Source organism: Mesorhizobium sp. M0998, from assembly GCF_040318885.1.
Lineage (GTDB): Bacteria > Pseudomonadota > Alphaproteobacteria > Rhizobiales > Rhizobiaceae > Mesorhizobium.
In genome coordinates this window covers 114,903-171,093 of the sequence record NZ_JAMYND010000004.1, presented here as the reverse complement: position 1 = coordinate 171,093, position 56,191 = coordinate 114,903, and the positions used below count along the sequence as shown (strand labels likewise).

Below are 56,191 nucleotides of genomic sequence, written 5' to 3'. Positions count from 1 at the left end.
CCGCTTGCGCCGGTAAAGCGAACGTACGACGTGCTACGAATCTCGCCTGGCTGGTCCTGGGCGGACCAGAGGAGCTAACGTCTATGCTATAGCCCTCCATGGCCCTCCTGAATCCCTGGGTTTGGACACCAGTTCGAGCGGAACGCCAGAGAGATGCCCTGAGGCGCTGCTGTCACGTGGGATGGCTGCCTCGCAGGCGCCGCCCTCCGATAGCTCATGGGCGGCTTGAGGCGGCGATCGCGGGATAGTCGGTATAGCCAGCGGAGCCGCCGCCATAGAGCGTCGCCGAGTTGAACTCCGTCAGCGGCGTGCGCGTCTTCAGCCGTTCCACAAGGTCGGGATTGGCGATGAACGGGCGCCCGAAGGCGAAGAGGTCCGCCTTGCCCTCGGCGAGCCGCGACGCCGCGAGGTCGAGGTCATAGCCGTTATTGGCGATATAGGTATTGTTGAAGCGCCGGCGGAGCGATCCGAAGTCGAACGGCGCGACATCGCGCGATCCGCCAGTGGCGCCCTCGACGACATGGATATAGACGATGCCCAAAGCATCGAGTTGATCGACGATATAGTCGAACTGCGCCTGGGGGGCGCTGCTCGAGACGCCGTTGGCGGGCGAGACGGGCGAAATCCGGATGCCGGTGCGCTCTGCGCCGATCTCCTCGACCACCGCAGTCGCAACCTTCAGCATCAGCCGGGCGCGGTTCTCGACCGATCCGCCATAAGCATCCGTGCGGACATTGGCACCGTCCTTGGCGAACTGGTCCAGCAGATAGCCGTTGGCGCCATGAATCTCGACGCCATCGAAGCCGGCCTCAATGGCGTTCGCGGCTGCTTGCCGGAAATCGTTGACGATCCCCGCAAGCTCGTCGTGCGCCAGCGCGCGGGGCTCCGAAACCTCGACAAAGCCGTTGTTCACGAACGTCTTGGTCGCGGCCCGGATTGCCGAGGGCGCGACGGGCGCGGCGCCGTTCTCCTGCAGATCGACGTGCGAGACGCGGCCGACGTGCCAGAGCTGCAGGAAAATCCGCGCGTCCTTGGCGTGCACCGCGGTCGTGACCTTTCGCCAGCCGTCGATCTGAGCCTGAGAATAGATGCCGGGCGTGTCCTGGTAACCTTGTCCCTGCCGCGAGATCTGCGTGGCCTCGGAGATCAGCAGGCCGGCAGAGGCCCGCTGGCCGTAGTACTCGGCGGCAAGATCGCCCGGAACGAAGCCCGGGCCAGCGCGATTGCGCGTGAGGGGCGCCATGACGATACGATTGGAGAGCGTCAGCGAGCCGAGAGAATAAGGCTCAAAAAGTGCTTTGTTGGTCATAGGCCACCTTGTTTGTCCCCGCCGCGACGAGGTCGTTATCAAATGGTTTCGTTGGTGCTCAGGCGACCTTGCGGTACCGCTCGGCGGGATGTTCGTTCCGATAATTCGGAAGCATGGCCTGGCGCGCGACCTGAAGCGCATCCCACTGCCCGGCATCGGGAAGCGGCGGGATGGTCACCGGTTCGCGGCGGTCGAAGCCGACCAGCGCCGCATCAACCAGATCGTCCACCTCCATCACGTTGGAGAGCGTGTTGATGTCGGCGCCGACGTGGTCCCAGATCTCCGTACGCGTCGTGGCGGGCAGCACGGCCTGGACGTAGACACCCTTCGGCGCGAGCTCGAGGCTGAGCCCCTGCGACAGAAACAGCACGAAGGCTTTGGTTGCGCCGTAAACCGTCATCCCGAACTCCGGCGCCAGCCCGACCACGGAGCCGATGTTGACGATCGACCCTTCGCCAGCTTTCGCAAGACGCGGGGCGATGGCGCTGGCAAGTCGCAGAAGCGCGGTCGTGTTGAGCGCAACGAGCCGGGCGACGTCATTGGTACTCTGCTCGATGAAGCTTCCGCCGATGGCTGTTCCGGCATTGTTGACGAGAATCCCGATGCGGACGTCATCGCGCAGCCTCGTCTCTACCGTTGCAAGCTCGGCAGGCTGCGTGAGATCAGCCTGGATGATGTCGATCGCAACGCCAGTTTCCTGACGGAGCCGGGCTCCCAGTGCCTCCATTCGTGCCACGTCACGGGCAACCAGCACGAGGTCGTGTCCGCGGCGGGCGAACCGTTCGGCATAGGAAGCTCCGATGCCCGTGGAGGCGCCGGTGATGAGGACTGATGGAATGGTGGTCATGGCATTGCTCTTTTCTCTGATGGAACCTATATTCATGACGATCATCATGATTGCGGCTAAATATGATGGGCATCATGTAAATGTCAACGGGGCCGACGGAGAATTTTGAAATGAAGGTCAGTCGAGAGCAGATGGCGGAGAACCGTCACCGGATATTGGATGCGGCCAGCCGGCTGTTTCGCGAGAAGGGGTTCGACGCGGTCAGCGTGGCGGAAGTGATGAAGGCCGCCGGGCTCACCCATGGCGGCTTCTATGGCCATTTCAGTTCGAAGGACGACCTGATCGCGCAGACCCTTGCCCACGTCCTCGCCGCGGACTCAGGCGGAGGGGGCGATCTTCGCGCTTATGTAGGTTCCTATCTTTCGCCCCGGCATCGCGACAACTGCGCCGGCGGTTGCCCGACGGCGGGCCTTGCCGCAGCCATCCGCCATCAGACCCCGGCTGCACGCTCGGCCATGACGGAAGGCCTACGATCGCAGATCGACCGTATCGGCAAGGCGCTCCCGGAGTTGGATCCGGCAGACAGACGCCGCGCGGCGATCGGAAGCTGGGCAGCGATGGTGGGGGCAGTAATCCTCGCCCGGGCGATCGACGATCCCGCGCTGTCGGATGAAGTGCTTGAGCAGACGCGCGCCTGGGTCGATGCCGGGATCAGCCAAGTGTCTGCCAGCTAGGTGGTCTGCGGCAGGAGTGCTCTTGTCGAGAGCAATGCGGCTATCGGCGTTGGTTGGGTGGCTATCTTGCAGAATATCGCACGGCAGCGTGCAATCAGCGGGATCCGCGGACCAAGAGGGTTTCGAACTTCCCTGTTGAGGCAACCATGCTGTCGCCCAATTTCCGCTAAACTGGCGAATGAAGCCGTTCAACGGCAGAACATCGAATGACCGCTCCTGGCGCAACTACGCCCTCAAGCGCGATCGCCGGTGATGTCCGCTGTAAGGCGGTGGCACAACTAACTTTAACGGCCGACATTAGGCGCAAAGCGGCCATTTAGGCCCGGGCGGACGTCAGTCGCCTTTGGATCATGGGCGTGAATTCGCGGGGCGGACGAGCGGCCGCTTAAGATCAAAACTCGGTCGCTCGAGGTAATTGGGTTTTGACCTCACCTATACTCGAAGATCGACCGGAAAATCCCGGGCGCTATCACCGATAGCGGATTGACCTCCAGGTTCGGCTTGTTGGCGTTGCCCCTCAGCCTGTAGGTGACGCCGATCAGGCCGCGGTCGCGGCCGTTGCCGAGCAGTGCGCCGATCAGCGGCAGTTCGCCGAAGATGCGGTTTACGCCGTAGGCCGGCATGAACGTGCCGGTCATGTCCATATTGTTGTTCTGGTCGTAGAGCGTGCCCTGGAAGGTGGTGCCGATGCGCGAGCCGCGCAGCACGCCGTTGCGCAGCTTGAGATAGCCGCTGCCCTTATCGATCTCGCTGAAACCGCGCTCGAACTTCACCCTCGACGTGTCGAGATTGCCTTTGACCGCCTCGTTGAGGCTGCGGTTGTCGCCGGCCGGCGTCGTCGACACGATCGAGGCGAGCTTCGGCTCGTTGACGACAAAGAAGTTCTTGGCGTCGACCTGGCCTTTCATCGGACCGTCGCCGGCCCCGGTGAGCGCCAGCGTGATCGAGCCGCCTTCCATATGCTCGTAGATGTTGAGGAAGCGCAGTATGGCGCCGGCGTCGGCCGACTTCATGTTGAGCGTGCGCAGGCCGCCGCCGGTCGTGTTGCTGATGGTGATGGCGGCTCCCGAACTTGCCGTGGCGCTCACCTTGAGCCCGTTCACCCGGGACCCTGCGGCGCTGTAGTCGAGTTTCAGATTCGACAGCACCTCGTCGTGGAAGCCGGTCAGGGAGCTGACGTCGGCGCTGACCGAGATCGCATCGACGCCGGTGGTCTTGGTGGCGGTATCGACATCGGACGTGAATTGCTTGATCAGCGAGCGTGCGTCCAGCGCGCTGCCGCTGACCTCGACCGCATAGGCTTTGCCCGACCGCTTCACCGAGACGGCGACGTCGTCGCCCCTGTTCAACGTGACCTTGCTGAACCGGGCCGAGGACAAGGCGCCGTTGACCAGCACCGCGCTGCCGTCGATGGAGAAGGTCTTGCCGTCGAGTTCGAAATTGGACAGCGTCGTGGTGTCGCCGGTCTTCGCCATGGCGAAGACCACCTTGGCGGGAATGCCGGGGCCCTTGCTCCAGCCGGCCCAGGGAATGTCCAGCCTGGCATTGGTCAGGTCGGCCGACACGTTCTGGTTGCCGGTGCCACTCTTGTCGATCGCCACCTTGATGGTTCCGGAAAGCAGCGTCGACAGGCCAGGCATGGCGGTGGCGCGCGTCTTGTCGTCGAGCACCAGCTCCACTTTACGACTGCGCGGCGGGCCGCCATCCCTGAGCGGCTCGATCAGGTCGAGCTCGGCCGGAATGCCGTTGAGCAGCGCCTTGGCCGAGATCACCGCCCGGTCGGGCGCGACCGTGATCGAGCCGTCGGCATGGCTGACCGTCTGGCCCTCGAACGGCTTGCCCAGCGACAGGTCCTTGTAGTCGAGCGCCACCAGCCAATCGAGTTTGGAAGAGTCGACACCGGACTGCAGCGGAATATCGGCCTTGACGTGGCCGGTCACCGTGCCGGACAGGTCGTCCGGCAGCAGGCCGACATGGCGCATGGCGTTGATCGGGTCAAACGATGCCAGCTCGGCGATTGCCGGCGACTCGCCGGCGACATCGATGTCGAGCGCGCCGATCACCGGCGGATGGTTCGCCGCCTTGACGGTGAGCGTGCCGTTGCTCGCCGCCACCGTGCGGCCGCTCGGCATATAGACGCTGCCCGACGACAGCGCGACGTCGACGTCATTGCCGTGGAAGCCGACGACGCCGACGGCATCGCGGATCGGCGGAATGCGGCCGGCCGTGTCGAAGCGCGATCCTTCGACCTGGAATCGGCCGAACACTTCATCGGCCGAAAGCGGCACGCCGTTGCCGAGCCGTCCGGGCACGACCTGGAACTGCAGGCTGCCATCGACGACGCGGCCGCCGAACAGGTTCTTGAGCACCCACAGCCTGGCATTGCGCGCCGAAAACCAGGGCCATAATTGCTTGACGTGCGAGACCGGCATGTCGTGGACATTGAGCGCCACCGATATGCCCGGCGCCTGGTTGGCGACGAATGAAACCGAAGCCGTGCCCAGCACTTCGCTGCCCGGTCCGGACCGGACGCCGATCTGCTCGGCGACCAGCTTTTGGCTCGTCGGCTGGTAGACGCCGGCAATACGGGCAATGAAGCTGAGCGCCGGCTCCGGCGAATCCGAAGGCGCCAGGGTCGAACCGTCGCTGGTCAGGTCGTAACGATAGGATGGCTCCTCGCCCGCTGCGCCGGTAGCCGGCTTCGGCCCGATCGAACCGGCGAAATCGAAGGTCGAGCGGCCGGTTTTCACCAGCAAACTGTCGACCTGGATTTTGTTCGACCCGGCGACGAGTGTTGCATCGAGATCGATGTCGGCCGGAAGCAGGCCGCGCGAACCGAGATCGAGCACCGATCCGGTCAGTGACAGGGCGGCGGTCAGCCGCGAACCGTTGTCGCCGGTCCCTTCCGACCCCGCCAGCTTCAAGGCGATCGCGCCCAATTTGCCGCCTGCTGCCGCAGCTTCGGCATCCGCCGCCTGGATGCTGGCGTCCAGCGTGGTGATGCGTCGCGTCGCCGGATCGCGGGTGGCGGAAGCGGCGATGGTAAGCGCCCTGCCGTCGACATCCGCATCGGATGAAAACTCCATGCTTCCCGGTCCCGTCTGCGACACGGAGGCGTCGGCGATGGTGACCGACTTGACCGATCCGGTCTCGGGCAGTTCCAGCTCGACGTTGCGCAGATCGATCTGGCGCATCGAATCCTCGCGCACCGCATCGAGCGCGCGGTTGACGTTGGCGAAGACGGCGGCGGAAAGTTTTTCCGGATCGATGAGGCCATCCTGGTTGCGCAGCCCGGCCGTCCAGTCGCCGCCGGACGGCATCGCCGCCATGACGATGTGCGCGTCGGAAATCCGGGCGCTGGTCAGCCGTACCTCGCCCGAAAGCAACGGGATCAGCCGGATGCCGAAGCGGACCCGGCCGGCATCGGCCATCGGTTTGCCGTCGGCGGTCTTGAGGCTGACGTCGCTGACCTGCAGCGCAATGAAGCTCGACCCGTCAAGCGTCAGCCGTGCCGGCCCGACGGCAACGTCGACATCGAAGCCGGCCAATTTCTCGATTGCCGTTTCGGCTTCCGCGCGAAGCCGCTCCGAGCCGAAGCCGGACACGCCGATCGCATAGACGCCGGCGGCAGCCAGCAGCACAAGGGCGACAAGACCGGCAAACAGCCGCGCCATCATACGGACCCCGCGACCGATCGACGCCTGGCCGAGCGGCGGGACGCGGCACGCGGACGGAAAGGTTCCCAGGTCGGTGATCTCGTCACGCCTGAACCTGATCTTCTCGTGCTGCGGTAGCTCCTGATCCACGCAATCTTCCGTTGAAACGAATTCGATCGTGGACGAATCCCCGCTCGACATTATATCGATGCAGCCTGGCGCGTAACCTCAAACAAGGGCATCGGTATGGCTGGCCTCGACGTGGGCGATGTTGCGCCGCAGTTCGATCTTCCGCGCGACGGCGGCGGTTCACTCAGCCTCGCCGCATTGCTGGGAAAACCCATCGTACTCTATTTCTACCCACAGGACGACACCACAAGCTGCACCAACGAGGCGATCGGCTTTTCGCAGTTGAAGCCGGAGTTCGAAAAGGCCGGCGCTGTCGTCATCGGGCTCTCGCCGGACAGCGTCAAGAAACATGACAAATTCAAGGCGAAATACGATCTGAGCGTCAACCTTGTCGCCGACGAAGAGCGCAAAGTGATCGAGGCTTACCATTTGTGGGTGGAAAAGAAGCTCTACGGCCGCACCTATATGGGCGTCGAGCGGGCGACGTTCCTGATCGGCCGGGACGGACGCATCGCCAGGATCTGGCGCAACGTCCGCGTCAAGGGGCACGCCGAAGAGGTGCTGGAGGCGGTTCACGCCCTTTGAGAGCTGCGCCAGGTCGCTGCAATTCGATACCCGTTTTGCGCGAAGACCTTTGCCTGTCGTTCGATCGGCAAAACTTTGTTAACCCTAATAATGTGTAATCAGGCTTGTCGTTGGTGTCGTAACGAAAGCTTGGTCCCGTGAACGTAGCCAGTCAGTCAGCGGTCTTCGGCAGACGCAGAGAGCCCCACACGGTCATCATCGCCCGGGGCGACCAGATAAGGCATTTCACCATACGCCCGTGGCTGGCTGCATTTTGCGGCTCGGCGCTGGCGGCGGTCGTCATCGGCTACCTGCTGGCGACCTCCTATCTGGTGCTGCGCGACGATCTGATCGGCGCCACGACGGCGCGGCAGGCGCGCATGCAGCAGGCCTACGAAGACCGTATCTCGGCACTGCGCAGCCAGGTCGACCGCATCACCAGCCGCCAGCTACTCGATCAGCAGCTGATGGAAACCAAGGTCAGCGAGCTGCTGGAACGGCAGAGCCAGCTCAGCCTGCGTCACGGCCGTCTCGGCCCGATCCTCGAACGAGCCGAAAACGAGGTCGCAACGCCGCCCGTGCCGGCGGCAAAGCCGGACGAACATGCCGACGCGGCCGGCAGCATCCAGCCGACGGCCTATTCCGTCGCCAGCCTTGCCGCCCCCCTTGCCGCTCCTGTGGGCGTTGACGACACCAGGCCGTTCTCGCTGTGGTCGACCCGCGCCGATCCGCTGCCGAGCGAAAGTGCGGCCGACCGGGCAGACAAGCTCTTCGTTTCGATCAACAACTCGCTGAAGGCCATCGAGAGCCAGCAGCTCACCCGCATCGCCACACTTGCCGACAATGCCTACAAAAGCGCCGACGCGATCTCGCAGGCGCTCGAGGCCGCCGGCCTGCCCGTTGATAGCGAATTCGAAAAGAGCGACGTTGGTGGCCCGCTGATACCACTCGACAGCTCGTTGGTCTTCGACAGCAAGGTCAAGGAGTTGGACGAGGCTCTTGACGCGCTGGATCATCTTAAAAAGGAAGCGCGCCGGCTGCCGCTCGCCAACCCCGCCCCCGGCCGCAGCGTCACCAGCCCGTTCGGCGTGCGCACCGACCCCATCCTCGGCACGGCCGCCTTGCATTCCGGCATGGATTTCAGGGCGCCGGTCGGTGTGCCGGCCAAGGTCACGGCAGGCGGCGTCGTCGTCAAGGCCGGCTGGAACGGCGGCTACGGCCGCATGATCGAGGTCGACCACGGCAACGGTTTTGTAACGCGTTACGGGCATCTCAGCGAAATCGACGTCGCCGTCGGCCAGAAGCTCGATGCCGGAGACGTCATCGGCAAGACCGGCAACAGCGGCCGCTCGACCGGCCCGCACCTGCACTACGAGGTCCGCCACAATGGCGAGGCGATCGATCCGCTGCGGTTCCTGACCGTCGGCAAGAAGGTCGAGCGGTATCTGTAGAGCCGGCGATTCATTCGGCGTGAAGCCTGTCGCGCGGCCAACCGCCCGCTAGGCAATATCAGAGATAGATCGCTTTCAGCCCTCAGCAGCAGCCATGAACGCGCCGAGCCGCCGGTTGAACGGCTCACCGGTCTGCTGAACGCTGTGCCCCGCGCCGGCGATCACGGCACGATCGGCACCAAGCACGTTTTCGAGCACGTCGCAGACGGCGTCGAATGCTGCGCTGTGCCCGCCGGATACCACCAGTTTCGGGAACGGCGCATCGGCAAGTTGCCGAAGCGGAATTTCGGCCTCCCATGGCCCGCGTTCGACGACGAGCATGGCCGCGCCTTGCGCGAGCGGGGGCGGCAGCGGGTCTGGCAATTGTATCGCCGAGCCGACCAGATGGAGAAACTGGCGCAAGAAAAGCGCGGGATCGTCGCGCGGTCCGCTTTGCCAGTGGGTCTTCAGGCGCGTCACGAGTTCATTGACGGCAACATCCTCGCGCGCAAGGTCAAAGGCCGGCGGCTCGATCACCGTGAGCGAACGGATTGCTCGCGGGCGCATCGCTGCTGCAAGAAGAGAGATGACGCCGCCATAGGAATGCCCGACCAGATGGACGCGGTTTTCGTCCCAGAGGTCATGCGTCCGATCGAGGAATCCGGCAACCAGTCCGGCGTCGACGGCGAAATCCTCGCGTTCGGCAGGGGAACTTGATCCGAATCCGGGCCGGTCGACCACAACCAGCTTCCAGCGCTCCGCAAGCGGTAGCTGGGCGGACCATGTCATCATGCCGTTCGTGACGCTGCCGTGGACGAACAGCACCGGCGGCCCGTCGCCCCGCACCTCATAGCCGAGATCAATCCCGTCGAGGGTCAGCTTCGGCATCGCATCTCCTCCCGCCGACCGGCGAGAGGAAGTATGCTCCCTGCAACGGAAAGGCGCAACGAACTCCGATCCTTGGCCGGCTCACAACCGGTTCCGAAATGGCTTCAGGGCGCTGATCGGAATGCCGGCCAAGGTCATGCCTGGCGTCCCCGTCCAGCCGCTGGCGCTTCATACTGGAAAATTGCCAGAGTTGGCCCATCCGCCGGCGGGCGCGAATTCGCCGGCGTTAGAAGGACCTTGGCCGCAGACGAATTATTTTTGAATTCCATTTGACTGAATAAATGTTCGGTGCGAACCTCTGCTCTCTCGAGAGGGCGCCAGACATGGCATTGCGCGGGACCAATCAGGAGTTCGGGCGGCCGTATAACCGGCGCATCGTGCTCGAATCCATCCGCCTTCACGGGCCAATCGCTCGCGGCGATATCGCCAGGCGGGTCGGACTCACCGTGCAGACGGTGTCAACCATCGTTCGCGAGCTGGAAGAGCACGGTTACGTGCTGTCGTTGCGCGAAGAGCCCAAGGGGCGCGGCCTGCCACCGGCAACGCTGCGCATCAATCCGGAAGGCGGCTATGCCGTCGGCATCCACGTCACCCCGCTGGGCATCAATGCCGCCCTGATCAACCTAAGCGGCGATGTTATCGAGAGCACCTACCGCGAAGCCCCAAATGCAACGCCCGACCACGCTTTCGAGCTGATCGGCGCCATGGTGCTCGAGTTGACGGCATTGCGGCCCGGTGGCCGCGTTCTCGGCATCGGCATGGCGCTGCCCGGACCGTTCGGCGTGGAGTCCATGAGCTTTGTCGGGCCGACCACCATGACCGGCTGGAAGGATGTGGCGCTGCGCGAGCGGCTGGCCGCCTCGACCGGACTGCCGGCCTTTTTCGAAACCGATATGGCGGCGGCTGCCATCGGCGAGCGCCTCTACGGCCTCGGAACGGCATATTCCGAGTATTACTATCTTTATTTCGGCGTCGGTCTCGGCGGCGTCATGGTGCATGACGGGGCGGCATTGCGCGGCGCCTGGGGAAACGCCGGTGAAATCGGCCACATTCCCGCGGTGCCGGGCGGCGAGCCCTGCCCGTGCGGCAATCGCGGCTGCCTCGAACGGTATCTCTCGCTCGAGGCGCTGCGGCGCCGCAACATCGCCGACGCCGAGTGGGTGAGCGAGATTGCGCCGATCTTCCGCAACGCCGTCACCATCATCGAAAACCTGTTCGATCCCGAAACCATCATCCTCGGCGGGCTGGCGTCCACCGAGCTGCTCGAAAGGCTTGCCGGCGCGGCCGCGCACCTGCCCAATTCGGTCTCGGCGCGAAGCGATCGCACGACGCCCCGCGTCAGCGTCGCGCGCGGCGGCCAGCATGCGGTGTTGCGCGGCGCCGCCGCGCTTGCCGTTTCCGGGGTGCTTTCGCCGCGCTTCGGCCAGATCTTCACCGCCGAGCGCGAACGCGGGCGAGATCTCTTGCATAACAAGGGGATCGCGGCATGAGCGAACCGCTGCTCGTGCTCGACAACGTCGCCAAGAATTACGGCGCCATCGAAGCGCTGAAAGGCATCAGCTTTTCGATCGACAAGGGCGAAGTGGTGGCGCTTCTGGGTGACAACGGCGCCGGCAAATCGACGCTGGTCAAGATCATTGCCGGCGGCCTGGAGCCGACCTCCGGCCGCATGCTGTTCGAAGGCAAGGAATTCCTGGCCAAATCCCCCGCCGAGGCCAAGGCCGCGGGGATCGAGACGGTCTACCAGGACCTGTCGCTTTGCACCAATGTCGACGTGGTCGCCAATTTCTTCATGGGCCGCGAGATCACCAGGAAGGTTCTCGGCATTCCGGTGCTCGACGAGCGCGCCATGGAGCAGGTGGTGCAAAAGGCGCTGGCCAGCGCCGGCACCCGCATTCCCTCGCTTCGCACCAATGTCGAGCATCTTTCCGGCGGTCAGCGGCAGGCCATCGAGCTCAACCGATTCGTGCATTTTGGCGGCAAGCTGGTGCTTCTCGACGAGCCGTTCGCGGCACTCGGCGTCGAACAGACGCGGCGCGGCCTCGACATGATCCGCCAGGTGGCGAGCCAGGGCATCGGCGTCGTCATCATCACCCATATCATGCAACAGGCCTTCCAGGTCGCCGACCGGATCGTGGTGATCCGGCAAGGCGTCGTGGCGGGCGACGTCGCACGCAACAAAACAAGTCCCGACGCGGTGATCAAAATGATCACCGGAGAGACGCTCGCCGGTGCCGGACCGGCAAGCTGAGGGACATATGAGGGGTCCGGCGCAAGAGGAGCGAACGACATGAAGAAAATACTTCTTTCCGTCTTCGGTATCCTGGCACTGGCCTTTGCCACGCTCACGCCGGCATTCGCCCAGTCCAAGGGCACCGTCTACTACATGGTGCCGACATTGCTCGATGAGTTCCAGACCGGCTCGGTGAGCGCGCTGGAATTGTTCCTGAAGCAGGTCGGCTACGAGATGAAGACGCTGAACGCCGACAACAAGACCGACGCTCAGCAATCCCAGATGAACGACGTCATCGCGCTGAAGCCGTCGGCGATCATCCTAGCCGCCGTCGATTTCAATGCGCTGAAACCGTCGATCGAGGCCGCCCGTGCCGCCGGCATCCCGGTCGTCGAGTTCGACCGCCAGATCACCTCGACGCCGTCCGACTTCACCTCGGTGGCCGGAACCGTCGAGATCGGCTACGTCGCCGCCGATCAGGCGCAAAAGCTCCTGACCGCGAAAAACGGCTCGGTGAAGGGCAAGATCCTGCAGGTGCTCGGCGATCCGGGCGACCCCTACACGCTCGACATCCAGAAGGGTTTCGAGGAGAAGATGAAGGCGTTCCCGGACGTCAAGATCATCTCGCTGCCGGCCATGCAATGGGAGGCCAGCAACGCCGGCACCATCGTCGCCGACCAGATGCTCGCCAACCCCGACATCGACCTGATCTTCAGCCATGCCGCGCATCTTTCGGTCGCTGCCGTCGCCTCGCTCGAGGCCGCCGGCAAGAAGCCGGGCGACGTCATGCTGATGAGCTCGAACGGCGCTCCGGTCGGCCTCGACCTGATCCGCAAGGGCTGGCTCAACGTCGAAGTCGAGCAGCCGCTCTACGCCCAGGCCGCGGCGGTCGCGATGTTCATGGACAAGGTGGTCAACAAGCAGGAGATCAAGCCCGGCGAATATGATGTGCTTGGCCTGAAATCAACCCTGACCAAGGAAGCGTGGGGACCGAACATCAAGATCCCCGGCGCTGCGATCACCAAGGAAAATGTCGATAACCCGGCCTTCTGGGGCAACATGAAGCCGCCGACCGAAACCATAAAGCCGGTCGAATAGCGAACTCGCCAGAAGCTCCGGGCCATGCCGGCCCGGAGCCCAGCCCTGCAGCCCGAGTGCGTTCAAACGGACGCGCGCGGGAATGCTGCAGCAATTTTCAACCACGCCTGATAGTCCGAAAACCGAGTGGTTTTTCGGGGTCGGCGCCAACCGGATCCTGAGATGAACCCCCGCACGCGCCAAACCCTCGAGTTCATCCTCGACAATCTTGTCTGGTTCATGCTGGTCTTCGTGCTGGTGGTCTTTTCCATCCTTATCCCGAACTATTTTCAGCTCGGTATCTTCGCCAACATCATCGAGGCGTCGAGCGTGCTCGGCGTAATGTCGATCGGCCTGGCGCTGGTCATCATCGCCGGCCATATGGACCTGTCGGTCGAATCGGTCGCGGCGCTCAGCGCCATGGCGGTCGGCATCCTGTTCTGCTCGTCGGGCATCGGCCTTGGCATCCAGTTGCAGCCGCAATGGCTGATGGTTCCGGTTTCGCTGCTCATCGCGCTTGCCGTCGGCGGCCTCATCGGCGCCTTCAACGGCGTCCTCGTGGTCAAGGTGAAGATGAGCGCCTTCATCATCACGCTGGCGTCATACATCTGGGTGCGCGGCCTGGTGCTGGTTATTTCCGGTGGCCGCTCGGCACAGGATCTGGCGCCGGCAATCCGCTGGTTCGCCATCCAGCGCCTGGGTGGCCTGCCGCTGACTGCCTGGATCGCCATTGCGTGCTTCGTGGTGTTCTCGCTGATCATGGCCAAGACGCCCTTCGGCCGGCACCTGGTCATGATCGGCGGCAACGAGACGGCGACCTTTCGCGCCGGCATCCGCGTCAACCGCAACCTGGTCATAGCCTTCGTTCTCGCCGGCGCCATCGCCGGCCTTGCCGGTTGGCTGCTGGCGATCCGTACCTCCGGCGCGACAGCTAATCTCGGCGTCGGCCTGTTGTTCAATGCCTTCGCCGCGGTCGTCATCGGCGGCGTCAGTCTGAAGGGCGGCGTCGGCACCTTGCCCGGCGTCTATGCCGGCGTGCTGCTGCTCTCGGCCATCAACACGGCGATCAATTTGATGGGCCTGCCGGCCAACTTCACCCAGGTGATCCATGGCCTGCTGGTGCTTGCCGCCGTGCTGCTCGATGCGTTCAAGCAGACGATACGCCAGAGGCTGGCATGACCGGCCGTCTGGAAGACAAAGTCGCGCTGATCGTCGGCAGCGCACGTGGCATCGGCAAGGGCATCGCACAGCGTTTTGCCGAAGAGAGCGCGAAGCTGGTCCTGGCCGACACCGAGGCCGAGGCGGGGCAAGCGACCGCGAACGAACTCGGCGCCGCCTTCATCCGCACCGACATCTCGCAGATGGCCGATGCGCAAGCCGCCGTGGCGCTGGCCCTCGACCGTCACGGCCGACTCGACATCATGGTGCAGAATGCCGGCATCTATCCCTGGCAATTGCTGGAAAACACCAGTCCCGACGACTGGGACCGGGTCATGGCGGTGAACTTGCGCGGCAGCTTCATCGCCGCACGCGCGGCGCTGGTGCCGATGAAGGCACAGCATTTTGGCCGCATGCTGTTCACCTCCTCGATCACCGGCCCGCATGTCACCAGCCCCGGCCACGGCCATTATTCAGCGACCAAGGCCGGCATCAATGGGCTGATCCGTTCGGCTGCGCTCGAATTCTCGGGCTACGGCATTACGGTCAACGGCGTCGAGCCCGGCAACATCCTCACCGAAGGCATAGAGCAGCATCGCGGTGCGGCCTTCATCAAGAACATGGAAGACGCCATTCCGCTCGGCCGTCTCGGCAGCCCGCGCGACGTGGCCAACGCCTTCCTGTTTCTGGCCTCGGACGACGCCAGCTACATCACGGGCACGACCATCATCGTCGACGGCGGGCAGCTTTTGCCCGAGGGCAAGGATTTCCGGCTGCTGCCGCCATGATCCTCGATTTCGGCGGCGGTTTCTTCCTGCGCCGGGCGACCACCGCCGATCATGCAGCGCTTGCGATGATCTGTCTCAAGACCGGCGATGCCGGCAAGGATGCCAGCGGCCGCGAGGACGACCCGGACCTGCTCGGCCTCCTCTACACTATTCCCTACCAGGTGCTCGAACCCGATCTGGCCTTTATTATCGATAGCCCCACAGGTGCGGCCGGCTATCTGCTTGGCGCAGCCGATACGGGCGCTTTCAATGCCAGCCTGGCATCAGACTGGTATCCGGACCTGCAGCGGCGCGTGGTAGACCCGGGACCGGACAACTCGCGCTGGCGCGGCAGCGACTGGGCGCGGTACCGGATCCACCACCCCGATTTCGCTGTTCCGCCTGCGCTGGCGGCCTACCCGTCGCATGGCCATATCGACCTGTTGCCGCAAGCGCGCGGGAAAGGCATCGGCAGGCGCGCGATGGCCTTCCTCGAGCAGCGCCTTGCCGCGAGCGGCTCGACCGGCATCCACCTCGAAGTCATGCCGGAGAACGATGGTGCGCTAAGGTTTTATAGGACGATCGGATTTCGGGTGCTGCAGCACCCGGACCTGCCGATGCATTGCGTTTACATCGGAAAACGGCTTGCTCATCGGGCAGAAGCTGCACGCTGAGCCGCGGCAAGCAATCGCACAACCTGCATGGACACTGACCGGGAGGATTATGGAAGTACAATGCTGCGGTGCTGCAGCAACCATGTGCCTCCGCGTGAACACCTTTGCCGCACCAACCGAACCTTCTGGAAGGCGCCAGGCCAACACGGTGCGGGGCTAATTCGAGTGTTGGCGGAGCGTCTACTAGTGCAGTATGGGCGGCAGGGGAACATCCGCGACCGTTCCCCCGGCTACAATCGAGAGCACATAAAGCAGATAAATGGCTAATACCAACAGGGCGAGGAATGAACCGCTGGCAAAGACTCCTGCAACCGCGGCGTCGGGATAAGCTTCGACTTGTTCTTTCTTGAAGGTGTCTTCTTCGTTACGGGTTGTCTTCACAATCCGTTCGCCTGGAAGCCGGTTTTTTTCAGCTTCCTTCGATATCTTATCCGCGAGATCTCCTGCGATCACGGGATCGTCCGGAAGATGACTCGCAAGCCATCCAGGAATATTTTCGCTCCCGCCCATGCCCATACGCAATTGAGATACTGCAAGTTGTAGCTTTCGGCAATCGTTTCCCTCATGAGAGGCAAGCAGATCAGACTTAAGTCCCTGCGGAAAGACAGTTTGAATCAGACCAAAGTCCGAGTAGCACAGTGGTCGGATGCGTCTCACCTGGCGATCAGCTTGAGCGGTGTAGCCCAAACTGAACACATCGAGGAAAATGGTGGGCGATGACGGGCTCGAACCGCCGACATCTTCGGTGTAAACGAAGCGCTCTACCAACTGAGCTAATCGCCCGCTCCGGGCCGGACCTTTAAGCAGTTAGGACCGGCTTCGCAAGGCCAAATGAGAGGCCAGTGGCTTGGCCGGGAGCCGGTTTCGGCAACAAAGTTCGGCTTGTCAAAAAACCTTCTGCTGTTTGCTGTTATGCTGTCCGGGTCCGCTTGACACCCGGTGGCTTACCCCTTATCCACCGCCCCAACGACGAACACGGCTGACACGTGCTCGTCCATGCGCGGGTGTAGCTCAGTTGGTTAGAGTGCCGGCCTGTCACGCCGGAGGTCGCGGGTTCGAGCCCCGTCACTCGCGCCATTTCTCCTTTGGGGTCACGTCCCCTGGTGTCGGAGAAATGTCGACGTTGATTTGTCAAAAACCGTCGTCGTTCATGATGTAATCCATACGGTCTCACCTCTTGGCGAGCAGCGCCTCGACTTCCTGCAGCGTCGGCATGGACGGCGCGGTGCCTGGGCGCGTCACCGAGATGCCGGCGACGGCGCAGGCGAAGCGCACCGCTTCCAGAGGTTCGATCCCCCTCGACAGCGCGGCAGCCAGGCCGCCGTTGAAGGCGTCGCCCGCGCCTGTGGTCTCGACCACCGGGCCGGCGGCGACCGCTGCGACATGCTCGGAACGATCGGCCGTGTGCAGCAGCGCACCGTTTTCGCCAAGCGTCACGATGACTGCCCCAACGCCCTTCTCAAGCAGGCTGTCGGCGGCACGGCGGGCATCGTCGATCGAGGACACCTTGATGCCGATCAGTTCCTCGGCCTCGGTTTCGTTCGGCGTGACATAGTCGCAAAGCGTGTAGATGCGGTCCGGAAGCCTGGCCGCCGGCGCCGGGTTGAGGATGGTGGTCACCCCTGCCCCGCGCGCGATCTCCAGCGCCCGCAGCGCCGCCTCGATCGGCTGTTCGAGCTGGGTGACGAAAACGCCGGCCGCGCGGATCAGGCCGGCATTTGCCTCGATATCGGCGGGCGAGATCAGCATCGCCGCACCGGGACTGACGATGATCGCGTTGTTGCCGCTCGTCTCCTCGATGAAGATATAGGCGGCACCGGTGTAGCTTTCCGGCGTGTCGATGACGGCGCTCTTCACGCCGGCGTGCGACCAGGTCTGTCTCGCCATGTCGGCAAAGGGATCGACGCCGAGGCGGGTAAGGAAGGTGACATCGGCGCCGAGCCGGCCGGCTGCCACCGCCTGGTTCGAGCCCTTGCCGCCGGGGCCGAGCGTGAAGGACGTGCCCAGGATCGTCTCGCCCATGCGCGGCTGGCGGGCGGCGCGGTAGGCCGTATCGGCGACGAAGACGCCCAATATGACAACCGGCTTCATGACGATCGGTTTCACCGGCATCCCGCTACTCCGCATCCGGTGGCACGACGCCCTTGCGGAACGCAAAACAGCCATAGAAGCGGCGCTCGCCGGTCTGGATGACGCAATAGGCCTTCTTGGCGCGTTCGTAGAAGGCGTAGCGCTCGACCGAGATCATCGGCCAGGCCTTGCCCTCGGCGGCATCGATCTCTTTTTGCACTTCCTGCTGCACGGCGGGAATGTCGTCCGGCTTGCCGACGATCTCCATGCGCGCGGCGGCATCGTCGACGAAGGTGTCCAGCGGATAGAGCGACAGTACCGCCTTGACCACGTCGGCCGCCGACGCATCGATGCGCAGCAGCCGGCCAAGCACGGTCTGGCGCGCCACCGAATCGGACGGGAAATTGGTGTCGGCGATAATCAGATCGTCACCGTGGCCCATCGCCCGCAGCGCCTGCAGCACATCGGCATTGAGCAGCGGATTGATTCCTTTGAGCATGGTATTCCTCGCGAAGTTTGCTGGGGCGAAATCAGAGACGCTTACCGGTCTCTGCGTCGAAGAGATGCACCTGGTCGAGCCGCGGTTTCAGGTGCAGTGTATCGCCCGGCTTGAAGTCGTGGCGCTCACGGAACAGCGCCACCATCTCGCCCTCGCCGAAGCGCAGGAACACCAAAGTCTCGGAGCCGGTCGGCTCGACCACCGAAATCTTCGCCGGAACACCATCGGGATGGATTTCGAGGTGCTCGGGCCGCACGCCGTAGACGACATTACGGCCATCCTCGACGGCACTGGTCGCCGCAATCGGGAACGGCGTCCCGGCGATCTCGACGACGGGCTTGTCGCCCTTGCGCACGACGCCCTTGAGCAGGTTCATCGAGGGCGAGCCGATGAAGCCGGCGACAAACAGGTTGGCCGGCCGGTCGAATAATTCCAGCGGCGCGCCGACCTGTTCGATGCGACCGTCGCGCATCACCACGATCTTGTCGGCCATGGTCATGGCCTCGATCTGGTCGTGGGTGACGTAGATGGTGGTGGTCTTCAGCCGCTGGTGCAGTTCCTTGATCTCGGTGCGCATCTGGACACGCAGCTTGGCGTCGAGATTGGAGAGCGGCTCGTCGAAGAGGAACACCTGCGGGTTGCGCACGATGGCGCGGCCCATGGCGACGCGCTGGCGCTGGCCGCCAGAGAGCTGGCGCGGATAGCGCTTGAGGTAGGGATTGAGGTCGAGGATGTCGGCGGCGCGCTTGACCCGCTCAGTGACCACCGCCGGGTCGGTTTTGCGCAGCTTGAGAGCAAAGGCCATGTTCTGCTCGACCGTCTTGTGCGGATAGAGCGCGTAGTTCTGGAACACCATGGCGATGTCGCGCTTGGCCGGCGGCAGATGGTTGACGACGCGCTCGCCGATGGCGATGGTGCCGCCGGAGACCGTTTCCAGCCCGGCCACCATCCTTAGCAGCGTGGACTTGCCGCAGCCGGAAGGCCCGACCAGCACCACGAACTGCCCGTCGGCGATGTCGACGCTGACATCGTGCAGAACCTTGACGGTTCCGAACGCCTTGGCCACATTGCGGATCGCGACTTGAGCCATCATTCCCCCTTCAGTTGCCGTGAAGCTAAACAACGCAAACGGCGAGGGCAAGTCAGTCTCTTATAGATAAAAAACCCATTCACGTTGACACCGCACTTCGTTGTGCGAATAGTGACAGTGTCCGGCTTATGACCCTGTTCCGGGCGCACCGGTACGCTTGTCCGGCACTGAATGCCAAGCGTCGCGGGAGGGAGAATTCGGGCCGCTATTTACCGGAGTCGCTGTCGTTGGGGAACATAATCGGCGCTCCACCATCTGAACCAATTCACAATTGACCTTCTGGGAGGAACGAAATGAAAGTCAGCCTTTATAACCAACTTGTCCGCGCCGGGGCCACCCGCCGCGACGTGCTGAAGGGAGCGGCCAGCATGGCCGCCCTCGCGGCGGCCTCAAGCGCTGGACTTGGTGCGCTGACGCGCACGGCCGCGGCCGCCGACGACCTGCGTGCGCAGATCCTGCAGATCCCGGGTGTCGGCAAGGGTCAGCCGACCGATGCCGACTTCCAGCAGGTCGGCGAGCTTTGCCTTGGCGCCACCAAGGCCAATGTCAAGGAAGGCGAATTCGCCGGTGTCGAACTCACCTTCATGGGCCTCAACAACCAGAACCTGCACAATGTGCTGTTTCGCGGCTTCCTGAAGCCGTGGGAGACCTATACCGGCGCCAAGATCAACTGGATCGACCTGGCGCAGGCTGACTACAACGCCCGCCTGCAGCAGTCGATCGCGACCGGCACCGTCGATTTCGACATCATCGAAATGGGGGCACCGTTCGAAGGCGACGTCTGCGGCAAGGGTCTCACCTCCGAGATGCCGGACTGGGTCAAGGACCAGATCGACATGAAGGATGTCGTGGCCTATCTGCAGCCGCCGGTCGGCACCTGGGACGGCAAGCAATATCGCGTGACCGTTGACGGCGACGCACATAATTTCAACTACCGCACCGACGTGTTTGCCGATGCCGACCTCGCCAAGGCCTGGAAGGACGGCGGCGGAGAAGGCGAATGGGGCGTGCCGAAGACCTGGCAGCAGGTGCAGGCGGTGACGAAATTCCTCAAGGGCAAGCAGGTGAAGGGCCAGGATGTCTTTGGCTACCTCGATGCGCCCAAGCCCTGGGGCGGTTTCGGCTTCTATTTCCTCGGCAGCCGCGCCAGCGCCTACGCCAAGCATCCCGATGACAAGGCCTGGCTGTTCGATGCCGACACGATGAAGCCGCGCGTCAACAATCCGGCATGGGTGCGGGCGATCCAGGACGTCATCGATGCCCTGCCCTCCGAACCTGCCGACCAGATCAACGCCGACCCGAACACCACCGCCTTCCAGCAATTCCTGGCAGGCACCGGTTCGATGGTTACCTGGTGGGGCGACGTCGGTTCGAACGTCAAGACCAACGATTCCTCGGTCGTCGGCGACATCACCGGCTTCTCGATCCTGCCGGGCTCGGACGATGTCTACAACTCCAAGACCGGCCAGTGGGACAAGCTCGCCAGCGGCCCGAACCATGCGCCGAACTGCGCCTATCTCGGCTGGGGCGTTTACGTCATGGCCCGCGTCGACAGCGACGAAAAGAAGAAGAAGGCGGCATGGTCTGCCGCTGCCCACCTCGGCGGCAAGGACCTGTCGCTCTGGTGCGCGGCCTATCCGTCGGGTTTCCAGCCCTATCGCAACTCGCATTTCAACATTCCGGAATGGGTGGCGGCGGGCTACGACGAGGCGTTCATCACCTCGTATCTGAAGTCGGAAGCCGACAGCTACAACCATCCCAACGCGGCGATCGAGCCGCGCATCCCCGGCATCTTCCAGTACTACAGCGCCGCCGAGGACATTTTGGCCAACACCTTTGCCGGCAAGATGAAGGCGCAGGAAGGCGCCGATGCCATCGCAGCCGCCTGGGAGAAGCTGACCGACCAGATCGGCCGCGACAAACAGGTCAAGCTCTACAAGGCATCGCTCGGCATGTAGGCTGAGATCGTGAAACCTCGTCCGGCGGCGCACAGCCGCCGGACATCCGCTTTACCGGCCCGGCCTCGATCGGCTCGGCCGGTCATCGAGCCTCCTGTGAACAGGCAAGACGCGTGGCTGACCGGACCTTGGCTGACCAGACTTTGTCGACAAGTGAATGGCCGGCAGGCGCCGTGCCATCCGACCTGATTCCGCGGAGCCGCAAACGGCTTGGCTGGGCGCTGATGGCTGCTGCGACGCTCGGCCTTCTGGCGGTGATCGCGCTGCAAATCCTCTACAAGAGCGAGGTCGACACTATCGGCTTCGACACCTGGCGCCCGGTGGTCTACGCCTACGTGCTGTGGGGTGTCGCGCTCGGCATCGGCCAGGTGCTGACGCGCGGCGAGGACGGCCAGCGCGCGCTGTTCCTGCTGCCGGCGCTGCTGTTTACCATTGCCATGGTGATCTTCCCGACGCTGTTCGGCTTCTACATCGCGCTGACCGACTGGAACCTCAGTTCCTTCAGCGGACGGCAGTTCAACGGGCTCGACAATTTCTGGCAGATGCTGAACGACGCCTATTATCGCAATGCGCTGTTCAACATGGTGCTCTACGTGCTGGCGGTGTTCGTCGAATATGTCATCGCCTTCGGCCTGGCGCTGCTGCTCAACGCGCAGATTAGGGCACGAAAATTCTTCCGCGTCGTGTTTCTCATGCCGCTGATGCTGTCGCCGGTGGCGGTGTCGTGGATGATCGGCAAGTCGCTGATGGAATACCGCTTCGGGCCCGCCGCGACGCTGGCGCGCCACCTCGGCTGGGAAAACCCGGCCTTCTTCTCCAACCCGATCACCGCCCGCATCTCGATCATGGTGCTCGACGCGTGGACGTTCATCCCGTTCATGATGATCATGCTGCTCGCCGGCCTGCAGGCGATGTCGCGCGAGGTGCTCGAGGCAGCGCGTGTCGATGGCGCCACTGCCTGGCAGACCTTCTGGCAGGTCACCTTCCCGCTGATGCTGCCGGTGTCGGTGACGGCGGTCATCCTGCGCATCATCTTCAAGCTGAAGCTCGCCGACATCATCATCACCGTCACCTCCGGCGGCCCGGGCGGCGCGACGGATTCGGTGTCCAGTTTCATCTACCGCGAGTATCGCGACCGTTCGAACGTCGGCTACGGCACGATGCTGGCGATGGCCTATTTAATCATCATCATCGTGTTCGTGACCTGGCTGCTGAAGTTCGCCAGCCGCTTCGTGCGCAACGTCAACTGATCGGGCCGGCAAGATGAGCGTTCAGACCACCGACTATGCCGCTTCCGAAATTCGCTCGCCGGCGAGCTTCGTCGCCAACCGCGTCTTCATCTACGGCGCGCTCATCTTCTGGGCTTTCATCTGCCTGTTCCCGATCTATTGGACGATAACCACTTCGTTCAAGACCGCGGTCGACGTCACCCAGGGCCATCTGATCCCGTTCGTCGACTTCCGGCCCGACTGGAAAGGCTGGCGTTCGCTTGGCCTGTCGCCGGATTCGATCTTTCGGACGTCGACGGTCCGCGACGAATTCATCAAGCGCTTCATGAATTCGGTCATCACTTCGGTCGGCGCGTCGAGCCTCGCCATCGTCATCGGCAGCCTCGCCGCCTATGGCCTGACTCGCTATCGTTACAAGTTCGCCTGGTTCAGGAACGAGGACATTTCCTTCTTCTTCCTGTCTCAGCTGATCCTGCCGCCGGTGGTTTTGGCCCTGCCCTTCCTCGTGCTTTACCGGGAGGTCGGCCTGCTCGACACACGCGTCGGGCTGATCCTGCTCTATACGCTGATGGTGCTGCCGATCGTCATCTGGATCATGCGCGACCAGTTCAACTCCATCCCGGTGGAGCTGGAGGAGGCAGCACTCGTCGACGGCCTGTCGATCTGGGGCGCCTTCTTGCGCATCGTCATGCCAATCGCGCTGCCGGGCATGGTCGCCGCCTTCATCCTGGCGATGGTGCTGTGCTGGAACGAGTATTTCTTCGCCGCGCTTTTGACCTCGACCGACGCAAAAACCATTCCTGTCATGGTGGCCAGCCAGACCGGCTCACAAGGCATCAACTGGTGGTCAATGGCGGCGCTTGCCACCGCCGCCATCACACCGCTCGCCGTCATCGGCATCGCGCTCGAGCGTTACCTGATCATGGGCATGACAGCGGGCGCGGTGAAATAACTGCGCCGGCTCTCCCTTCTCCCCTTGTTGCGGGAGAAGGGAAAAGCGCGCTAACCCGAAAGTGTTGCCCGCAAATGCTCGAGGATCATGGCAACCCCTTTTTGCCCCAACTCCACCGAGGCTTCGGGCGCACTTGCCGTGTACCAGCCGGTGTTGTCGGCGAAGCGGCCGGCATCCACCGCCTCCGGGCACAGCGCCAGCATCAGCGACGTCTCGCCGATGCCGGCATGGTCGAATGGGTACTGGCTGTGCATTGAGGCCGGCATCAACGGATGCACCTGCACCCAGTTGAAGAAATTGCTGCCCTCGGCGTGTTCGGCATAATAGTCAGCCATCGCCGCAGAGCCCCACCAGCCTTCGCCACGTTCTTTCTCCAGGAAGCGGAAGATCGCCTGCCGGCCGGCGGCCTTGAAGGCGAGATCGGTTGGCATGCCGGCGGCAAAATTTTCGGTCTGGTGGTGAATGATGGCGTGGATGTTGCGGAAGCCGATGCGCAGCAGGCTATAGAACAGTTCTTCCGCGAATGGCGCCAGCACATTGCCGCCGACCTGCAGCGAACCACTGCCCTCCGGTGCTGCAACGGCATAGCTCGCCGCGCCGTAATAGAAGGGCGGCAGAATGACGATTTCGGCTTCTTTTTCGAACAGTTCCAGGCTCTTGACCACCGCCAGCGTGTCCATGCCGACGGCCATGTGCTCGCCGTGATATTCAAGCACACCCAGCGGCAACACGACCGGCCGGTTTTCGGCGATCACCTTGCGTATCTGATGCGGCAGCATCAATTCGTAGCGCATGACACCTACTCCATATTGGTGTGGCGGGCGCGCATCGCTTCCGCCGAGACGCCGGTCAGGTCCCTGAGCTTCAGCACCATCACTTCGAAGAGGACGAACAGCGCGCCTTCGAACACCGAGCCCATCGGCAGGACGGATGTCTTTTCGGGACCCTGGTCGTCGGCCATGGTCTGAGCCGGGATAAGCAGTGTGAGGTCGGCCAGCTTCGCGGCAGTGCTGTCGGCTTGCGCGGTGAGCAGCAGGACTGTGGCACCGGCCTCGCGCGCGACCTGCATCAAGGTCAGCACCGTCGACGTCTCACCCGGGCCGGAACTGGCGAGGAAGACATCGCCCGCGCCCAGCGGCGGCGTGGTCATGTCGCCGACGACCGACACCGGCAGACCGAGATGATAGAGCCGCATGGCAAAACCCTTGACCTGCAGCGCCTCGCGGCCGCAGCCATAGGTGACGATCTTTTTCGCACCGGCCAAGATGGCGCAAGCGGCGTCGATGCGGCTTGCGTCGATACGCTCCAGCACGGTGCCAAGCTCGTTCAGCGCAATCCCAAACAGGTTTCCGCCGGCGTCTGTCATGACATTTGCACCAGCCTGCAGGTGCCGGAGAACCATTTGAATATCTTAGTCACCTTTGCCCCGAACAGCTTGTTTTCATTCATGCTATCACCGCGAAAATCGGTGTCCAACGACACGCAGTGCTTTTGATGCGCTACAGCCGTGATAGTGTCACGGCAAATCGTGAATGAGGAAACGACGACATATGAAGACACGGCATTTCGACCGCATCGGCAATGGCGGCATCACCTTCACCGAGCTCGGCTTCGGCACCGCACCGCTCGGCAATCTTTACCGCGCCGTCTCCGACGAGGATGCCAATGCTACGCTGGAGGCGGCATGGCGGGTCGGCTGCCGCTACTTCGACACCGCGCCGCTTTATGGGCTAGGCCTAGCCGAAACGCGGCTCAATCCGTTCCTGCGTTCGAAGAAGCGCGACGACTACGTGCTGTCCAGCAAAGTCGGGCGCATAATGCGCGCCTGCCCGCCGGAACAGCGCACCGGCATCGGCAAATTCTTCGACACGCCGTCGCGCCGCGAGGTCTACGATTACAGCTATGACGGCGTCATGCGCTCCTTCGAAGCCTCGCTGGAACGGCTCGGCGTCGACCGCATCGACCTCCTCTTCGTGCACGATGTCGACATCTTCACCCATGGCAGCAAGGAAGCCTCGGACCAGCGCATCCAGGAATTCATGAGCTCCGGCTACTACGGATTGCTGGCATTGCGCGACCAGGGCGTGATCAAGGCATTCGGCGGCGGCATCAACGAGTGGCAGGTTGCCCAGACGCTGGCCGAGCGCGGCGATTTCGATCTGTTCCTGCTTGCCGGGCGTTACACGCTGCTGGAGCAGGAAGCGCTGCAGTCTTTCCTGCCGCTATGCCAGCAACGCGGCATCGGCATCGTTCTCGGCGGGCCTTACAATTCCGGCATCCTGGCAACCGGGCCGAAGCCCGGCGCCTATTACAATTATTCGGAGGCGCCGCAGGACATCATCGACCGCGTCACCCGCATCGAGGCCGTCTGCAAACGCCACGGCGTGCGCCTGATCGAGGCGGCGCTGCAGTTCCCGCTGCTGCATCCTTCCGTCGTCTCGGTAATCCCCGGCGGCCAGCGGCCGGGCGAAGTCGAAAGCAATCGCTCCCTGCTCGACGCAAAGCTGCCATCGGCGCTGTGGACCGATCTCAAGAAAGAAGGCTTGATGCGCACGGACGCGCCGACGGCATAGCGCCGCCTTTTCCAACAGAAAAGAAAAACCGGATATGCCGGCTTTTCTTTTCTCTGAAAGACTTAAGGAGGCGCCTAGTTGACCGCGTCCTTGAGGCCCTTGCCGGCCGAGAACTTCGGCACGGTGCGCGCCGGGATCTTCACTTCCGCACCGGTCTGCGGATTGCGGCCGGTCGACGCGGCGCGTTTTGACACGGTGAAATTTCCGAAGCCGACAAGCCGGACATCGCCGCCCTTTTTCAGTTCGCCGGTGATCACGGAAAACACCGCATCAACCGCCGACTGCGCGTCACCCTTCGAAATACTCGCGGCATCGGCGACAGCGGACACCAGTTCGTTCTTGTTCATAAAAATTCCCTTCCATGAGAAAACCGGAACACTCGACTCATCCGGCAGGAAACGGACTTTAGAAAGAAGCGCTCCGGCAACCAAGTCGAAAAGCGCCGGGAAAGTCGAAAAAAGCCCGGAAATCCGCGGTTCTTCACATGAAAAAAGCCGGGCTCAAGGCCCGGCTCTCTCTTTGTGCATTGCAACTTTAGCAAGCACTAATGCGCCAGCGATTTACCAGCCTCGTCTCCGACATCGACCACGGCCGGCGCATTGACGGGTTCGACCCACTGGATCGGTTCCGGCATGCGCACCAGCGCATGGCGCAACACTTCGCCAACCCGTGAGACCGGAATGATCTCCATGCCGCTCTTCACGTTCTCCGGAATCTCCGCCAGATCCTTGGCGTTCTCTTCCGGAATCAGCACCTTCTTGATGCCGCCGCGGAGTGCGGCAAGCAGCTTTTCCTTAAGGCCGCCGATCGGCAGCACCCTGCCGCGCAGCGTGATCTCGCCAGTCATCGCCACATCGGCCCTGACCGGGATACCGGTCAGCACCGAGACGATCGCCGTCGCCATCGCCACGCCAGCCGACGGTCCGTCCTTCGGGGTTGCACCCTCCGGCACGTGGACGTGGATATCGCGCTTGTCGAACAGTGGCGGCTCGACGCCGAAATCGATGGCCCGCGAGCGGACATAGGACGCCGCCGCCGAAATCGATTCCTTCATCACGTCGCGCAGATTGCCGGTCACGGTCATGCGGCCCTTGCCGGGCATCATGACACCTTCCACCGTCAACAGCTCGCCGCCGACTTCCGTCCAGGCGAGCCCGGTGACCACGCCGACCTGATCGTCGCTCTCGACCTGGCCGAAGCGGAAGCGCGGAACACCAAGGTAATCGGCAAGATTGTCCGCCGTGATGTTGATCGTCTTCTTCTTCGTCTTCAGGATCTCGGTCACCGCCTTGCGCCCGAGCTTCATCAACTCGCGCTCCAGGCTCCTGACGCCCGCTTCACGGGTGTAGGTCTGGATGATGCCGCGGATCGCGTCCTCGCCGACGGAGAACTCCTTCGGCTGCAACGCGTGGTCGCGGATCACCTTGGGCATCAGGTGACGCTTGGCGATCTCGATCTTCTCGTCCTCGGTGTAGCCGGCGATGCGGATGATCTCCATGCGGTCCATCAAGGGCGCAGGGATGTTCAGCGTGTTCGCCGTCGTCACGAACATCACGCTCGACAGGTCGTATTCGACCTCGAGGTAATGGTCCATGAACGTCGAGTTCTGCTCGGGATCGAGCACCTCGAGCAAAGCCGATGACGGATCGCCGCGGAAATCCTGGCCCATCTTGTCGATCTCGTCGAGCAGGAAGAGCGGGTTGGATTTCTTCGCCTTCTTCATCGACTGGATGACCTTGCCGGGCATCGAGCCGATGTAGGTGCGGCGGTGACCACGGATCTCGGCCTCGTCGCGCACGCCGCCCAGCGCCATGCGGATGAACTCACGGCCGGTCGCCTTGGCGATCGACTTGCCGAGCGAGGTCTTGCCCACGCCGGGAGGTCCGACGAGGCACAGGATCGGCCCCTTCAGCTTCTTCTGGCGGCTCTGCACAGCGAGGTATTCGACGATGCGGTCCTTGACCTTGTCGAGGCCGAAATGATCGGTATCGAGCACATTCTGGGCAAAGGCCAGGTCCTGCTTGACCTTGGAGTTCCTGCCCCACGGGATCGACAGCAGCCAGTCGAGATAGTTGCGCACGACGGTCGATTCAGCCGACATCGGCGACATCGTCCGCAGCTTCTTCAGCTCGGCTTCCGCCTTTTCGCGGGCCTCCTTGGAGAGCTTGGTCTTCTTGATGCGCGCCTCGATCTCGGCGGCCTCGTCGCGGCCGTCCTCGCCCTCGCCGAGCTCCTTCTGGATCGCCTTCATCTGCTCGTTGAGGTAGTATTCGCGCTGCGTCTTCTCCATCTGGCGCTTGACGCGCGAGCGGATGCGCTTCTCCACCTGGAGCACCGAGATTTCGGCTTCCATGAAGCCCATCGCCTTTTCCAGCCGTTCCTTGACGGACAGCGTGGCGAGCATCTCCTGCTTCTCGGGGATCTTGATGGCAAGGTGCGAAGCGACCGTGTCGGCGAGCTTGGAATAGTCGTCGATCTGGCTGGCGGCACCCACCACTTCGGGCGAGATCTTCTTGTTCAGCTTGACGTAGTTCTCGAAGTCGGTGACCACGGAACGTGCCAGCGCCTCGACCTCGACCTCTTCCTCCTCCGGTTCGACCAGCGCAGCAGCACGGGCCTCATGGAAGTCGGGACGGTCGGTGAACGCGACGATTTTCGCGCGCGAGGCACCTTCGACCAGCACCTTCACGGTGCCGTCCGGCAGTTTCAGCAATTGCAGCACATTGGCGAGCGTGCCGATGTCAAAGATGGCATCGGGCTCCGGATCGTCGTCGGCGGCATTCATCTGGGTCGCGAGCAGGATCTGCTTTTCCTGACCCATCACTTCTTCCAGCGCCTTGATCGACTTTTCACGCCCGACGAAGAGCGGAACGATCATGTGCGGGAACACCACGATGTCGCGCAGTGGGAGGACTGCGAAGACGCCGTCGCTGGGAGCCTTGGATAATTTGGCCATTGTCCAACCTTTCATGTCGCGGCCGCCAATCGGCCAACCGCGAATCTCATATTAACGACCGGGGATCGTTCCGCCTACCACCGTTTGTGACGGGAGTTTTACAGCACAGAATTCGGCACCACGGCCTTCCGCCTTTAGTTGGAGGCACAGGGGGTAAAGATCAAGGGTCAACACGGTCCGTCCCTCCAATCCGCAGCCATTACGCGGCGCCGTACGCGGTGTGCGACAGCAAAACGGCGCCCTGCGGCGCCGTTTCAGAAAAATCCATTGCCGGCTCACGTCAGGCGCTGACGTTGCCCTTCTTTTCCTTCTGCTCGGAATAGATGTAGAGCGGCCTGGCGTTGCCTGACACCACCTCTTCCGAAATAACCACTTCGCGCACGCCTTCCAGTGCCGGCAGCTCGAACATGGTGTCGAGCAGGATCGCTTCCATGATCGAACGCAGGCCGCGTGCGCCGGTCTTGCGCTCGATGGCGCGCTTGGCGATCGCCGACAGCGCGTTCTCATGGAAGGTCAGGTCGACATTCTCCATCTCGAACAGCCGCTGATACTGCTTGACCAGCGCGTTCTTCGGTTCGGTCAGGATCTGGATCAGCGCCGGCTCGTCGAGATCCTCCAGCGTCGCCAGGACAGGCAGACGGCCGACGAACTCGGGAATGAGGCCGAACTTCAACAGATCCTCAGGCTCGACCAGGCGGAAAACATCGCCGGTGCGGCGATCCTCGGGCGAAGCGACGATGGCGCCGAATCCGATCGAGGTCTTCCTGCCGCGATCCGAGATGATCTTGTCCAGGCCGGCGAAAGCGCCGCCGCAGATGAACAGGATGTTGGCGGTGTCGACCTGCAGGAATTCCTGCTGCGGATGCTTCCTGCCGCCCTGCGGCGGCACGGAGGCGACGGTGCCTTCCATAATCTTCAAAAGTGCCTGCTGCACGCCCTCGCCCGACACGTCGCGGGTGATCGAGGGATTGTCCGACTTGCGCGAGATCTTGTCGATCTCGTCGATATAGACGATGCCGCGCTGGGCGCGCTCGACATTGTAATCGGCCGACTGCAACAGCTTCAGGATGATGTTCTCGACGTCCTCGCCAACATAGCCGGCCTCGGTCAACGTCGTCGCGTCGGCCATGGTGAAGGGGACGTCGATGATGCGGGCCAGCGTCTGCGCCAGCAACGTCTTGCCGCAGCCGGTCGGGCCGATCAGCAGGATGTTCGACTTCGCCAGCTCGACGTCGTTGTTCTTGCCGGCATGGGCGAGGCGCTTGTAGTGGTTGTGGACGGCCACCGACAGCACGCGCTTGGCGTAAGGCTGGCCGATGACGTAGTCGTCGAGAACCTTGAGGATTTCCTGCGGGGTCGGCACGCCCTCGCGCGACTTCACCATCGAGGTCTTGTTCTCCTCGCGGATGATGTCCATGCACAGTTCGACGCATTCGTCGCAGATGAACACCGTCGGCCCGGCGATCAGCTTGCGCACTTCGTGCTGGCTTTTGCCGCAAAACGAGCAATAAAGCGTGTTCTTGGAATCACCGCTGTTGTTGCCGACCTTGCTCATTTTCATGTCCTTTCATGGCCGCCCGCCGATGGTCTGGTTGAAAGGGCGCATATTCAATCTATCGCGGGAATCCGCCGCCGCCAGTGCCCCGGCTCCCGCAACGCATTCCGTACGAAACACAAATCGGAAAACGGGGCAATGATTCGAACAACCCCACGCAAAGCTAAGCCGTCGAAAATCAACATAGCCTTAACGTAGGCAATTGCACCCGTCGAGGGAACAGCCAATTGTGGCCGAAATGCCGCAAGCTGCGCCAAAAGCGCGTGATCCCGCCACTCATTGCCACCGCGGGGCCACCGCGGGCCTATAAGGCAATACCTTCGACCGGCTCACGTGACGAAATGACCTTGTCGATGAGGCCGAAATCCCTGGCCTCGTCGGCAGTCATGAAATGGTCACGGTCGAGCGTTTTTTCAATCTCATCATAACTCTTGCCGGTGTGCTTGACGTAGACCTCGTTGAGGCGGCGCTTCAGCTTGATGATGTCCTGGGCATGGCGCTCGATGTCGGAAGCCTGGCCCTGGAAGCCGCCGGAAGGCTGGTGGACCATGATGCGGGCGTTCGGCGTGGCAAAGCGCATATCCTTGTGGCCCGCCGTCAAGAGCAGCGAGCCCATCGAGGCGGCCTGACCGATGCAGAGCGTCGACACCGCAGGCTTGATGAACTGCATGGTGTCGTAGATCGCCATGCCGGAGGTGACGACGCCGCCGGGCGAGTTGATATAGAGGTTGATTTCCTTCTTCGGATTCTCCGCCTCGAGGAACAGCAGCTGCGCGCAGACCAGCGTCGCCATGCCATCCTCGACCGGGCCGGTGATGAAAATGATGCGCTCCTTGAGGAGCCGCGAGAAAATGTCGTAGGCCCGCTCGCCGCGATTGGTCTGTTCGACCACCATCGGAACGAGGTTCATGTAGGTTTCGACGGGGTTCTTCATGGACTATCCCTTTTTGAGGATGGGATTCCGGCGCCGGAGATTTGCAATCGGGCAGAATCGGTTCTGGATCGTTATTGTGTAAATAGGATGCCGGCTCACCCTAGCGCAAGGCCGCCTCTCCTAGCCACTTGGTTAAAACGAATCAAGCTTGCCGGACGGTGCCCGGAGGACGCGGCACGGATCCTGGTGGATTGACTTCACCTCTTTGATCCCGCGGTTTCGCGCGGCCATGGTGGCACTGGCGTTGCTCGCAACGCGAAGGGCCTGGAACGTCGTATCGGGCGAGGAAGATTGACTGCGTTCCCGGGACGGCTAAGTAGCTGCCTCCGCAGGATTAAGCAGGCATTACCTGGCCCAACAGAAGCCGAACGCGCAACCACTCACTGATACTTTTTGCGAGACCGCGAAGGAATTCGACTCATCGAGTGCGATACGGATCAGCCTTGACCTGTCGCGGGGCCGGAACATGTTCTGAAACTCGTCCGGCAACGCGTCGGCGACCGACAGAATCTTTTCGACTGTTCCTCTTGCACGCTCGGTTCCGTTACCCACGTCGACCGCCATTCCTTCGCGCAGCGAAAACAGATAGTTGTCCGGCAGATAGGCGAGGACGTAGGACTTGCCGCCGTCGATCTGTAGAAGCGGATCGCCGAACCGCAGCACCTGGCCAGGGACCGGCACCTTCGCGCCAACGACCCCCTCCGTGACCGAGCGGATGTTTCCGCCGTCATACATGGCCTTTACCTTATCCATAGCCTCGCCCGATCTCGCACGGAATTGCGCCACCAGGGCGAGTTCGGATTTGGTCGCTTGCAATTGACCGGTCAGATCAGCCAGATGTTCGGCGGCCTGGAAGCTGCCACGAACGGCTTCGTCCTTCGTCGAAGTCGAGACGATGCCTGCCGTGACGATGGTGTCGATTCTAGCAAGTGTCGTCCTGGTTTCACGCGCTGTCCGCTCGGCCAGCAGCATCACGGACTGTATCGCTTCGTGTCGGCTGTGGAGCTGGCCCTCGCGAACGGCGAGTTCACCCTGTCGCAACAGCAGCTCCGCGAGCTCCTTGACCATGTCGAACGATTCAAGCTCGACGAGCAATGTACCGGGCTCGACCTGGTCTCCCGCCTTGACAAAGACATGCGTTACCTTGGCCGGATAGGCGGCATCGACGGCATACCGATCCTTCAGGACAATACCGTCCGCTGACAAGACGACCGCATCACCAATGAGGTAGTAGACGATCGAAGAGGAAAACAAACCGAGGAGAGCGAGGTAAACCATGCGACCCCAACTTCCCACACTCGCGCGCTGCTGTTTTCCCAGATTGTCCACTCGGACGTGTTTTCGAATGTATTTCATCTGAAGCTCGTTCTCTACCAGGGCCGCTCTAGCCGAACTTTGATCGGCGTGTAGTTGTCGCGATGTGAACCTGAGAACACCCATTCATCGATATAGGCGATCAATCGAACGGGTCTCATCACATAGGTCATGAACAGGGAGTAGCCGGGCAGGAACCATATGCTTCGCCAGAACCCCCGCCGCTCGGTGGTCCAACTGGCCAGCGCCAGCACAAACACGTCGAGAACCAGGAGACCGCACTGCATGCCGATGAGGATCGCGGGCGTGAAAGAGCCGTACTGGAGGGCAAGCCAGACGAGATAGAGCGGGAATATCGCTGCACCAACGACGTTGAAAAGGAGGAAATCCCATTGGTGTAGGGCCTCCGGAAGCCGGAAACCCGAGTCCGAGACACGAAACAGGCGGTAGTGTTTGCGAAAGCGTAGCCAAATGGCATCGCGCTCCCAGCGCAATCGCTGGCGGATATATTGGTATGCGGTTATCGGGACGTCCGTATAGCAGATCGCATCCGGGACATAGGCCATGCGCCAGCCCGCCCGCCGCAATCTCAGCGTGACATCCAGATCCTCGCCACCGCCTACGTCGAATCCCCCAACCCCCAAAAGGGCTTTGCGCCTGAAGGCGCTGAACGCTCCCGAAATGCAAACGACCTGATCGAGAGCTCCAGCAATACGCTTTCCGACCGAAATCGACTGTAAATATTCGATCTCCTGAAACTGGGCGACGATACTCGCGTGGCCGTTGCGCGGTGCAATATCGCCGCATGCCGCTCCAACCGCTGGATCCGAAAAGGGGCCGAGAATATTTTCGATCGCGTACCGATCAAACGAACAGTCGCAATCGACATTGATCAGTATGTCGCCTTTGGCTACGCGGCACGCCAGATTGATCCCGCTCGCCTTGCCGCCCCGCAGATCCGTCGAAATGATGCGCGAGGCATAACCTCTCTTGACCAGAGCTTGCGAGACCCTGCTCATCCGATCGGTCGAACCATCACTGACAATGACAACTTCGAAGTCATTGAAAGACTGTTCCCGCAACGAGCGGACGCAGGTTTCGATGGACTCAGCCTCATTATGGCCAACCAGAATGATGCTTACATTGGGCCGTAATGGTCGCTCATGCTCAATCGAACCCGCGGCATCACGCGAACGCATGGTCACAGCGGCCGCGACGAACGGAATGATGTAACGGGGGAACTCAAAGACCAGCGTGTACCAGAAAACGGAGGCCAGGCTCGCCGTCGATTGAGCTAGCAGGAATGCAAATCCGAGTTCGAGATCATTCAACGCGAGGCTTGCCCCGTTTTGGTCGCCACCCGAGGGCGAGGGTCAAGCTTTTCGCCCAAAGACGCCTCGCAGATTGAAAGCATTGCCGATATCTGCTCCGACAATGTCTCGTCGCCCTTCGCCGTCATGATGAAATAGTCGGCGGCGGCGCCTTTGTGCACCGATCCTGTCTCCGCAAGGTAATTGCTCAGGTTTTCGATGAAGAGACGGCGCAGTTTCTCAAACACGTCCTGGCCCTTTGATTTTATGAGCGAATCTCGTGCTCCGTAACGCAATTCCGTGACCGCCAACGGCGGGCCCTTCGCTCCGGTCATGCGTGCGCGGTCGAGTTCCTGAACCAGGGATGGCGGCAACCCCAACAAGGACGTTGGCAGCTTTTTCTCCGGACTGGTGAGCAGAGACAGCGCCTGATCCGTGAGTGCGTAGGAAAAAAAGTCGATACGTTTAACGCTGTCGCCATCAGCCCGCGCATCACAATCCTGGCAGACGAATCCAACAGCCGGCTCCGATGTCGAATCCTTGCACCTCCTGCAGATTTGCGAGTGGCCGGGCTTGTCATAGTCCTTTCCATAGTGACGCAATTGCTGGCTGCATTTGGGGCAGACCAGTGCGCTTCCCTGCCGAAAATCGCCTTCAGGACGAAGAGCCGCGCAACGATAATGATGAATAAGCTCGGCCTCGAACATATCGGCCGAACGGCAGGAGGGACATTCCTCGCGAACGGTAAGCCGCCGCGACCCGCAGGCGCCGCACTCATGCACGCGGTCGAAGAAGGTCTTAAGCAGAAGTCCGCGATGGGAGAGATCTTCGGCGATCGGGATCGTCTTGGCCGCCGACGGAAAGCCCGGATAGCTTATGGAGGCCGACGTCATCGGATAGCGCTTGGCTTCGATGCTTCTGCCGGCGACGAAGGCATGCGCAAGAAAGCGCGTTTCGGGCGTATTTGTCGAACGGATGTGCGCGGCAAGCTGTTCGCGGCGGCGGCGAAAATCGAGAATGCATTTTGCCGTCTCCGCCCAAGTCGTTTGCTGCATCAGATCGAAATGTACATCCGCGAACCGGCCGGCACGGCCGCCCAGATCGATGACAGGCACCATCGCCAGCGGAATGTGGTCACGCAGGTTGTCCAGCGGCGAGTTACGCCGCTCATCGGCCAGAAGAACGGCATCGATGTCCCCTTCCGACGAGGAGTCGAACATCGTGCGGTAGATCGCCGAATGCAGAACGACCACGCGTGGGAACCATTCGACGGCAGGCTTCCAGGACAATCCCATTCTGGCCCAGAGTGCCAGGCAAAGGTCGGTGAGTTCATGGCTTGCGGTGGAAGCCGTCGGTGCCGGCAGTTGCACAACGGATTTCGGAACAAGTTCTGCGGGCATGTCGGCCTCCATTTGCCCGGCGCTCGCAAAGGAACGCCGCCACAGGTACGACTTGCAGCCTGGGTGGAGGATCCAAGGGCAACGTCACATTTACTGAAAGGATTATTGCAGGACGAGATATGCGGAAAACGCGGGATCGCATGCGACACCGGATGGCCAGCTACGTCCCCCCACGACGTTCCTGACCAGCGACCAAGTCAATCAACTCGAATACGTCAAATGTTATTCGTTGATTGTTAGCGGATGCTTAATTGGCAGCAAGAATTTGTCTGTCGGACTCAGGTAGTCGAATTAACGAAGTTTGATGAATCGCCTTTTCCACGACATGGCTTTCCCTACAGTTCAACGTTGAACCCGCTTCATGCGGTTCAAACAGGGGGAGTTCCATGACCAGGAAAGCTTCTTCCTTCGCCATTGCCGGCCTGACCATGCTCGGCACAATGTCGGAAACGGCGGCCGGCGGACGCGCGGTCGAATGCTACGAGCAGGTCAATCGGCCGGCCTTCTACGACACGGTCTACGAGGACGTGCTCGTCAGCCCAGCCGGCCAGCAGGTGCAGTATGAAGCGCCGATCTACGGGACGCGCGAGCGCGTGGTGCAGATCGCGCCGGCGCGCGTCAGCTACGAGATCGTGCCCGCCATCACCCGCACCATCTACCGGTCCGTGAGGGTCGATGACGGCGGCTATTCCTGGGAATGGCGCATCATCGATGGCCGCCAGGTGCTGTGCAAGGTCAGGCACAAGGCGCGCTATGAACGGGTGGCCGAGATCGTCGTGGTTGAGCCGGAACGCCGGCGGCGCGTTGTCCTCCCCGCCGAATACGAGAGCGTCGCCGAAGAGGTTCTGGTGCGGCCGGAGCAACGGCGCATCATCGACATTCCGGCGTCTTATCAGACAGTGGCCCGCCGCGTGGTGGTCAGGGAGGGCTCATCCAGCTGGCGCCGCGTGCATATTCCGAGGCATTGCCAGTATTAGCGCTCAGGCCACCTCCGCCCTGAGCCATTTCTTCAGGCCGCCGACATCGCCACTGCCGACGCAGGCCGCAACCCTTCTGCCGACCGCCGCGCCGAACTTGTAGCCGTGGCCGGAGCAGGCCGAGACGATCAGGCATCTGCCTTTCCGGTGGGCCAGGAACTTCTCGTCGGCGGTGAATGTGTAGGCGCAGGTGACCACCTCGGTGACCTTATACTCCTCGATACGGGCAAGCGGCGGCGAAAACAGGTTGCGGATCGCCTCACCCTCGCCCGGCACCGGCTGACGGTTCCAGTCGGCATCGCTGGTCGGCACCCTGTGCAGGCCCGAGCCGAATTTCATGCCGGCGCCGCCTGTCGGCGGGATTGCGTAGCCGTCGACAGTGCCGCCAATGTCGAGGACAACCGGCGCTGCCTGCCAGGCTGCCTGCAGATCCGCCGGCGGTTCGACATAGGCGAGCGCGGTGCGCCAGGTTTTCAGCTCGCCGTCCAGCTCCTGGAACAGTTTCAGCACCCAGGCGCCGGCAGCGACGACGATCCGGTCGGCCTGCATCGTTTCGCCGCCTGCCAGCACGATATGCCCGGCCTCGGCGTCGATCTCGACCACCTTGCTGTTCTCGTAGACATTGGCGCCGTTCGCGCGCAGCCACCTGGCGAGGCCGGCGGCGATCTTGCGGCAGTGCAGCGCGCCGCCGTCCGGCGAAAAATACGCATAGCGGAATGAACCAGGTTCCAGGAACGGCCAGCGTTCGACCGCGGCATCCGGCTCGAACAATTCGAACGGGTAGTTCCCGGCTTCCATGCCTTCTCGGTATTCCTCGGCCTCATCTCCCGGCTGGCGCGAAATGCAGATGAAGCCGCGCGGATCGAGATGGCTTTCGCCGAGATCGGCCCACATCTCATCCCAGGCTTCATAGGCTTCGGTGATCAGCCGGCCGTAGCCCGTTCCGGCCCGGTAGGCGCGGCGGATGATGCGGTGATGATCGCCCGAGGCGGCGAGCGGATTGGGGATCGGTCCCTGCTCGACGATCGAGACGAGGTGCCCGGCCCTGACCAGTGACCACGCCGTGGATAGCCCGGCAATGCCTGCACCGACCACGATCACATTCATGAAAACCGTCCTTCCGCAACCGCTTCGGCGGCTCACCTCACTGGAGGGCCAACATACGGTCTGGCACCAGACTGGCAAGCCGCGCTAATGATCTGGCATGACCGAATTGAAGCCGCCCTACCTTGCTTTTGATCCAGCCACGCGTCGCCTGCGGCTCGATCCGCACGAGCCGGCGTTCTTCCAGAATCCGTACGAAGCCTACGCCTTCCTGCATGGCGCATCGAACGCCTTCTTCTGGGAGGAGTTTGGTTTCTGGTGCTTTGGCGGCTTCGACGACGTCAACCGGCTGCTGCGCGATCGCCGCTTCGGCCGGCAGAACCCGGCCGGCATTCCGGACAGCCGAGGCATCGGTCAGGACCGCACGCACCTCAGCGCGTTCGACGGCATCGAGGCCAATTCGATGCTGGAGCTGGAGCCGCCTGTCCACACACGGCTCAGAACGCTGGTCAACCGCGCCTTCGTCTCGCGCCAGGTCGAGCGGCTCAGGCCACGTGTCGAGGCGCTGGCCAACGAACTGATCGACCGTTTCGAACCAGGAGGAGTCGACCTGCTGCCGGCATTCGCAGCTCCCTTGCCGATCACCATCATTGCGGAAATGCTCGGCGTGCCGGTCGACATGGGGCCGCAGCTGCTCGACTGGTCGCATCGGATGGTCGCCATGTACATGCATGGCCGCACCCGCGAGACGGAGGACACGGCCAATCGCGCCGCGCGCGACTTTTCCGATTTTCTGCGCGGCTACGTCGCCGAGCGGCGAAAGAGGCCGGGCGAGGATCTTCTGTCGCTGCTGATTGCGGCACAGGAGGACGGCCAGAAACTGTCGGAGAACGAGCTGGTATCCTCGGCCATCCTTTTGCTCAATGCCGGCCATGAAGCAACTGTCCACCAGACCGGCAATGCGGTGCGCTCGATCCTTGCGCAAGGCGGCGACCCGCGCCGCTTCTTCGCCTCACCGGAAGCAACAGCCGCGACGGTCGAAGAGTGCCTGCGCTTCGACGCGCCGCTACACATGTTCACGCGCTACGCCTATCAGGAGGCCGAGGCCGGGCCGGGGATCATCGTCCAGCCGGGCGAGACGATCGGTCTGCTGCTCGGCATGGCCAATCGCGACCCTACTGCGTTTGCCGAGCCCCTCGCCTTCAGGCCGGACCGTGCCGACCAGAAGAACGTGTCGTTCGGCGCCGGCATCCATTTCTGCATCGGCGCGCCGCTCGCCCGGCTCGAACTGCAGGTGTCGCTGAAAACCTTGTTCGAACGCCTGCCGCGGCTCCAAATGGCCGAACAGCCGCGCTTCCGTGACACGTATCATTTCCACGGGCTGGAAACGCTTGCCGTCAGAATCTGAGGACGGCTTCCGACGACAGGCTTCGAAGCCGGCTCCGGCGAATTCCGGTCAAATAGGTAACATCTCAAGGCCGCGAGTGCCAAATAATCGCTGATCGAACGATGAAGCTACCGGAAGCAGGACCTCACACTAACAATCCCGGATGCCTATAGAAATTCGGTCATGAAGCTTGAAGAGAGACGGGATTTGAATCTTTTTGCGTCGTCTCGCGGACGATGTCGAGGAAGGCCTTCAGCACCGGCGAGGGTTGTTCATGCCGGTAGATGATTGAAGTGTCGATAGACAAGGTTCGTCCCTGGATAGGGCGATAAACGACGCCGCTCCGGCGCAAATTTTGCAGACAGGCGGGCAGCAGCGAGACGCCCAGCCCGACGGATACAAGTCCGATGATTGTCTGCTTCGGCGTCGCTTCTCGAACGATCCTCGGGCTGAACCCGGATGAACGGCACAACCCGACGATCTCGTCATAGAGGGATGGATTGATGCTGCGCGGGAACTGAATCAACGCTTCGGAGGCCAAGTCGGCTAGCGCGACCTCTGCTTCCGAGGCTAGCCGATGCGTTTCCGGCAAGGCCACGATCAGGGGTTCGACCAGTATGCTTTCGACCTTCAATGCCTTGTGAACGACGGGAGGATGAACAAAACCGATATCGAGCTGGCGTTCGGCCACAGCCCTGACTTGATTGGGAATGCGCAGGTCGGTCAGGCTCAACTCGACCTCGGGATAGCGCTTGGTGAAGCGTTGGACGACAGAAGGCACCACGCTGTAGATAGCCGCGTCGATGAATCCGACAGCAAGATGGCCGGTTTCGCCACGATCGGCTTTGCGAGCAAGCTCCACCGCCTGCTCTGTCTGCTGAAGCACGGCCCTAACCTCATCAAGGAACACACGCCCCGCCGCAGTCAGCTCGACCTTGCGCTTGGTGCGCTCCAGCAAGCGCACACCCATCGCCTGTTCCAGTTGCTGGATCTGCTTTGTCAGGGGCGGCTGTGAGATATGCAAGCGCGCTGCCGCGCGCCCGAAATGCAGCTCTTCGGCGACGGCCATGAAGGACTGCATCAGCTTGTGGTTCATCTTCAGCCTTTAATTTCCCAAATAGAATTACCCATGGCTCAAACGATATTGGACGGAAAGTATCGGAATCTGCAAAATCCGGAAAGCTGCAAAATCCGGGAGACGCGCTTTGAAAAATTCCGAGATTTCACGCCGCCAGATGCTGAAAGTGCCGCTCATCGGCGCGACGATCGCCGCGACATCTCAATCCGGTCTTGTCTGCGAGGCCCTTGCCCAACCCGTTCCAGCTTCGTCGCCAGCGCCCCCTGGCGCTTTCGCCCACAATGTCGAAGCTGTGGGCTATACCGATCTCGATCATCGCCCAGCCTTCAAAATGGCGATCAGGCAGGTTGGCGAACGTTGGTATCTCTACACTGGGCACTTCTGGCACTCCGGCTGGAGCATCGTGGACGTGACCGACCCGGCCAAGCCCGAGACGGTCAAGTTCGTGCCCTATCTCGGCACGAATACTTGGACTCTACAAATAGATTTGTCCGGCGACACGATGGTGACCGCCCTCGAAAAGCCCTTTGCTAATTTCGGCGGTGACCCCGACGCACCGTTCGGCGAAGGCGTTCTGATCTGGGATATCGCGGACCCCATCAATCCGAAACAACTCAGTCACTACCGCACCGGCGGAAACGGCACGCATCGCAACCTCTATCCCGGTGGACGTTATGTCCACCTTGCCGCCGGCATGCCGGGTTACAGGGGCAACATCTACGTCATCCTCGATATTTCGGATCGCTCGAATCCGCGCGAAGCCGGACGCTGGTGGGTGCCGGGCCAGCACGAGGCCGGCGGCGAGAGCTTTGCGGCTGCGAAGCCCGCCGCCGACCAGGAGACCGCCGATCGCTACCGGTTGCGACTGAAGCCGCAATGCATGTGCGGCGCCTTCTGCGCCAGCACGGGCGAGGATGTCTCGCTGCACGGCCCGCCTTATGTCACTGGCGATCTTGTCTATTTGCCTTATGGTGCGGCGGGAATCGTTGTGCTCGATATTAGCGATGTCTCCCAGCCGAGGCAGGTCGGCGGCCTGAGCTTCAGCCCTCCGTTTCACTCGCGCTTCGGTGTGCATAGCGTGCTGCCGATTCCAGAGCGCGGCATTGCCTTCGCCAATTCGGAGAACGTCACCTATGGACTTGGTCCGATGCATCACGCTTCGATCGTCGATATTTCCGATTCCAGTGAACCCTTTCTGCTGTCGCTGTTGCCCGAACCAGTGCCACCCGAAGGCGCTCCCTATTCGGATTTCACAACTCGTGGCGGCTGGCGCGGACCGCACAACATCAACCACCACCAGCATCATCCCGATGTCCAGAAACAAGGCGATCTGTTCTATATCGCGCACTTCAACGCCGGGCTCAGGGTCTATGACGTCTCGAATACTCGGCTTCCGCGCGAGGTCGGCTACTTCATCCCGCCGGAGCCAGTCCGACGCTACGGCCCTATGCCGGAAGACAAGCTGGTTGTTCAGACCGAGGACGTGGTCGTGGACCGGCGCGGCTTCATTTACATAACTGACAAGAACCAGGGGCTCTGGATTCTCCGCTACACCGGCCCGCGGCCGGAAACGGATCGAACGTGACGGTCACATTCACCCTGAATGAAGCCTTAGTCGGAGCGCGGAAGCGGAGGCAGTCATGATTTGCTGGGAAAGTTTCATGGCACCGCGGCATTATGAGCCGATACGGATTTTCCGACACGGACATCGATCGCCTTTTGTAAAGTCCGGCGCGATGCGAGATCAAAGCTTGATCACATACTCCTTGCGCGTCGTTTCAAGCACTTCCCAGCTTCCTCTAAAGCCCGGCCTGAGCACGAAACTGTCGCCTGCCCTGACGGTGCGCGCGTCGCCGCCGTCTTCGGCGATCACCGAAACCCCTGACAGGATGTGGCAGAACTCCCACTCATCATATTCGATGCGCCATTTGCCTGGCGTTGCTTCCCAGACGCCGGCATAGAGGCCGCCGTGCTGTTCCTCGACATTCCAGGTGCGGAATTTCGGATCGCCCGAAATCAGGCGATCCGGCGCTGGTGCGCCAAGTTCCGGTTCGACGGCGTCGACGCCGACGGAAAGAAATTTCGGCGTGGCCATGGCGATCAAACCTTGGCGAGAGCCTGTTCCAGATCGGCGACGATGTCGTTGACGTCCTCGATGCCGACCGAAAGCCTGACCGTGTCAGGCCCTGCCCCGGCGTTGATCTTCTGCTCGTCGGAAAGCTGGCGATGCGTGGTCGATGCCGGGTGGATGACCAGCGACTTGGTGTCGCCGACATTGGCCAGATGCGAGAACAGTTCGAGCGCCTCGACGAACTTGATGCCCGCCGCATAGCCGCCCTTCAGCCCGAATGTGAACACCGCGCCGGCGCCAAGCGGCGAGTACTTCTTCTGCAACGCGTTGTTCTTGTCGCTGGGCAGGCCGGGATAGGAAACCCAGGCGACCTTGGGATGGTTGGAAAGCCATCCGGCGACCGCCGCCGCATTGTCGCAGTGGCGCTGCATCCTGAGCGGCAAGGTTTCCAGACCGGTCAGGATAAGGAATGCGTTGAACGGCGAAATCGCCGCGCCGATGTCGCGCAGGCCGAGCACGCGAGCAGCGATGGCGAAGGCGAAATTGCCGAAGGTCTCGTGCAGGACGAGGCCGCCATATTCGGGGCGCGGCTCCGACAGCATCGGATACTTGCCCGACTTCGACCAATCGAACGTGCCGCCGTCGACAATGGCGCCGCCGATCGAATTGCCGTGACCGCCGATGAACTTGGTCAGCGAATGCACGACGATGTCGGCGCCATGCTCGATCGGCCGCAGCAGATAGGGCGAGGCCAGCGTGTTGTCGACGATCAGCGGCAGGCCGTGCTTGCGGGCGATGTCGCCGATCTTCTCGATATCGACGAAGACGCCGCCGGGATTGGCCAGGCTCTCGATGAAGATTGCCTTGGTCCTGTCGTCGATCTGGCTCTCGAAGGTCGAGATGTCATTGGTGTCGGCCCAGCGCACCTGCCAACCGAAATTCTTGAAGGCGTGGCCGAATTGGTTGATCGAGCCGCCGTAAAGCTTTGTCGCTGAAACGAAATTGTCGCCGGGCTGCATTAGATTGTGGAAGACCAGCACCTGCGCGGCATGGCCGGAGGCGACCGCAAGGCCTGCCGTGCCGCCTTCGAGTGCCGCGATGCGCTCTTCCAGCACCGCCTGCGTCGGGTTCATGATGCGGGTATAGATGTTGCCGAACGCCTTCAGCCCGAACAGCGAGGCGGCATGGTCGGCATCGTCGAAGACGAAGGAGGTGGTCTGGTAGATCGGCGTCGCGCGTGCGCCCGTCGCCGGATCCGGCTTGGCGCCGGCATGGACGGCGAGCGTATTGAAACCGGGCGTGCGGGCCATCGAAAAACCTCCCTCAATGGTGAATGGTGAACGGTGAATGGTGAATGGTGAATGGTGAATGGTGAATGGTGAATGGCAAAGTCGGCCAGCCCCACCCTGATTGCAAGCGGCTCATATGCCGCCTTGCCGGCCTTCCAGAAAAATCTTTCTATTCACCATTCTCTATTCACTACCTACTTCTGGCGAACGCCGAAACTCTGGAATCCCGGGCGCATCAGCGGCTTCTTCGAGGACAAGACGCCGGAATTGACGCCGGTCCAGCCGATCTCGCCGGACAGCTTGCCATATTCGATCTTGGGGCAACGGTTCATCACCACCTTGATGCCGACAGCCTCTGCGCGCGTCGCCGCCTCGTCATGGCGTATGCCAAGCTGCATCCAGATGACTTTCGGCAGCGGATCGAGCCGCAACACCTCGTCGACAATGCCCGGCACGGCAGCGGAAGCGCGAAACACGTCGACCATGTCGATTGGCTCTGGAACATCGGCCAGCCTGGCATAGGTCATCCGCCCGAGGATTTCCTTGCCGGCCTGGCCGGGATTGATCGGGAACACCGAAAACCCTTTGCCGAGCAGATATTTGAGCACGAAATAGCTCGGCCGCACGTCATTGGCCGACGCGCCAACCATGGCGATGGTCTTCACCGAATTGAGGATGCCGGCGATATAGGCGTTGTCGTAGGCGTCGTGGTTCATGCCTCGTCATACAGCGCTTCAGAGTGAGGTGCCAACAGCCGAGCAAGTGGCTTGCAATGGGCCAGGGAGAACGTCGTCAGGCCGGCAGCGAGATCGTTCCGTCTTCCGCAATCGGAAAGGCCGGATTGTGCGCGACTTCCCAGACATGCCCGTCGGCATCGGCGAAATAGCCGTACCAGCCGCCCCAGAAGGCGCGCCCGGCCGGCTTGACGATCTTGCCGCCAGCCTTCTCAGCCGCCGCAAGCACTTCGTCGACCTCGGCGTCAGAGCGGGTGTTGTAGGCGAGGTAGACGGCCGACGGCGCCTTCGAGAAGCTGACGCCCGAATCCTCTTCGGCGCTTGGGCGCGGAAACAAGCCAAGAATGGCGCCGCCCATCTGGAAGAAGGCAACGCCGTCGGTGATCCCGGCATGGCGGGTCAGGCCCATCGCCTCATAGAAGCGCGTCGCACGGTCGAGATCGTCGGTGGCGATGGTGACGATGGAGATGCGCGGTTCCATATCCGCCTCCTACTCCTCCGGCCATTCCGGCTTGCGCTTGCCGATGAAGGCGCCAATGCCCTCTTCCGCATCGCGCGCCAGCATGTTCTCGACCATGACGCGCCCGGTGTAATCATAGGCCTCGGCCAGCCCCATTTCTGCCTGTTCGTAGAAGGCTTCCTTGCCGATCTTGACGACCAGAGAGGATTTGGACGCAATGGTTTGCGCGTATTTGGTGACAATCTGATTCAGATATTCGCGCGGCACGACGCGGTTGACCAAGCCGAATTCCTTGGCGGTTGCCGCATCGATCGTCTCGCCGGTCAAAAGCATTTCCAAGGCGTGCTTGCGCGAGACGTTGCGCGACAGCGCCACCATCGGCGTCGAGCAGAACAGTCCAATATTGACGCCAGGCGTGCAGAAGGTCGCCTCGTGCGAGGCGATGGCGAGATCGCAGCTGGCGACCAACTGCAATCCGGCCGCCGTCGCCAGGCCGTCGACTTCGGCGATCACCGGCTTAGGATGGCGAACGATCGCCTGCATCAGTGAAGCGCAGGCGGAAAACGTCTTTTCGAAGAAGCCCCTGCCGCGATCGGCATCGGCGCGGTGCGCGCTCAACTCCTTGAGGTCGTGTCCGGCGCAGAACACCTTGCCGACCGCCCCGAGGACGATGACGCGGACGGATTTGTCGGCCTTGGCGCGGTCGAGTTCCGCCGTCAGCGCCGCCATCACTGCAAGCGAAAGAGCATTGGCCGGCGGATTGGCGAGCGTCAGGCGCAGCACGCCGTTGTCCAGCCTGGAGACGACCGGCCCTTCGGCAACGGCAGGCTTGATGGCGACGATTTCGGCCATGATCATTCCTCTGCGATTCCGGATCGATGATGGACTAATCTAGTATGCCGCCTCGCTTCGTCCAACTCCCTCGTCCGCTTCTGCCATAATGAATGGGGTGTTGCCAGAAACGCCACGTCGCGTTCATACATGCAGGGCGCAAACCGGGAGACTGAAATGCCCGCCCACAGCAATCTCAAGCCGGTGCTGGCGGCTGCCGAAATCAACGCGCTGATGGCGACCATTTTCCCGCAGCTCAACGACCAGTTCACCTTCTACGAGGCGTTGGAGGTGTTTCCAGGCGGCTGTGTCGTGCGGCTCAACGCCGACGAGCGCCATTTGCGTCCCGGCGGCACCGTGTCGGGTTCGGCGCTGTTCACGCTGGCCGACATAGGCGGCTATGTCTGCGTGCTCTCGCATGCCGGACCGGATGCGCTTTCGGTCACCACCAGTCTCAACATCAATTTCGTCCGCAAGGCCGAGGCCGGGCCGATCGACGGCCATTGCCGCATCCTCAAGCTCGGCAAGAGCCTGATGGTGTTCGATATCGACATCGTCGCCGGCCCGGAGGGACACACGGTAGCGCACGCAACGGGCACCTATTCGATCCCGCCAAAGCGGATTGACGGTGTGGTAAAATAATACCTTTCATCCAAGGCATTGTTTTTGCTGGATTTTGATAGCTCGCCGACATTTCACGCGCCTTGACGCAGTCGCCGTCCTCTCCTATAAGCCCTCACGGAACAGCGGCCCGCAAAGGCCGCCGTTTTGTTATTGGCGGCGGGCAAGCGCCTTTCGCCAATCCAAGCAACAAGAAACGCCTTCTTTTGAAGGTCCGAACCGAAAGCAACAATCCATGGCAACCTTTTCGCAGAAGCCTGCGGATGTGGTGAAGAAGTGGGTGCTGATCGACGCCGAGGGTCTCGTCGTCGGCCGTCTCGCCACTGTCATCGCCAATCATCTTCGCGGCAAACACAAGCCCACCTTCACCCCGCACGTCGACGACGGCGACAACGTCATCGTCATCAATGCCGACAAGGTGGTGTTCACCGGCAAGAAGTTCACCGACAAGGTCTATTACTGGCACACCGGCCATCCCGGCGGCGTCAAGGAGCGCACCGCGCGCCAGCTGCTCGAGGGTCGTTTCCCCGAACGTGTCGTCGAGAAGGCCGTCGAACGCATGATCCCGCGTGGCCCGCTCGGCCGTCGCCAGATGAAGAACCTCCGCGTCTATGCAGGCACGGAACATCCGCATGTCGCCCAGCAGCCCGTCGTCCTCGACGTGGCCAAGCTGAACGCCAAGAACAAGAAGGTTTCGTAAGATGGCTGAGCTTTCCTCGCTCGCAGAACTCGGAGCTGCCACCGGCAATACCAACACCCAGCCGGCCGCACCCGTCCACGTCCAGAAACTCGATAAGTCGGGCCGCGCCTACGCCACCGGCAAGCGCAAGAACGCCATCGCCCGCGTCTGGGTGAAGCCCGGCTCCGGCAAGATCGTCGTCAACGACAAGGTGTTCGCCGAATATTTCGCGCGTCCGGTGCTGCAGATGATCCTCAACCAGCCGATCATCGCCGCCAATCGCGCCGGCCAGTACGACATCGTTGCCACCGTCATCGGCGGCGGCCTTTCCGGCCAGGCCGGTGCCGTGCGCCACGGCATCTCCAAGGCGCTGACCTATTACGAGCCGGCGCTGCGCGCCGTGCTCAAGAAGGGTGGCTTCCTGACCCGCGACAGCCGCGTCGTCGAGCGCAAGAAGTACGGCAAGGCGAAGGCCCGCCGCTCCTTCCAGTTCTCGAAGCGTTAAACAAAGACCGGTTTTCTATCGATTTTTTTTCAGAGGGGCTGCGTATTCGCAGCCCCCTTTTCTTTGTCGACATAGCAATCCCGCATCTTCAGGTGACCCTACGTAATATTAGTAGTATCTTAATTACAGGCGCGTTCCAGATCCCAGGGCAGCAGCCAACTCCACAGAGCGGGAGCTGTGCACGTTGCGACGCGCCGGTAACCCGACGCTCGCGAAGGAGGAGGCAATGCGCATCCATTCCAGCAGTGTGTTTCTGGCAGCTGTCGCCGCCACTTGGGCATTCGCCGCGCCTGCGGCCGACAAAAGCGACGAGCAGCTGATCGAGAATGCGATCACAGCGGCACCGGAGGCTGTCGGCAAAAACGCCGCCGTCGTGAATTGGGAGATGAAAACGTTGAGGAAGGGCACCAACGGCTTCACTTGCATCCCGGACGACCCGAGCACTCCCGCCGACGACCCAATGTGCACGGATGAGAACGGGATGGCGTGGATGCACGCGATCATGTCCAAGAAGGAGCCGCCTGCAGGGAAAGTTGCTTTCGCCTACATGCTAAAAGGAGGCGATGCGGCCAGCAATACCGACCCCTTTGCAACCAAGCCGCCGGAGGGGGCCGAATGGCTGCATGATGGTCCGCACGTGATGGTCATGAACGCACCAGACATGATGGCCTTGTATCCCCACGAGCCGAACCCCACACAACCATACGTCATGTTCCCCGGCACGCCCTACGCGCACCTGATGATTCCAGTCAAATAGATCAAGCAAGACCTGCCGCGAAGCGTAGTGGCGGGTCACCTGAGGGAAGGGAGCCGCGCTTATTTTCGGGCGCGGCTCTCCCGGGTGTCAGGGCTGGCCGGCGGACGCCTTGATGAAGTCAATGAACGCCCGCAACGGCGCCGGCACGAGGCGCCGGCCGGGATAGTAAAGGAACGGCCCGGAGAAGCTCTGCCACCAGGGTTCAAGCAGCGGTTCGAGCGCTCCGCTCTCGAAGTGAGGACGTAGCCAATCCTCGAACAGGCTGATGATGCCGGTGCCGGCGATGGCTGCATCGACTTTGAGGTCAGTCGCCCCGCCCAGGGTCACGAGAAGCGGCCCCGTCGGGTCGACCCGCACCACCTCGCCGTCGCGCTCGAATTCCCACGGCGGCATCGCACGGCTGGCAAAGCGGCCGCGCAGGCAGGCGTGGCCGAGCAGGTCGCGCGGGTGTTGCGGCCGGCCATGACGATCCAGGTAGGCCGGGCTGGCGGCGGTGGCGAAGCGCTGCACACGCGGTCCGATCGGCACAGCGATCATGTCCTGCTCCAGCCGCTCCTCATAGCGAATGCCGGCGTCGCACCCCGCCGCCAGCACATCGACGAAGCTCTCCTCCGAGATCACCTCCAACCGGATGCCTGGATAGGCGGCGAGAAAAGGCGGAACGATGCTGGGCAGTACCAGCCGCGCCGCGCTGACCGGCACATTGAGGCGCAACGTACCTGCCGGCCTGTCGCGAAAGCCGTTCACTACGTCGAGAGCCGACTCCACCTCGGTCAAGGCAGGACCGAGCCGCGCCAGCAGGCCTTCGCCGGCTTCCGTCAGGACAACGCTGCGGGTCGTCCGGTTGAGCAGCCTGACACCGAGCTGCGTCTCCAGGCGCCGCACCGCCTCGCTCAAGCCGGACGCACTGCCGCCGCTGGCGCGTGCGGCATCCCGAAAACCTTTGGCGCGCGCTACGGCCACGAAGGCGTTCAGGTCCCCGAGATCAATCTGCATTGTTCGTCATTCCGCACAGCCCGTGCGAATTGTAGCCAATTATCATGAGATCGGACAGCGTCTATCTGTGCACCGTTCCTGAAGGAGAAAGACCATGTCCAGCGTCAACCATTCCGGCACATTCATCCTCGGCGACCGTAAGGTGAGACGGCTCGGCTACGGCGCCATGCAGCTCGCAGGGCCAGGCGTCTTCGGCCCACCAAAGGACCACGACGCGGCATTGGCCGTACTGCGCGAAGCCGTTGCACAAGGCGTCAACCACATCGACACCAGCGACTTCTATGGCCCGCAGGTGACCAACCTGTTGATCCGCGAAGCGCTCGCACCCTATCCCGACGACCTCGTTATCGTCACCAAGATCGGTGCCCGACGCGGCACGGATGGCTCATGGCTGCCGGCCTTCTCGGCAGAAGAGCTGACACAGGCGGTGCACGACAATCTACACAATCTCGGACTCGACGTGCTGGAGGTGGTCAACCTTCGGGTCATGTTCGACGCGCATAGCCCCGCCGAAGGGTCGATCGAGGCGCCGCTTGCGACGCTTGCCGAGCTCCAGCGACAGGGCCTCGTGCGCCACATCGGGCTGAGCAACGTCACCGCCGCACAGATCGCCGAAGGCCGCAGGATGTGCAGGATCGTCTGCGTGCAGAACCAGTACAATCTGGCGCATCGGGGCGATGATGCCTTGATCGACGATCTGGCCCGCGACGGCACCGCCTATGTGCCGTTCTTCCCACTTGGCGGCTTCAACCCGTTGCAGTCGTCGACCTTGTCCAAGGTCGCCGCACGCCTCGGCGCCACGCCCATGCAGGTCGCGCTCGCCTGGCTGCTTCGCCGCGCGCCCAACATTCTTCTGATTCCCGGCACGTCTTCCGTCGCGCATCTGCGGGAGAACCTCGCCGCTGCCGACCTCGAACTGTCGGACGATGTCATCAAGGAGCTGGATGGTGTGGCAATGGCGGCCTGCGGGTAGATTGCCGAAGGCAGTGATGAGCCAATCTCCCCCAAGTGGGTTCCCTTGCGGGGGAGATTGCCGGCAGGACAGCGAAGGCGCGACCTTGCAGGCGGAACCGCCGAGGCGCTGAAGGATCGTCGCATTTTTCTGCTACTACGCCACATTTTGTTCTTGCTTTGTGCCGGCAGCTATGCTACTAATCTGAGTATGGTGCTAATTGGCTCCAGCGACCCGCCCACGGAGGCGGGTTTTCTGTTTCTGGGTTCCTTCGAAAGTTTGGCGCTGCCGGCCTGGGGTCGGCGGGACAGCGCCCTTCTGCCCTGCCGGGCATCGTCACCACAAGAGGGAGATCCAATTCTCGCCGCGCCGGTCTAGTTGATGCTGGCCGTGTTGGCCGGCTCGGCCGGGCGCTTCTCACCGGCATAGGGCACGCGAAAACCGTTCGCCGCCAGCCAACTGATGGCGGCCTTCGGTTCGTCGGTCTGGATGATGGTGGCGCCGCGCTCGACCCAGAAGCCATAAGTCTCGCGCGGCAGGCTGGCCGCAACCGCCAGCTCGTCGCCGCGACCGCCGGCGAGGAAGCCTCCCGGCTTGTTGACGATGGCATAGGTGTCGGCCCAGATGTGCCAGTCGCCCCTCACCGCCAGCGCGCGCATGCGCGGGCTGAACAGCGGGCCGCCGGTCTCGGTCAGTGTCTCTGATCCCATGCGCCAGTTGATCATCTCGACCGCGCGCATCGGGAAGGCCCGGCCCACTTTCTCGGCAAACATGGCGTCGCGAACCGCGTCATCGGCGATAATCGGCATGAACTGGAAGCCGCTGCCGATCGCGTCCATGGCGGCCTTGACACTGGCAATCCGCTCCGCATTCCACAGGTTCTCCTTGACGATCACCTGTTCGGCCATGCCGAGGTCGCGCGCAACCGCGACCATGCCGACGAGGCTTTCGGTGTCGAGCTTGTTGTCGAGATTGATGAGGATCCTGTCCCTGGTCGTCATCAACATCTCGCGCAACGTCGAGACCGTCTCGCCCGTAGCGGCGCCGGTGCCTTCGATCACCAAACGGCACGTCTTGAGTTCGGCCATCGTGCGGTTGACCACCTCACCCTTGCAATTCGTCGTGCGGTCGAGCCAACTGTCATGCATGACGACGAACTGTCCGTCCTTCGAGCGCCTGATATCGACCTCGACGATTTCGGCGCCCATTGCGATCGACGCCTCGGCGGCGGCGATCGAATTTTCGGGATAGAGCGTCTTGCCGGATTGCATGCCGCCGGCGCGGTGAGCGGCCACTATCACATGGTCGCGCCATTGGTTGGCGTGCTCGAAGCGGTCGAGAATCTGCCTGGCGCGCGTTTCGCCTGCCGATGCCTGGCCAAGGGAGAGCGCCAGCGCCGCGGAAAGTAGAAGGCTCAGCCAAATCGTTCGCATGAGACAGGTCGTTCGCACGAGAATCGCTCCGTACCGGGATCGCACCCCAGTTAAGCGATGCCCGTGACAGGCAGGTGAACGAAGCCGGCTTGCAAAATGCCGGAAAATCAGGTCAGCGCCGGCCGAAGCAGTCTTCGGCGGCTACTTTCGGTTGCTTGCCAGGCAATCTCCTGGCGAGCCTGCCGGGTTCGCCTGGCGAGCAAGGATTTGTGACCGGATCGAATGGCCATGATCCTCCGCAGGGGTCGCAATTCTGAGAATTATGTCCAATAAGGTTGCGCGTCGACGCACAGGAGATCGCTTCATGCCGGCAAGGACCATCGATCATGCCTTCACCACCCGCTCCAGGACGGGTGCGTCGTTCGAGCCGACCTATGCCGGCGCCCTGTCGTTCATGCGGCGCAAATATTCGAAGGACGTGAAGGACGCCGATGCGGTGGTGTGGGGCATTCCCTTCGACGCTGCGGTCACCAATCGGCCGGGCGCCCGTTTCGGACCGCAGGCAATCCGTCGCGCCTCGGCCATCCTCGACAACGATCCGCAATATCCGTTTTCGCGCGACCTGTTCGAACAGCTTGCCGTGGTCGATTATGGCGACTGCCTGCTCGACAGCGGCAATCACCAGAAGACGCCTGCCACGATCGAACGCGAAGCGGCGAAGATCCTGAAATCCGGCGCCTTTCTGCTGTCACTCGGTGGCGATCACTTCGTCACCTGGCCGTTGCTCAAGGCGCATGCCGCCATCCATGGCCCGCTGGCTCTGGTGCAGTTCGACGCACACCAGGACACCTGGCCCGACGACGGCAAGCGCATCGATCACGGCTCCTTCGTCGGCCGTGCAGTCAAGGAGGGCATCATCGACCCCGACCGGTCGATCCAGATCGGCATCCGCACCCATGCGCCCGACACGTTCGGTATCAAGATCCTGTACGGCCATGAAGTGGAGGAAATGCGTGCGTCCGACATCGCCTATGCCATCGTCGACCGTACGGGCGGCAAGAAGACCTATGTCACTTTCGACATCGATTGCCTGGACCCGGCTTTTGCGCCCGGCACCGGAACGCCGGTCGCGGGAGGCCCGTCTTCGGCAAAGATCCTGTCGGTGCTGCGCCAGATCAACCAGCTCGATATCGTCGGCGCCGACGTCGTCGAGGTTGCGCCAGCCTATGATCACGCCGATATAACGGCGATTGCCGGCTCGATGGTGGCCATGCACTATCTCGGGCTGCTGGCGGAACGAAAGGCCCGGCTCGAGGAAATGAACCAAGGCAATCACAGCGTTGCCGGATTGAATCAGGCGAGCGGCATATAGCTTTGAGATAATAGGAATTTTGGCACGCAATGAAACCGAAAATCTTCATCGACGGCGAGCACGGCACCACCGGTCTGCAGATAAGGGCGCTGCTTGCCGAGCGCGGCGACCTGGAAATCATCTCCATCCCGACCGAGCGCCGCAAGGAAACGGCAGCGCGCGCCGAGTTCCTCAATGCCGCCGATGTCGCGATTCTCTGCCTACCGGACGCGGCCGCCAAGGAAAGCGTTTCGCTGATCGCCAATGACACCACCAAAGTGATCGACGCCTCGACGGCGCATCGTGTCGCCGATGGGTGGGAATATGGTTTCGCCGAAATGGACAAGGACCAGGCGAAGAAGATCGCTTCGGCGAAGCGCGTCGCCAATCCTGGCTGCTGGCCGCAAGGACCAATCGCGACGCTGCGGCCGCTGGTTGCGGCGGGGCTGCTGCCGGCCGATTTTCCGGTCACCGTCAACGGCATTTCCGGCTATTCCGGCGGCGGCCGGCCTATGATCGAGGATTATGTCGCCAAGGGCGAGGATGCGCCGGAATTCCTGCCCTACGGACTGACGCTGCAGCACAAGCACGTGCCGGAACTCAGGACCTATGCCAGGCTTTCGCACGATCCGATCATGCAGCCGGCAGTCGGCAATTTCGCGCAAGGCATGATCACGGTGGTGCCGCTGCAACTCGGCGGCCTCGACCATGTGCCGACCGGCGCCGAGCTTCACGCGGCGATCGCCGATCATTTCGCTTCCATCGATGGCGGCGTGGTCGAGGTGGCGCCGTATCTGCATCAGGAACGCATGCCCGACATCGATCCGGAGATCTACAACGGCACCAACCGGATGAAGCTCTATGTCTTTGCCAATGATAACAGGGCGCAGGCGCTGCTGCTTGCCGTCTACGACAATCTCGGCAAGGGCGCCTCGGGCGCTGCCGTGCAGAACATGGATCTGATGCTCGGCCTCTGAATGGATGCGCCAGCATTTCCGAAGCGCTGGAAGGTCGGCGCGCCCGAACTCATCGCCGAAACGTTCAGCAGCCGCATCTGGAAGGTCGCGCGCGAGGACGGCTCGCCGGCAATCGTCAAGGATCTAAAGCCTTTCGACGATGTCGAGGACGAGTTGCGTGGCGAGCATTTCCTCGCCTGGCGACACGGCGAAGGCGCGGTGCGGCTGCTGGGTCGCGATGGCCACCGGATGCTGCTCGAGTATGCCGGCGAAACCTCGCTGTCACAGATGATTGCGGATCAGGGCGACAATGCCGCCACCGCGATCGCGGCGGAGGTAATGGCCAAGCTGTTCTCGCCGTCGAAGCACCCTGCCCCGCCGGACCTTCAGCCGTTGCGGATCCGGTTTTCCAGCCTGTTCAAAAAGGCGAAGGCCGATCGCGCCGCCGGCGAAAAGAGCCTGTATGTCGAAGCTGCCGAAATCGCGGAACGGCTGTTGTCCAATCCGCACGACGTACGGCCGCTGCATGGCGACCTGCATCACGACAACATCATGCACGGTCCGCGCGGCTGGCTGGCGATCGATCCGAAGGGCGTTCTCGGCGACCCCGGCTTCGATGCCGCCAATGTGTTCTACAACCCACTCGACCGAGACGATCTTTGCACCGATCCGCGGCGGATCGCGCATATGGCGCATGTCTTTGCCGCAACGCTCGGCCAGTCGCCGCCCGCGATACTGGACCACGCCATCGCCTATGGCTGCCTGTCGGCTGCATGGCACCATGAAGATCGCAATGCGGTCGACGAAAACCGCGAGCTGGCGATTGCCGCGGCAATCCGGCGGGTGCGGCTCAGCCTCTGAGAGCGATCTCGTGGGGCAGCGGGTAAGCGCCCTTGGTACCGCGCCAATGCGCGGCGGCGAAGCCCAGCAGAACCAGCGCGAATGCCTGATGCGTCAGGGCCATGTGCAGAGGCACCTGCATCAATAGCGTGCCGATGCCGATCGACGCCTGCACCACGACAATCAGGAACAGCAGCGTCGCGCGTCGGGCATGCGTCGTGCCCGGCAGGCGCCGGCGTGTCGCAATCATGTGCCAGAGCGCGACCGCGAAGATCGTGTAGGCGCCGACCCGGTGGACGAATTGCACCGTCTTCGGGTTTTCGAAGAAATTGCGCCATGCCGGCTCGAGCAGCAGCAGGTCGCCGGGGACCAGCTTGCCGTCCATCAGCGGCCAGGTGTTGTAGCTCAAGCCGGCGTCTAGCCCTGCGACCAGCCCGCCGAGATAGATCTGGACCAGCGCCAGCAGCACCAGGAAGCCGGCCAGACGTTGCGTCGAGCGGTCGGCGGCAGGTTCCGAGTGCGGCGCCAGCCCACGCGCGACCACCATGGTCGCCGTGAAGATCAGCGCCGCCAGCGTTAGATGCGTCGCCAGCCGATATTGGCTGACCGAAACCCGTTCAACCAACCCGGACGCCACCATCCACCAGCCTATTGCGCCCTGCAGAGCGCCGAGAAGGAGGATGCCCGACAACTTCGTGCCGAGGCCCCGCTCGATGCGGCGCGTCGCCCAGAAGAACAGCAGCGGCAGGGCGAAGACCACGCCGACACTACGCGCCAGGATGCGGTGCACCCATTCCCACCAGAAGATCGATTTGAACGCCTCGATGCTCATGCCGTTGTTGAGTTCGGCATATTGCGGGGTCTGCTGGTAGCGCAGGAACTCCTCCTGCCACTCGGCATCATTGAGCGGCGGGATGACGCCGTGTATCGGCTGCCATTCGGTGATCGACAGGCCGGAATTGGTGAGCCTTGTAGCGCCGCCGACCAGTACCAGCGCAAACAGCACCAGGAGCACGACATAGAGCCAACCGCGTACCAGCGCGCGGTTGCGAAGGTCGCGATCGCGGGCGGCGAAAGGCGTGGCATCGGATATGGCAGCAGCCATGGATTTGTCCCGGCAGTTGAAGTCGCGGATTGGTGAACCATCGCAACCCGGCTTGCAAGACCGGACAGCGCGGCACGCCGTCGCGCCGTTTCTGGCGGGTTGCGCGTATTGGCTGTTCGGCCTAAGCGATAGCGATCAAAGAGATCGCGCCATGCCCATTCGCCTGAAAAAGCTGATCGGAAGCTTCCTGCTGGTAGTGCTGGTCATTGTCTATGCGCTGGTCGCCTCGATCGTGGCGGTCGCCCAATTGTCGCAGTCCGGGCCGCTGGCGCACTTCATCTTCTTCCTGCTCAGCGGGCTTTTGTGGGTGCTGCCGGCGATGGGCATCATCAAATGGCTGATCCTGGAGCCGCGGCCGAAGGGGCGAGGCAACAGTTAGATCGTCACCACCGTCTTGCCGGCATTGGCCAGCGGCGTCGTCACGCCCGACAACATTGTTCGGATGTGGGCGACGCTCTGATAGCGGCCATTGACCGAAATGCGCGGCAGGGCGTGCAGGAAGCCGGCATGCTCGGCGCGGAGTATGCCGTGGCGGGTCGTCACCGCCGAGGCGTAGCCGGCATCGCGGGCTAGGCCTACTTCGCGGCGGCCGACGGCACTGGCATAACCGTAGGGATAGGCGAAATGGCGCGGTTCCTCGCCGAGTTTGGCCTGCAATATGCGCTTGACGTCGCCGATCTCATGTCGCGCATCGCTCTCGGGAAGCCGCTTCAGATTGCAGTGATTGACGCTATGTGCGCCGATCGTCACCAGCGGGTGCCCGGCCATGGTGCGGATCTCGTCCCAGTTCATCAGCGTGCTCGGGCGCGGACCACCCAATTCGATGCCGTTCGAGCGCGCCAGATCCCGCAACACCGCACGCTGGTCCTGCTCGCGCACCTTCAGCGTCAGATGAGCGTGCAGGCGCGCATTGGCCTGGACCTTTTTTCCCGGACTCGA

The 56,191-nt window shown here is 62.4% G+C and carries 54 protein-coding genes and 2 tRNA genes (1 of these 56 running past the window's edge); 26 read left to right on the top strand and 30 right to left on the bottom strand.

All coding sequences use genetic code 11. The features are described from left to right. Positions 1 to 214: 214 nt before the first annotated feature. Both NKH59_RS05625 and NKH59_RS05620 read right to left on the bottom strand, forming a co-directional pair. Positions 215 to 1,309 (bottom strand): alkene reductase, encoded by a 1,095-nt coding sequence (locus tag NKH59_RS05625; RefSeq protein ID WP_353021238.1) that lies wholly within the window; start codon positions 1,307 to 1,309, stop codon positions 215 to 217. Between the two features lie 58 nt (positions 1,310 to 1,367). After that, on the bottom strand, positions 1,368 to 2,156 hold the full coding sequence (locus NKH59_RS05620) for an SDR family NAD(P)-dependent oxidoreductase (protein ID WP_353021236.1): 789 nt from the start codon (positions 2,154 to 2,156) through the stop codon (positions 1,368 to 1,370). Positions 2,157 to 2,266: 110 nt separating this feature from the next. Here NKH59_RS05620 and NKH59_RS05615 point away from each other — a divergent pair, with 110 nt between their 5' ends. After that, entirely contained in the window at positions 2,267 to 2,830 is a 564-nt protein-coding gene (locus tag NKH59_RS05615) for a TetR/AcrR family transcriptional regulator (RefSeq protein WP_023674676.1), read from the top strand. Between the two features lie 428 nt (positions 2,831 to 3,258). On the opposite strand, the gene NKH59_RS05610 is transcribed toward NKH59_RS05615, so the two are convergent. Further along, positions 3,259 to 6,636 carry a hypothetical protein gene (locus NKH59_RS05610; protein WP_353021234.1) on the bottom strand — a complete coding sequence of 1,126 codons (3,378 nt, stop codon included), beginning with the start codon at positions 6,634 to 6,636 and terminating at the stop codon, positions 3,259 to 3,261. Positions 6,637 to 6,732: 96 nt separating this feature from the next. Between NKH59_RS05610 and NKH59_RS05605 the strand changes: the two genes are divergently transcribed. Together NKH59_RS05605 and NKH59_RS05600 are read left to right on the top strand one after the other, a co-directional pair. After that, positions 6,733 to 7,200 carry a peroxiredoxin gene (locus tag NKH59_RS05605; RefSeq protein ID WP_352471944.1) on the top strand — a complete coding sequence of 156 codons (468 nt, stop codon included), beginning with the start codon at positions 6,733 to 6,735 and terminating at the stop codon, positions 7,198 to 7,200. Between the two features lie 137 nt (positions 7,201 to 7,337). After that, complete coding sequence (locus NKH59_RS05600; protein ID WP_353021232.1) at positions 7,338 to 8,630, top strand: M23 family metallopeptidase; 1,293 nt, start codon at positions 7,338 to 7,340, stop codon at positions 8,628 to 8,630. Positions 8,631 to 8,705: 75 nt separating this feature from the next. On the opposite strand, the gene NKH59_RS05595 is transcribed toward NKH59_RS05600, so the two are convergent. Continuing rightward, on the bottom strand, positions 8,706 to 9,497 hold the full coding sequence (locus tag NKH59_RS05595; RefSeq protein WP_352769703.1) for an alpha/beta fold hydrolase: 792 nt from the start codon (positions 9,495 to 9,497) through the stop codon (positions 8,706 to 8,708). Positions 9,498 to 9,820: 323 nt separating this feature from the next. Between NKH59_RS05595 and NKH59_RS05590 the strand changes: the two genes are divergently transcribed. The 6 genes from NKH59_RS05590 (at position 9,821) to NKH59_RS05565 (ending at position 15,406) form a co-directional block, all read left to right on the top strand. Further along, on the top strand, positions 9,821 to 10,987 hold the full coding sequence (locus NKH59_RS05590) for an ROK family transcriptional regulator (RefSeq protein ID WP_352471948.1): 1,167 nt from the start codon (positions 9,821 to 9,823) through the stop codon (positions 10,985 to 10,987). Further along, the gene (locus tag NKH59_RS05585; protein ID WP_352898362.1) at positions 10,984 to 11,748 is read left to right on the top strand and encodes an ATP-binding cassette domain-containing protein; all 765 of its coding nucleotides are present in this window, start codon (positions 10,984 to 10,986) and stop codon (positions 11,746 to 11,748) included. The genes NKH59_RS05590 and NKH59_RS05585 overlap by 4 nt, the downstream gene beginning before the upstream one ends. Positions 11,749 to 11,787: 39 nt before the next feature. Continuing rightward, complete coding sequence (locus NKH59_RS05580) at positions 11,788 to 12,828, top strand: sugar ABC transporter substrate-binding protein (protein ID WP_353021230.1); 1,041 nt, start codon at positions 11,788 to 11,790, stop codon at positions 12,826 to 12,828. A 162-nt stretch (positions 12,829 to 12,990) separates the two neighbouring features. Beyond that, positions 12,991 to 13,986, top strand: a complete 996-nt coding sequence (locus NKH59_RS05575) for an ABC transporter permease (RefSeq protein ID WP_352471952.1) — start codon at positions 12,991 to 12,993, stop codon at positions 13,984 to 13,986. After that, complete coding sequence (locus NKH59_RS05570; RefSeq protein WP_352932852.1) at positions 13,983 to 14,753, top strand: SDR family oxidoreductase; 771 nt, start codon at positions 13,983 to 13,985, stop codon at positions 14,751 to 14,753. The genes NKH59_RS05575 and NKH59_RS05570 overlap by 4 nt, the downstream gene beginning before the upstream one ends. Beyond that, positions 14,750 to 15,406 (top strand): GNAT family N-acetyltransferase, encoded by a 657-nt coding sequence (locus NKH59_RS05565; protein ID WP_352471954.1) that lies wholly within the window; start codon positions 14,750 to 14,752, stop codon positions 15,404 to 15,406. Before NKH59_RS05570 ends, NKH59_RS05565 begins: the two co-directional genes overlap by 4 nt. Positions 15,407 to 15,589: 183 nt before the next feature. Here NKH59_RS05565 and NKH59_RS05560 read toward each other — a convergent pair whose 3' ends face one another. Next, the gene (locus NKH59_RS05560; RefSeq protein ID WP_352769716.1) at positions 15,590 to 16,093 is read right to left on the bottom strand and encodes a hypothetical protein; all 504 of its coding nucleotides are present in this window, start codon (positions 16,091 to 16,093) and stop codon (positions 15,590 to 15,592) included. Between the two features lie 20 nt (positions 16,094 to 16,113). Next, positions 16,114 to 16,189, bottom strand: a tRNA-Val gene (locus NKH59_RS05555). Positions 16,190 to 16,406: 217 nt separating this feature from the next. Between NKH59_RS05555 and NKH59_RS05550 the strand changes: the two genes are divergently transcribed. Then, a tRNA-Asp gene (locus NKH59_RS05550) sits at positions 16,407 to 16,483 on the top strand. A 93-nt stretch (positions 16,484 to 16,576) separates the two neighbouring features. Here the strand turns inward: NKH59_RS05550 and rbsK are convergent. Genes rbsK through NKH59_RS05535 form a run of 3 tightly spaced genes read right to left on the bottom strand, consistent with a single transcriptional unit; the run spans position 16,577 to position 19,065 of the window. Next, on the bottom strand, positions 16,577 to 17,518 hold the full coding sequence (rbsK, locus tag NKH59_RS05545; protein ID WP_353021227.1) for a ribokinase: 942 nt from the start codon (positions 17,516 to 17,518) through the stop codon (positions 16,577 to 16,579). A gap of 4 nt (positions 17,519 to 17,522) precedes the next feature. Then, positions 17,523 to 17,975, bottom strand: coding sequence for an RbsD/FucU family protein (locus NKH59_RS05540; RefSeq protein ID WP_023674665.1), 453 nt, complete (start codon positions 17,973 to 17,975; stop codon positions 17,523 to 17,525). Positions 17,976 to 18,006: 31 nt separating this feature from the next. Next, entirely contained in the window at positions 18,007 to 19,065 is a 1,059-nt protein-coding gene (locus NKH59_RS05535; protein ID WP_352456634.1) for an ABC transporter ATP-binding protein, read from the bottom strand. Between the two features lie 293 nt (positions 19,066 to 19,358). Here NKH59_RS05535 and NKH59_RS05530 point away from each other — a divergent pair, with 293 nt between their 5' ends. The 3 genes from NKH59_RS05530 to NKH59_RS05520 all read left to right on the top strand — a co-directional run bounded on the left by NKH59_RS05530 (position 19,359) and on the right by NKH59_RS05520 (position 23,204). Further along, positions 19,359 to 21,023, top strand: a complete 1,665-nt coding sequence (locus NKH59_RS05530) for an ABC transporter substrate-binding protein (RefSeq protein WP_023674663.1) — start codon at positions 19,359 to 19,361, stop codon at positions 21,021 to 21,023. A gap of 128 nt (positions 21,024 to 21,151) precedes the next feature. Then, positions 21,152 to 22,273: a carbohydrate ABC transporter permease gene (locus NKH59_RS05525; RefSeq protein ID WP_352456633.1), complete on the top strand. Its 1,122-nt coding sequence runs from the start codon at positions 21,152 to 21,154 to the stop codon at positions 22,271 to 22,273. A 13-nt stretch (positions 22,274 to 22,286) separates the two neighbouring features. Beyond that, positions 22,287 to 23,204, top strand: coding sequence for a carbohydrate ABC transporter permease (locus NKH59_RS05520; RefSeq protein WP_352614125.1), 918 nt, complete (start codon positions 22,287 to 22,289; stop codon positions 23,202 to 23,204). Positions 23,205 to 23,254: 50 nt separating this feature from the next. Here the strand turns inward: NKH59_RS05520 and NKH59_RS05515 are convergent, their stop codons facing one another. Continuing rightward, positions 23,255 to 23,998, bottom strand: coding sequence for a creatininase family protein (locus tag NKH59_RS05515; RefSeq protein WP_352501555.1), 744 nt, complete (start codon positions 23,996 to 23,998; stop codon positions 23,255 to 23,257). A gap of 5 nt (positions 23,999 to 24,003) precedes the next feature. Next, positions 24,004 to 24,570 carry a 6-phospho-3-hexuloisomerase gene (gene hxlB / locus NKH59_RS05510; RefSeq protein WP_353021224.1) on the bottom strand — a complete coding sequence of 189 codons (567 nt, stop codon included), beginning with the start codon at positions 24,568 to 24,570 and terminating at the stop codon, positions 24,004 to 24,006. A gap of 184 nt (positions 24,571 to 24,754) precedes the next feature. On the opposite strand from hxlB, the gene NKH59_RS05505 reads away from it, so the two are divergent. Then, positions 24,755 to 25,777, top strand: a complete 1,023-nt coding sequence (locus NKH59_RS05505) for an aldo/keto reductase (protein ID WP_353021222.1) — start codon at positions 24,755 to 24,757, stop codon at positions 25,775 to 25,777. A gap of 74 nt (positions 25,778 to 25,851) precedes the next feature. Here NKH59_RS05505 and NKH59_RS05500 read toward each other — a convergent pair whose 3' ends face one another. The 7 genes from NKH59_RS05500 to NKH59_RS05470 form a co-directional block, all read right to left on the bottom strand. Next, positions 25,852 to 26,124: an HU family DNA-binding protein gene (locus NKH59_RS05500; RefSeq protein WP_006201846.1), complete on the bottom strand. Its 273-nt coding sequence runs from the start codon at positions 26,122 to 26,124 to the stop codon at positions 25,852 to 25,854. A 197-nt stretch (positions 26,125 to 26,321) separates the two neighbouring features. Beyond that, a complete protein-coding gene (gene lon / locus NKH59_RS05495) occupies positions 26,322 to 28,733 on the bottom strand; it encodes an endopeptidase La (protein WP_352501552.1) in 2,412 nt (803 codons plus the stop codon). Positions 28,734 to 29,013: 280 nt separating this feature from the next. Beyond that, positions 29,014 to 30,288, bottom strand: coding sequence for an ATP-dependent Clp protease ATP-binding subunit ClpX (gene clpX, locus NKH59_RS05490; protein ID WP_006332719.1), 1,275 nt, complete (start codon positions 30,286 to 30,288; stop codon positions 29,014 to 29,016). Positions 30,289 to 30,592: 304 nt separating this feature from the next. Continuing rightward, positions 30,593 to 31,222: an ATP-dependent Clp protease proteolytic subunit gene (locus NKH59_RS05485; RefSeq protein WP_023674655.1), complete on the bottom strand. Its 630-nt coding sequence runs from the start codon at positions 31,220 to 31,222 to the stop codon at positions 30,593 to 30,595. 345 nt (positions 31,223 to 31,567) lie between these two features. Continuing rightward, positions 31,568 to 32,551 (bottom strand): HlyD family secretion protein, encoded by a 984-nt coding sequence (locus tag NKH59_RS05480; protein WP_353021220.1) that lies wholly within the window; start codon positions 32,549 to 32,551, stop codon positions 31,568 to 31,570. Between the two features lie 41 nt (positions 32,552 to 32,592). Then, positions 32,593 to 33,867, bottom strand: coding sequence for a glycosyltransferase family 2 protein (locus NKH59_RS05475; protein WP_353021218.1), 1,275 nt, complete (start codon positions 33,865 to 33,867; stop codon positions 32,593 to 32,595). After that, positions 33,864 to 35,258, bottom strand: coding sequence for a TackOD1 domain-containing metal-binding protein (locus NKH59_RS05470; RefSeq protein WP_352970408.1), 1,395 nt, complete (start codon positions 35,256 to 35,258; stop codon positions 33,864 to 33,866). The genes NKH59_RS05475 and NKH59_RS05470 overlap by 4 nt, the downstream gene beginning before the upstream one ends. 374 nt (positions 35,259 to 35,632) lie before the next feature. On the opposite strand from NKH59_RS05470, the gene NKH59_RS05465 reads away from it, so the two are divergent. Next, complete coding sequence (locus NKH59_RS05465; RefSeq protein WP_352918817.1) at positions 35,633 to 36,223, top strand: hypothetical protein; 591 nt, start codon at positions 35,633 to 35,635, stop codon at positions 36,221 to 36,223. Positions 36,224 to 36,226: 3 nt separating this feature from the next. On the opposite strand, the gene NKH59_RS05460 is transcribed toward NKH59_RS05465, so the two are convergent. Continuing rightward, positions 36,227 to 37,330, bottom strand: coding sequence for an NAD(P)/FAD-dependent oxidoreductase (locus NKH59_RS05460; protein ID WP_353021216.1), 1,104 nt, complete (start codon positions 37,328 to 37,330; stop codon positions 36,227 to 36,229). A 97-nt stretch (positions 37,331 to 37,427) separates the two neighbouring features. Here NKH59_RS05460 and NKH59_RS05455 point away from each other — a divergent pair, with 97 nt between their 5' ends. After that, entirely contained in the window at positions 37,428 to 38,675 is a 1,248-nt protein-coding gene (locus tag NKH59_RS05455; protein ID WP_352614131.1) for a cytochrome P450, read from the top strand. A 160-nt stretch (positions 38,676 to 38,835) separates the two neighbouring features. On the opposite strand, the gene NKH59_RS05450 is transcribed toward NKH59_RS05455, so the two are convergent. Beyond that, complete coding sequence (locus tag NKH59_RS05450; protein WP_352471971.1) at positions 38,836 to 39,750, bottom strand: LysR family transcriptional regulator; 915 nt, start codon at positions 39,748 to 39,750, stop codon at positions 38,836 to 38,838. 127 nt (positions 39,751 to 39,877) lie between these two features. Beyond that, the gene (locus NKH59_RS05445; protein ID WP_352471972.1) at positions 39,878 to 40,048 is read right to left on the bottom strand and encodes a hypothetical protein; all 171 of its coding nucleotides are present in this window, start codon (positions 40,046 to 40,048) and stop codon (positions 39,878 to 39,880) included. Positions 40,049 to 40,063: 15 nt separating this feature from the next. Here NKH59_RS05445 and NKH59_RS05440 point away from each other — a divergent pair, with 15 nt between their 5' ends. Continuing rightward, complete coding sequence (locus NKH59_RS05440; RefSeq protein WP_352471973.1) at positions 40,064 to 41,317, top strand: LVIVD repeat-containing protein; 1,254 nt, start codon at positions 40,064 to 40,066, stop codon at positions 41,315 to 41,317. 159 nt (positions 41,318 to 41,476) lie between these two features. Here the strand turns inward: NKH59_RS05440 and NKH59_RS05435 are convergent, their stop codons facing one another. From NKH59_RS05435 to NKH59_RS05415, 5 genes are all read right to left on the bottom strand, one after another. Beyond that, positions 41,477 to 41,827, bottom strand: a complete 351-nt coding sequence (locus NKH59_RS05435) for a cupin domain-containing protein (protein WP_352471974.1) — start codon at positions 41,825 to 41,827, stop codon at positions 41,477 to 41,479. A gap of 5 nt (positions 41,828 to 41,832) precedes the next feature. Continuing rightward, the gene (locus tag NKH59_RS05430) at positions 41,833 to 43,113 is read right to left on the bottom strand and encodes an O-acetylhomoserine aminocarboxypropyltransferase (RefSeq protein ID WP_023674650.1); all 1,281 of its coding nucleotides are present in this window, start codon (positions 43,111 to 43,113) and stop codon (positions 41,833 to 41,835) included. Between the two features lie 173 nt (positions 43,114 to 43,286). Then, a complete protein-coding gene (locus tag NKH59_RS05425; protein ID WP_352471975.1) occupies positions 43,287 to 43,808 on the bottom strand; it encodes a CoA-binding protein in 522 nt (173 codons plus the stop codon). 76 nt (positions 43,809 to 43,884) lie between these two features. Next, the gene (locus tag NKH59_RS05420) at positions 43,885 to 44,307 is read right to left on the bottom strand and encodes a VOC family protein (RefSeq protein ID WP_352542617.1); all 423 of its coding nucleotides are present in this window, start codon (positions 44,305 to 44,307) and stop codon (positions 43,885 to 43,887) included. Positions 44,308 to 44,316: 9 nt separating this feature from the next. Beyond that, positions 44,317 to 45,138 (bottom strand): enoyl-CoA hydratase, encoded by an 822-nt coding sequence (locus tag NKH59_RS05415; protein WP_352833301.1) that lies wholly within the window; start codon positions 45,136 to 45,138, stop codon positions 44,317 to 44,319. 156 nt (positions 45,139 to 45,294) lie between these two features. On the opposite strand from NKH59_RS05415, the gene NKH59_RS05410 reads away from it, so the two are divergent. The 4 genes from NKH59_RS05410 to NKH59_RS05395 all read left to right on the top strand — a co-directional run bounded on the left by NKH59_RS05410 (position 45,295) and on the right by NKH59_RS05395 (position 47,679). Then, on the top strand, positions 45,295 to 45,759 hold the full coding sequence (locus tag NKH59_RS05410; RefSeq protein WP_352542427.1) for a PaaI family thioesterase: 465 nt from the start codon (positions 45,295 to 45,297) through the stop codon (positions 45,757 to 45,759). A gap of 214 nt (positions 45,760 to 45,973) precedes the next feature. Further along, positions 45,974 to 46,438 (top strand): 50S ribosomal protein L13, encoded by a 465-nt coding sequence (rplM, locus tag NKH59_RS05405; RefSeq protein ID WP_023674645.1) that lies wholly within the window; start codon positions 45,974 to 45,976, stop codon positions 46,436 to 46,438. 1 nt (position 46,439) lies between these two features. Continuing rightward, positions 46,440 to 46,922, top strand: a complete 483-nt coding sequence (gene rpsI, locus NKH59_RS05400) for a 30S ribosomal protein S9 (protein WP_023674644.1) — start codon at positions 46,440 to 46,442, stop codon at positions 46,920 to 46,922. Positions 46,923 to 47,148: 226 nt separating this feature from the next. After that, positions 47,149 to 47,679, top strand: a complete 531-nt coding sequence (locus NKH59_RS05395) for a hypothetical protein (protein ID WP_353021213.1) — start codon at positions 47,149 to 47,151, stop codon at positions 47,677 to 47,679. An 87-nt stretch (positions 47,680 to 47,766) separates the two neighbouring features. Here NKH59_RS05395 and NKH59_RS05390 read toward each other — a convergent pair whose 3' ends face one another. Next, the gene (locus tag NKH59_RS05390) at positions 47,767 to 48,675 is read right to left on the bottom strand and encodes a LysR family transcriptional regulator (RefSeq protein WP_352614137.1); all 909 of its coding nucleotides are present in this window, start codon (positions 48,673 to 48,675) and stop codon (positions 47,767 to 47,769) included. 94 nt (positions 48,676 to 48,769) lie between these two features. Between NKH59_RS05390 and NKH59_RS05385 the strand changes: the two genes are divergently transcribed. Beyond that, entirely contained in the window at positions 48,770 to 49,648 is an 879-nt protein-coding gene (locus NKH59_RS05385; protein WP_353021211.1) for an aldo/keto reductase family oxidoreductase, read from the top strand. Positions 49,649 to 50,001: 353 nt separating this feature from the next. On the opposite strand, the gene NKH59_RS05380 is transcribed toward NKH59_RS05385, so the two are convergent. Then, positions 50,002 to 51,060, bottom strand: a complete 1,059-nt coding sequence (locus NKH59_RS05380) for a glycerophosphodiester phosphodiesterase family protein (protein ID WP_353021210.1) — start codon at positions 51,058 to 51,060, stop codon at positions 50,002 to 50,004. Between the two features lie 304 nt (positions 51,061 to 51,364). On the opposite strand from NKH59_RS05380, the gene speB reads away from it, so the two are divergent. From speB to NKH59_RS05365, 3 genes are read left to right on the top strand one after another with little or no spacing between them, the layout of a single operon-like run. Continuing rightward, complete coding sequence (speB, locus tag NKH59_RS05375) at positions 51,365 to 52,372, top strand: agmatinase (protein WP_353021209.1); 1,008 nt, start codon at positions 51,365 to 51,367, stop codon at positions 52,370 to 52,372. A 29-nt stretch (positions 52,373 to 52,401) separates the two neighbouring features. Further along, positions 52,402 to 53,328 (top strand): N-acetyl-gamma-glutamyl-phosphate reductase, encoded by a 927-nt coding sequence (gene argC / locus NKH59_RS05370; protein ID WP_352501535.1) that lies wholly within the window; start codon positions 52,402 to 52,404, stop codon positions 53,326 to 53,328. Next, complete coding sequence (locus NKH59_RS05365) at positions 53,329 to 54,168, top strand: aminoglycoside phosphotransferase family protein (protein ID WP_353021208.1); 840 nt, start codon at positions 53,329 to 53,331, stop codon at positions 54,166 to 54,168. Here the strand turns inward: NKH59_RS05365 and NKH59_RS05360 are convergent. Then, complete coding sequence (locus NKH59_RS05360; RefSeq protein WP_353021206.1) at positions 54,158 to 55,252, bottom strand: COX15/CtaA family protein; 1,095 nt, start codon at positions 55,250 to 55,252, stop codon at positions 54,158 to 54,160. The genes NKH59_RS05365 and NKH59_RS05360 overlap by 11 nt on opposite strands. A 151-nt stretch (positions 55,253 to 55,403) precedes the next feature. Between NKH59_RS05360 and NKH59_RS05355 the strand changes: the two genes are divergently transcribed. Beyond that, complete coding sequence (locus NKH59_RS05355) at positions 55,404 to 55,631, top strand: DUF2842 domain-containing protein (protein WP_023674629.1); 228 nt, start codon at positions 55,404 to 55,406, stop codon at positions 55,629 to 55,631. Here NKH59_RS05355 and NKH59_RS05350 read toward each other — a convergent pair. Further along, positions 55,628 to 56,191 carry the 3' portion of a polysaccharide deacetylase family protein gene (locus NKH59_RS05350; protein ID WP_353021203.1) on the bottom strand. Its footprint extends 495 nt past the window's final position, so the window shows 564 of its 1,059 coding nt (coding positions 496–1,059); its start codon lies beyond the right edge, outside the window — the gene reads right to left on this strand; it ends in the stop codon at positions 55,628 to 55,630. The two genes, NKH59_RS05355 and NKH59_RS05350, sit on opposite strands and share 4 nt — an antisense overlap.

Coding starts and splice junctions, on each gene's coding strand:
- NKH59_RS05625 (WP_353021238.1), bottom strand. CDS start 1,309: ATGACCAACAAAGCACTTTTTGAGCCTTATTCTCTCGGCTCGCTGACG.
- NKH59_RS05620 (WP_353021236.1), bottom strand. CDS start 2,156: ATGACCACCATTCCATCAGTCCTCATCACCGGCGCCTCCACGGGCATC.
- NKH59_RS05615 (WP_023674676.1), top strand. CDS start 2,267: ATGAAGGTCAGTCGAGAGCAGATGGCGGAGAACCGTCACCGGATATTG.
- NKH59_RS05605 (WP_352471944.1), top strand. CDS start 6,733: ATGGCTGGCCTCGACGTGGGCGATGTTGCGCCGCAGTTCGATCTTCCG.
- NKH59_RS05595 (WP_352769703.1), bottom strand. CDS start 9,497: ATGCCGAAGCTGACCCTCGACGGGATTGATCTCGGCTATGAGGTGCGG.
- NKH59_RS05590 (WP_352471948.1), top strand. CDS start 9,821: ATGGCATTGCGCGGGACCAATCAGGAGTTCGGGCGGCCGTATAACCGG.
- NKH59_RS05585 (WP_352898362.1), top strand. CDS start 10,984: ATGAGCGAACCGCTGCTCGTGCTCGACAACGTCGCCAAGAATTACGGC.
- NKH59_RS05580 (WP_353021230.1), top strand. CDS start 11,788: ATGAAGAAAATACTTCTTTCCGTCTTCGGTATCCTGGCACTGGCCTTT.
- NKH59_RS05575 (WP_352471952.1), top strand. CDS start 12,991: ATGAACCCCCGCACGCGCCAAACCCTCGAGTTCATCCTCGACAATCTT.
- NKH59_RS05570 (WP_352932852.1), top strand. CDS start 13,983: ATGACCGGCCGTCTGGAAGACAAAGTCGCGCTGATCGTCGGCAGCGCA.
- NKH59_RS05565 (WP_352471954.1), top strand. CDS start 14,750: ATGATCCTCGATTTCGGCGGCGGTTTCTTCCTGCGCCGGGCGACCACC.
- rbsK (WP_353021227.1), bottom strand. CDS start 17,518: ATGCCGGTGAAACCGATCGTCATGAAGCCGGTTGTCATATTGGGCGTC.
- NKH59_RS05540 (WP_023674665.1), bottom strand. CDS start 17,975: ATGCTCAAAGGAATCAATCCGCTGCTCAATGCCGATGTGCTGCAGGCG.
- NKH59_RS05535 (WP_352456634.1), bottom strand. CDS start 19,065: ATGGCTCAAGTCGCGATCCGCAATGTGGCCAAGGCGTTCGGAACCGTC.
- NKH59_RS05530 (WP_023674663.1), top strand. CDS start 19,359: ATGAAAGTCAGCCTTTATAACCAACTTGTCCGCGCCGGGGCCACCCGC.
- NKH59_RS05520 (WP_352614125.1), top strand. CDS start 22,287: ATGAGCGTTCAGACCACCGACTATGCCGCTTCCGAAATTCGCTCGCCG.
- NKH59_RS05515 (WP_352501555.1), bottom strand. CDS start 23,998: ATGCGCTACGAATTGATGCTGCCGCATCAGATACGCAAGGTGATCGCC.
- hxlB (WP_353021224.1), bottom strand. CDS start 24,570: ATGACAGACGCCGGCGGAAACCTGTTTGGGATTGCGCTGAACGAGCTT.
- NKH59_RS05505 (WP_353021222.1), top strand. CDS start 24,755: ATGAAGACACGGCATTTCGACCGCATCGGCAATGGCGGCATCACCTTC.
- NKH59_RS05500 (WP_006201846.1), bottom strand. CDS start 26,124: ATGAACAAGAACGAACTGGTGTCCGCTGTCGCCGATGCCGCGAGTATT.
- lon (WP_352501552.1), bottom strand. CDS start 28,733: ATGGCCAAATTATCCAAGGCTCCCAGCGACGGCGTCTTCGCAGTCCTC.
- clpX (WP_006332719.1), bottom strand. CDS start 30,288: ATGAGCAAGGTCGGCAACAACAGCGGTGATTCCAAGAACACGCTTTAT.
- NKH59_RS05485 (WP_023674655.1), bottom strand. CDS start 31,222: ATGAAGAACCCCGTCGAAACCTACATGAACCTCGTTCCGATGGTGGTC.
- NKH59_RS05470 (WP_352970408.1), bottom strand. CDS start 35,258: ATGGAGGCCGACATGCCCGCAGAACTTGTTCCGAAATCCGTTGTGCAA.
- NKH59_RS05465 (WP_352918817.1), top strand. CDS start 35,633: ATGACCAGGAAAGCTTCTTCCTTCGCCATTGCCGGCCTGACCATGCTC.
- NKH59_RS05460 (WP_353021216.1), bottom strand. CDS start 37,330: ATGAATGTGATCGTGGTCGGTGCAGGCATTGCCGGGCTATCCACGGCG.
- NKH59_RS05455 (WP_352614131.1), top strand. CDS start 37,428: ATGACCGAATTGAAGCCGCCCTACCTTGCTTTTGATCCAGCCACGCGT.
- NKH59_RS05450 (WP_352471971.1), bottom strand. CDS start 39,750: ATGAACCACAAGCTGATGCAGTCCTTCATGGCCGTCGCCGAAGAGCTG.
- NKH59_RS05445 (WP_352471972.1), bottom strand. CDS start 40,048: ATGATCGAGATCGGTATAGCCCACAGCTTCGACATTGTGGGCGAAAGC.
- NKH59_RS05440 (WP_352471973.1), top strand. CDS start 40,064: ATGGCGATCAGGCAGGTTGGCGAACGTTGGTATCTCTACACTGGGCAC.
- NKH59_RS05435 (WP_352471974.1), bottom strand. CDS start 41,827: ATGGCCACGCCGAAATTTCTTTCCGTCGGCGTCGACGCCGTCGAACCG.
- NKH59_RS05430 (WP_023674650.1), bottom strand. CDS start 43,113: ATGGCCCGCACGCCCGGTTTCAATACGCTCGCCGTCCATGCCGGCGCC.
- NKH59_RS05425 (WP_352471975.1), bottom strand. CDS start 43,808: ATGAACCACGACGCCTACGACAACGCCTATATCGCCGGCATCCTCAAT.
- NKH59_RS05420 (WP_352542617.1), bottom strand. CDS start 44,307: ATGGAACCGCGCATCTCCATCGTCACCATCGCCACCGACGATCTCGAC.
- NKH59_RS05415 (WP_352833301.1), bottom strand. CDS start 45,138: ATGGCCGAAATCGTCGCCATCAAGCCTGCCGTTGCCGAAGGGCCGGTC.
- NKH59_RS05410 (WP_352542427.1), top strand. CDS start 45,295: ATGCCCGCCCACAGCAATCTCAAGCCGGTGCTGGCGGCTGCCGAAATC.
- rplM (WP_023674645.1), top strand. CDS start 45,974: ATGGCAACCTTTTCGCAGAAGCCTGCGGATGTGGTGAAGAAGTGGGTG.
- rpsI (WP_023674644.1), top strand. CDS start 46,440: ATGGCTGAGCTTTCCTCGCTCGCAGAACTCGGAGCTGCCACCGGCAAT.
- NKH59_RS05395 (WP_353021213.1), top strand. CDS start 47,149: ATGCGCATCCATTCCAGCAGTGTGTTTCTGGCAGCTGTCGCCGCCACT.
- NKH59_RS05390 (WP_352614137.1), bottom strand. CDS start 48,675: ATGCAGATTGATCTCGGGGACCTGAACGCCTTCGTGGCCGTAGCGCGC.
- NKH59_RS05385 (WP_353021211.1), top strand. CDS start 48,770: ATGTCCAGCGTCAACCATTCCGGCACATTCATCCTCGGCGACCGTAAG.
- NKH59_RS05380 (WP_353021210.1), bottom strand. CDS start 51,060: ATGCGAACGATTTGGCTGAGCCTTCTACTTTCCGCGGCGCTGGCGCTC.
- speB (WP_353021209.1), top strand. CDS start 51,365: ATGCCGGCAAGGACCATCGATCATGCCTTCACCACCCGCTCCAGGACG.
- argC (WP_352501535.1), top strand. CDS start 52,402: ATGAAACCGAAAATCTTCATCGACGGCGAGCACGGCACCACCGGTCTG.
- NKH59_RS05365 (WP_353021208.1), top strand. CDS start 53,329: ATGGATGCGCCAGCATTTCCGAAGCGCTGGAAGGTCGGCGCGCCCGAA.
- NKH59_RS05360 (WP_353021206.1), bottom strand. CDS start 55,252: ATGGCTGCTGCCATATCCGATGCCACGCCTTTCGCCGCCCGCGATCGC.
- NKH59_RS05355 (WP_023674629.1), top strand. CDS start 55,404: ATGCCCATTCGCCTGAAAAAGCTGATCGGAAGCTTCCTGCTGGTAGTG.